The 57671-nt window shown below is 36.1% G+C and carries 55 protein-coding genes (2 of these 55 cut by a window edge); 28 read left to right on the forward strand and 27 right to left on the reverse strand.

The features are described 5' to 3' along the window. From AC57AW_RS01485 to AC57AW_RS01530, 10 genes are all read right to left on the reverse strand, one after another. Nucleotides 1-1029: the 5' portion of a 3-hydroxyacyl-CoA dehydrogenase NAD-binding domain-containing protein gene (locus AC57AW_RS01485; RefSeq protein WP_496350575.1), read on the reverse strand. Its footprint begins 102 nt before the window's first position; only the first 1029 of its 1131 coding nucleotides appear in the window; the start codon lies at nt 1027-1029; its stop codon lies beyond the left edge, outside the window. Nucleotides 1030-1124: 95 nt separating this feature from the next. Further along, a complete protein-coding gene (locus AC57AW_RS01490) occupies nt 1125-1925 on the reverse strand; it encodes an enoyl-CoA hydratase/isomerase family protein (RefSeq protein ID WP_109739263.1) in 801 nt (266 codons plus the stop codon). A gap of 152 nt (nt 1926-2077) precedes the next feature. Further along, on the reverse strand, nt 2078-2542 hold the full coding sequence (gene paaD / locus AC57AW_RS01495) for a 1,2-phenylacetyl-CoA epoxidase subunit PaaD (protein WP_496350576.1): 465 nt from the start codon (nt 2540-2542) through the stop codon (nt 2078-2080). Between the two features lie 3 nt (nt 2543-2545). Continuing rightward, entirely contained in the window at nt 2546-3355 is an 810-nt protein-coding gene (locus tag AC57AW_RS01500) for an alpha/beta hydrolase (RefSeq protein ID WP_496350577.1), read from the reverse strand. Between the two features lie 6 nt (nt 3356-3361). Beyond that, complete coding sequence (gene paaC / locus AC57AW_RS01505) at nt 3362-4111, reverse strand: 1,2-phenylacetyl-CoA epoxidase subunit PaaC (protein ID WP_496350578.1); 750 nt, start codon at nt 4109-4111, stop codon at nt 3362-3364. Nucleotides 4112-4199: 88 nt separating this feature from the next. Beyond that, nucleotides 4200-4481, reverse strand: a complete 282-nt coding sequence (gene paaB, locus AC57AW_RS01510; RefSeq protein WP_034679196.1) for a 1,2-phenylacetyl-CoA epoxidase subunit PaaB — start codon at nt 4479-4481, stop codon at nt 4200-4202. Between the two features lie 162 nt (nt 4482-4643). Beyond that, nucleotides 4644-5582, reverse strand: coding sequence for a 1,2-phenylacetyl-CoA epoxidase subunit PaaA (gene paaA / locus AC57AW_RS01515; protein ID WP_496350621.1), 939 nt, complete (start codon nt 5580-5582; stop codon nt 4644-4646). 354 nt (nt 5583-5936) lie between these two features. Beyond that, nucleotides 5937-7022 carry a 2Fe-2S iron-sulfur cluster-binding protein gene (locus tag AC57AW_RS01520; protein WP_496350579.1) on the reverse strand — a complete coding sequence of 362 codons (1086 nt, stop codon included), beginning with the start codon at nt 7020-7022 and terminating at the stop codon, nt 5937-5939. Continuing rightward, nucleotides 7022-8338, reverse strand: a complete 1317-nt coding sequence (locus AC57AW_RS01525) for a phenylacetate--CoA ligase family protein (protein ID WP_496350580.1) — start codon at nt 8336-8338, stop codon at nt 7022-7024. Before AC57AW_RS01525 ends, AC57AW_RS01520 begins: the two co-directional genes overlap by 1 nt. Before the next feature lie 212 nt (nt 8339-8550). Continuing rightward, entirely contained in the window at nt 8551-9129 is a 579-nt protein-coding gene (locus AC57AW_RS01530) for a TetR/AcrR family transcriptional regulator (protein WP_496350581.1), read from the reverse strand. Nucleotides 9130-9500: 371 nt separating this feature from the next. Between AC57AW_RS01530 and clpB the strand changes: the two genes are divergently transcribed. The 10 genes from clpB (at nt 9501) to AC57AW_RS01580 (ending at nt 20480) form a co-directional block, all read left to right on the forward strand. Next, on the forward strand, nt 9501-12095 hold the full coding sequence (gene clpB, locus AC57AW_RS01535; RefSeq protein WP_318849233.1) for an ATP-dependent chaperone ClpB: 2595 nt from the start codon (nt 9501-9503) through the stop codon (nt 12093-12095). Between the two features lie 100 nt (nt 12096-12195). Continuing rightward, nucleotides 12196-13101 (forward strand): hypothetical protein, encoded by a 906-nt coding sequence (locus AC57AW_RS01540; protein WP_496350582.1) that lies wholly within the window; start codon nt 12196-12198, stop codon nt 13099-13101. Nucleotides 13102-13241: 140 nt separating this feature from the next. Continuing rightward, nucleotides 13242-13394 (forward strand): hypothetical protein, encoded by a 153-nt coding sequence (locus tag AC57AW_RS01545; RefSeq protein WP_318849236.1) that lies wholly within the window; start codon nt 13242-13244, stop codon nt 13392-13394. A 204-nt stretch (nt 13395-13598) separates the two neighbouring features. Next, nucleotides 13599-14129 carry a hypothetical protein gene (locus AC57AW_RS01550; RefSeq protein WP_496350583.1) on the forward strand — a complete coding sequence of 177 codons (531 nt, stop codon included), beginning with the start codon at nt 13599-13601 and terminating at the stop codon, nt 14127-14129. Nucleotides 14130-14149: 20 nt separating this feature from the next. Beyond that, nucleotides 14150-14797 carry a hypothetical protein gene (locus tag AC57AW_RS01555; protein ID WP_318849238.1) on the forward strand — a complete coding sequence of 216 codons (648 nt, stop codon included), beginning with the start codon at nt 14150-14152 and terminating at the stop codon, nt 14795-14797. Between the two features lie 32 nt (nt 14798-14829). Further along, nucleotides 14830-15561, forward strand: coding sequence for a sensor histidine kinase (locus AC57AW_RS01560; RefSeq protein WP_318849239.1), 732 nt, complete (start codon nt 14830-14832; stop codon nt 15559-15561). After that, nucleotides 15558-16199: a response regulator gene (locus AC57AW_RS01565; RefSeq protein ID WP_318849240.1), complete on the forward strand. Its 642-nt coding sequence runs from the start codon at nt 15558-15560 to the stop codon at nt 16197-16199. The genes AC57AW_RS01560 and AC57AW_RS01565 overlap by 4 nt, the downstream gene beginning before the upstream one ends. A gap of 248 nt (nt 16200-16447) precedes the next feature. Continuing rightward, nucleotides 16448-17452, forward strand: coding sequence for a zinc metalloprotease (locus AC57AW_RS01570; RefSeq protein WP_496350584.1), 1005 nt, complete (start codon nt 16448-16450; stop codon nt 17450-17452). 496 nt (nt 17453-17948) lie between these two features. Next, a complete protein-coding gene (locus AC57AW_RS01575) occupies nt 17949-18962 on the forward strand; it encodes a zinc metalloprotease (RefSeq protein WP_496350585.1) in 1014 nt (337 codons plus the stop codon). A gap of 108 nt (nt 18963-19070) precedes the next feature. Next, on the forward strand, nt 19071-20480 hold the full coding sequence (locus tag AC57AW_RS01580; RefSeq protein WP_496350586.1) for a phosphatase PAP2 family protein: 1410 nt from the start codon (nt 19071-19073) through the stop codon (nt 20478-20480). Nucleotides 20481-20516: 36 nt separating this feature from the next. On the opposite strand, the gene AC57AW_RS01585 is transcribed toward AC57AW_RS01580, so the two are convergent. The 3 genes from AC57AW_RS01585 to AC57AW_RS01595 all read right to left on the reverse strand — a co-directional run bounded on the left by AC57AW_RS01585 (nt 20517) and on the right by AC57AW_RS01595 (nt 25865). Next, nucleotides 20517-22382, reverse strand: a complete 1866-nt coding sequence (locus tag AC57AW_RS01585; RefSeq protein ID WP_496350587.1) for a M1 family metallopeptidase — start codon at nt 22380-22382, stop codon at nt 20517-20519. Nucleotides 22383-22488: 106 nt separating this feature from the next. Beyond that, nucleotides 22489-24858, reverse strand: a complete 2370-nt coding sequence (locus AC57AW_RS01590; RefSeq protein ID WP_496350588.1) for an outer membrane beta-barrel protein — start codon at nt 24856-24858, stop codon at nt 22489-22491. Between the two features lie 173 nt (nt 24859-25031). Beyond that, nucleotides 25032-25865, reverse strand: a complete 834-nt coding sequence (locus AC57AW_RS01595; RefSeq protein ID WP_496350589.1) for a GLPGLI family protein — start codon at nt 25863-25865, stop codon at nt 25032-25034. Nucleotides 25866-25981: 116 nt separating this feature from the next. Between AC57AW_RS01595 and AC57AW_RS01600 the strand changes: the two genes are divergently transcribed. Next, entirely contained in the window at nt 25982-27304 is a 1323-nt protein-coding gene (locus AC57AW_RS01600) for a sensor histidine kinase (protein ID WP_496350590.1), read from the forward strand. After that, nucleotides 27294-27980, forward strand: a complete 687-nt coding sequence (locus AC57AW_RS01605; protein ID WP_496350591.1) for a response regulator transcription factor — start codon at nt 27294-27296, stop codon at nt 27978-27980. The genes AC57AW_RS01600 and AC57AW_RS01605 overlap by 11 nt, the downstream gene beginning before the upstream one ends. A gap of 4 nt (nt 27981-27984) precedes the next feature. Here the strand turns inward: AC57AW_RS01605 and AC57AW_RS01610 are convergent, their stop codons facing one another. The 9 genes from AC57AW_RS01610 to AC57AW_RS01650 form a co-directional block, all read right to left on the reverse strand. Further along, the gene (locus AC57AW_RS01610; RefSeq protein WP_496350592.1) at nt 27985-28812 is read right to left on the reverse strand and encodes an endonuclease/exonuclease/phosphatase family protein; all 828 of its coding nucleotides are present in this window, start codon (nt 28810-28812) and stop codon (nt 27985-27987) included. Nucleotides 28813-28878: 66 nt separating this feature from the next. Further along, entirely contained in the window at nt 28879-29082 is a 204-nt protein-coding gene (locus AC57AW_RS01615) for a hypothetical protein (protein WP_496350593.1), read from the reverse strand. Beyond that, a complete protein-coding gene (locus AC57AW_RS01620) occupies nt 29079-30341 on the reverse strand; it encodes a S8 family peptidase (RefSeq protein ID WP_496350594.1) in 1263 nt (420 codons plus the stop codon). The genes AC57AW_RS01615 and AC57AW_RS01620 overlap by 4 nt, the downstream gene beginning before the upstream one ends. A 12-nt stretch (nt 30342-30353) precedes the next feature. Continuing rightward, the gene (locus tag AC57AW_RS01625; RefSeq protein ID WP_496350595.1) at nt 30354-30932 is read right to left on the reverse strand and encodes a hypothetical protein; all 579 of its coding nucleotides are present in this window, start codon (nt 30930-30932) and stop codon (nt 30354-30356) included. After that, nucleotides 30932-31630: a hypothetical protein gene (locus tag AC57AW_RS01630; protein WP_318849253.1), complete on the reverse strand. Its 699-nt coding sequence runs from the start codon at nt 31628-31630 to the stop codon at nt 30932-30934. Before AC57AW_RS01630 ends, AC57AW_RS01625 begins: the two co-directional genes overlap by 1 nt. A gap of 15 nt (nt 31631-31645) precedes the next feature. Further along, nucleotides 31646-32533: a DUF2589 domain-containing protein gene (locus AC57AW_RS01635; RefSeq protein WP_318849254.1), complete on the reverse strand. Its 888-nt coding sequence runs from the start codon at nt 32531-32533 to the stop codon at nt 31646-31648. 179 nt (nt 32534-32712) lie between these two features. Then, entirely contained in the window at nt 32713-34653 is a 1941-nt protein-coding gene (locus AC57AW_RS01640; RefSeq protein ID WP_496350596.1) for a M1 family metallopeptidase, read from the reverse strand. 83 nt (nt 34654-34736) lie between these two features. Further along, entirely contained in the window at nt 34737-35618 is an 882-nt protein-coding gene (locus tag AC57AW_RS01645) for an SDR family oxidoreductase (RefSeq protein WP_496350597.1), read from the reverse strand. 173 nt (nt 35619-35791) lie between these two features. Further along, nucleotides 35792-36202 (reverse strand): DUF1573 domain-containing protein, encoded by a 411-nt coding sequence (locus tag AC57AW_RS01650; RefSeq protein WP_496350598.1) that lies wholly within the window; start codon nt 36200-36202, stop codon nt 35792-35794. 158 nt (nt 36203-36360) lie between these two features. On the opposite strand from AC57AW_RS01650, the gene AC57AW_RS01655 reads away from it, so the two are divergent. From AC57AW_RS01655 to AC57AW_RS01665, 3 genes are all read left to right on the forward strand, one after another. After that, nucleotides 36361-37614, forward strand: coding sequence for a sensor histidine kinase (locus AC57AW_RS01655; RefSeq protein ID WP_496350599.1), 1254 nt, complete (start codon nt 36361-36363; stop codon nt 37612-37614). A 12-nt stretch (nt 37615-37626) separates the two neighbouring features. Further along, complete coding sequence (locus AC57AW_RS01660) at nt 37627-38310, forward strand: response regulator transcription factor (RefSeq protein ID WP_318849259.1); 684 nt, start codon at nt 37627-37629, stop codon at nt 38308-38310. Nucleotides 38311-38387: 77 nt separating this feature from the next. Continuing rightward, on the forward strand, nt 38388-40685 hold the full coding sequence (locus tag AC57AW_RS01665) for a GH92 family glycosyl hydrolase (protein ID WP_496350600.1): 2298 nt from the start codon (nt 38388-38390) through the stop codon (nt 40683-40685). 156 nt (nt 40686-40841) lie between these two features. Here the strand turns inward: AC57AW_RS01665 and AC57AW_RS01670 are convergent, their stop codons facing one another. After that, nucleotides 40842-42179 carry a dihydroorotase gene (locus tag AC57AW_RS01670; RefSeq protein ID WP_496350601.1) on the reverse strand — a complete coding sequence of 446 codons (1338 nt, stop codon included), beginning with the start codon at nt 42177-42179 and terminating at the stop codon, nt 40842-40844. A 100-nt stretch (nt 42180-42279) separates the two neighbouring features. Here AC57AW_RS01670 and AC57AW_RS01675 point away from each other — a divergent pair, with 100 nt between their 5' ends. The 8 genes from AC57AW_RS01675 (at nt 42280) to ribA (ending at nt 49321) form a co-directional block, all read left to right on the forward strand. Continuing rightward, nucleotides 42280-43707, forward strand: coding sequence for an oligosaccharide flippase family protein (locus AC57AW_RS01675; RefSeq protein ID WP_496350602.1), 1428 nt, complete (start codon nt 42280-42282; stop codon nt 43705-43707). A gap of 135 nt (nt 43708-43842) precedes the next feature. After that, nucleotides 43843-44859, forward strand: a complete 1017-nt coding sequence (locus tag AC57AW_RS01680; RefSeq protein ID WP_496350603.1) for a sugar phosphate nucleotidyltransferase — start codon at nt 43843-43845, stop codon at nt 44857-44859. Between the two features lie 104 nt (nt 44860-44963). Further along, the gene (lolB1, locus tag AC57AW_RS01685) at nt 44964-45815 is read left to right on the forward strand and encodes a lipoprotein insertase outer membrane protein LolB1 (RefSeq protein ID WP_496350604.1); all 852 of its coding nucleotides are present in this window, start codon (nt 44964-44966) and stop codon (nt 45813-45815) included. Then, nucleotides 45812-47374, forward strand: coding sequence for a murein hydrolase activator EnvC family protein (locus tag AC57AW_RS01690; protein WP_496350605.1), 1563 nt, complete (start codon nt 45812-45814; stop codon nt 47372-47374). The genes lolB1 and AC57AW_RS01690 overlap by 4 nt, the downstream gene beginning before the upstream one ends. 31 nt (nt 47375-47405) lie before the next feature. After that, a complete protein-coding gene (locus tag AC57AW_RS01695; RefSeq protein ID WP_318849348.1) occupies nt 47406-47621 on the forward strand; it encodes a twin-arginine translocase TatA/TatE family subunit in 216 nt (71 codons plus the stop codon). A gap of 15 nt (nt 47622-47636) precedes the next feature. Beyond that, entirely contained in the window at nt 47637-48251 is a 615-nt protein-coding gene (locus AC57AW_RS01700; RefSeq protein ID WP_318849347.1) for a DUF4254 domain-containing protein, read from the forward strand. Next, a complete protein-coding gene (locus tag AC57AW_RS01705; protein WP_496350606.1) occupies nt 48248-48706 on the forward strand; it encodes a hypothetical protein in 459 nt (152 codons plus the stop codon). Before AC57AW_RS01700 ends, AC57AW_RS01705 begins: the two co-directional genes overlap by 4 nt. An 18-nt stretch (nt 48707-48724) precedes the next feature. After that, nucleotides 48725-49321: a GTP cyclohydrolase II gene (gene ribA / locus AC57AW_RS01710; RefSeq protein WP_318849345.1), complete on the forward strand. Its 597-nt coding sequence runs from the start codon at nt 48725-48727 to the stop codon at nt 49319-49321. Nucleotides 49322-49595: 274 nt separating this feature from the next. Here ribA and AC57AW_RS01715 read toward each other — a convergent pair whose 3' ends face one another. Then, on the reverse strand, nt 49596-50144 hold the full coding sequence (locus tag AC57AW_RS01715) for a hypothetical protein (protein ID WP_496350607.1): 549 nt from the start codon (nt 50142-50144) through the stop codon (nt 49596-49598). Between the two features lie 116 nt (nt 50145-50260). Between AC57AW_RS01715 and AC57AW_RS01720 the strand changes: the two genes are divergently transcribed. The 5 genes from AC57AW_RS01720 (at nt 50261) to AC57AW_RS01740 (ending at nt 55256) form a co-directional block, all read left to right on the forward strand. Next, nucleotides 50261-51964, forward strand: a complete 1704-nt coding sequence (locus tag AC57AW_RS01720) for a glycoside hydrolase family 3 protein (protein WP_496350608.1) — start codon at nt 50261-50263, stop codon at nt 51962-51964. A gap of 26 nt (nt 51965-51990) precedes the next feature. Next, nucleotides 51991-53139, forward strand: coding sequence for an N-acetyl-alpha-D-glucosaminyl L-malate synthase BshA (gene bshA / locus AC57AW_RS01725; protein ID WP_047420302.1), 1149 nt, complete (start codon nt 51991-51993; stop codon nt 53137-53139). Nucleotides 53140-53166: 27 nt separating this feature from the next. Next, on the forward strand, nt 53167-54423 hold the full coding sequence (locus AC57AW_RS01730) for a DUF2851 family protein (protein ID WP_496350609.1): 1257 nt from the start codon (nt 53167-53169) through the stop codon (nt 54421-54423). Nucleotides 54424-54518: 95 nt separating this feature from the next. Then, complete coding sequence (locus AC57AW_RS01735) at nt 54519-54740, forward strand: PspC family transcriptional regulator (RefSeq protein ID WP_034695702.1); 222 nt, start codon at nt 54519-54521, stop codon at nt 54738-54740. Nucleotides 54741-54743: 3 nt separating this feature from the next. Then, a complete protein-coding gene (locus tag AC57AW_RS01740) occupies nt 54744-55256 on the forward strand; it encodes a GNAT family N-acetyltransferase (protein ID WP_496350610.1) in 513 nt (170 codons plus the stop codon). A gap of 109 nt (nt 55257-55365) precedes the next feature. Here AC57AW_RS01740 and AC57AW_RS01745 read toward each other — a convergent pair whose 3' ends face one another. The 3 genes from AC57AW_RS01745 to AC57AW_RS01755 all read right to left on the reverse strand — a co-directional run. Further along, nucleotides 55366-56100 carry an SIMPL domain-containing protein gene (locus AC57AW_RS01745; RefSeq protein ID WP_496350611.1) on the reverse strand — a complete coding sequence of 245 codons (735 nt, stop codon included), beginning with the start codon at nt 56098-56100 and terminating at the stop codon, nt 55366-55368. Between the two features lie 140 nt (nt 56101-56240). Further along, a complete protein-coding gene (locus tag AC57AW_RS01750; RefSeq protein ID WP_496350612.1) occupies nt 56241-57044 on the reverse strand; it encodes a carboxypeptidase-like regulatory domain-containing protein in 804 nt (267 codons plus the stop codon). Nucleotides 57045-57059: 15 nt separating this feature from the next. Then, a protein-coding gene (locus AC57AW_RS01755; RefSeq protein WP_496350613.1) for a hypothetical protein crosses the window boundary here: on the reverse strand, nt 57060-57671 show its 3' portion. 207 nt of this gene lie beyond the right edge of the window; only the last 612 of its 819 coding nucleotides appear in the window; its start codon lies beyond the right edge, outside the window; its stop codon occupies nt 57060-57062.

Genomic DNA, 57671 nt, shown 5'->3' on the forward strand with positions numbered 1-57671 from the left:
ACCCCAGCTTAATAATCCTTTTGGATAATTTACTCCTTTCTGCATAGCCAGTTCAATATCTTCGTCATTCGCAACGCCCAATCTTTTTGCTTCAACCGCTTCATTGATCAACATGGAAATGATTCTTAAAAAGATCTGCTGATACAAAGCATCGTCTTTTTGAGCAACAGGTTTTTCTGCTCCTTCACTGTAATCGTAGAAACCTTTTCCTGTTTTTCTTCCGTGAAGTTTTGCTTCAGACATTCTTTGCTGCAATAGAGACGGTTTGTATTTCGGGTCATAGAAATAATCTTTGTAAACCGTTGTTGTTACTGCAAAATTCACATCAACTCCAATGAGATCCATCAATTCGAAAGGTCCCATTTTGAAGTTTCCAAAGGTTTTCATTGCATCATCCACCTGTTCCGGTGTAGCAATGTTTTCTTCAACAATCCTCAGCCCTTCCCCATAATAAGGTCTGGCAATTCTGTTGACGATAAATCCAGGGATATCTTTAGCAATAACAGGCATTTTCCCCCATTCTTTCATGAGGTTGTATATTTTTTCTGCTAAAGTTTTTTCTGTTAGTAAGGATGGAATAACTTCCACTAAAGGCATCAATGGAGCCGGATTGAAAAAGTGAATTCCGATGAAACGCTCCGGTTTCTTTAGTTCTGCACCCAGAGAGGTGATAGAAATAGATGAGGTATTGGAACTGATGATACAGTTTTCTGAAACATACGTTTCAAGTTCTGTAAACACTTTGGTTTTAATGTCTTTGTTTTCAATAATCGCTTCGATCACCAGATCAGAATCTTTTAAATCCTGTAATGCTTCACCTTTCACGATATTGTTTCTAATCTCTACTGCTTTTTCCTGAGAGATTTTACCCTTCTCACTCAGCTTTTGAAGAGTCTTTTCTAAACCTGAAAGCGCTTTATCAATTTGCGGAGCATTAGCGTCGAATAAAACGACTTTGCATCCTGCTGTTGCAGCTACCTGAGCAATTCCTACGCCCATGGTTCCCGCCCCAATAATTCCAATATTCATTTTTATTTGTACAATGTATTAATGTAAAAATGTATTCATGTAAATCGTTTTAAAAAATCATTAATACATTTTACATGAATACATTAATACGAAATTTATTTTCCTTTATAATTAGGTTTTCTTTTCTGTAAAAAGGCATTTACTCCTTCAAAGAAGTCCTCTGTTCCTGCAGCTTCTTGTTGAAGATCTCCTTCCAGCTCAAGCTGTTCTTTCAATGTATTGGTATAAGAACTTGCAAAAGCTTTTTTCGTAAGCTTAAGTGCTGCTGTCGGCATGTTTGCCATTCTTTCAAGAATTTCCATAGATTTTGGAACGAACTCTTCCTCAGTGAAAACCTCAGCAACAAGACCATGAGTTTTAGATTCTTCTGCAGATAATTTTTTACCTGTAAATGCTAAATAATTGGCCAATTGTCTACCTAGAAGTTTCGGTAAGAAGTAAGTTCCTCCTGTATCAGGAATCAAGCCGATATTTGAAAATGCCTGAGCAAAATACGCTTTCTCATTCGCTAAAACGAAGTCAGAGATTAATGCCAACATTGCTCCAGCTCCTACTGCAGGACCGTTTACTAAAGCAATAACCGGTTTTTTACAACGGGTAACTTCCAACACTAAAGGGTTATAATAATCTACCACAATTTTTCTGATGATGTCATGATCATGGTGTTCTTTGCCTGCCACAAATGCTTCATCCAGATTCTGACCTGAGCAAAACGCTCTTCCTCTTCCAGAAATGGCAACACATCTTACTGTTTCGTCCTCGCTGCATTCTTTAACAAAATCTCTAAGATCTGATAAAGCTGGCTTTGTAAGGGCATTCATTGTTTCCGGTTGATTCAGATATGCGATTTTAAGTTTCCCGTCAAAATGCGTTTCGATATCGAGTTGTGTATACATAGTTTTTATTAATTTATTATTTAACAACGCACTAATTTAACAATATAAATTCATGTAACAACCTAAGATTTTAACAATCTAACAACAGCATCGTTATGCTCTGCATATCCGTCAGTTTTATTGATAAATTGTACATTAATCTATCGTTACACTTAATGACATTTAAAATAATCAAATGGCTCCAGGCAGTCTAAACATTGATAAGAAGCCTTACACAAGGTAGACCCAAATCTGCTGATCTGCTTGGTATGCTCGGAACCGCAACGCGGACATTTTTTCGGTTTCCCGATGTGATGTTCATCTGCTCCTTTTTCAGGAGGAGTGATTCCATAAACACGAAGTTTTTCTCTTGCTTCATCAGTAATCCAGTCTGTTGTCCAGATTGGAAACATTTTGGTTACCACTTTTGCATCCCATCCGTTTTCCTTCATCATTTTGATAATGTCCTCTTCAATGGTAAACATTGCAGGACAGGCAGAATAAGTAGGCGTAATCGTCACTTCACAAGTATGTTTACCCGTAATCTGTGCATCTCTTACGATTCCCAATTCCACGATATCAATGACCGGGATTTCCGGATCGGGGATTGTTTTTAATAAATCTAAAAGCTGATTCATATTTTAATTTTTATCAGAATCAAGAATTACTTTCATTGCATTCTGATAATCCAAATTATCTGTTATTCCGTTGTGATACTGATCTTTTAATACAATCAGGCTATCATCTTTTTTAAAGTTATTTTTAAGTTTTAAAGATGCTTTATAATGAATAACCTCATCTTTATCACCATGAAAAATAACAACTGGTGACTTAACGGTTTTTAAATATTCACCAGTTTCAAAATTATATTTCAGTAAAAACTTAGGCAGAAATGAAAATTTTTGACTCATTTCATCTTCCATACTATAATACGGAGCCTGTAAAATCAATAATCTTGCGTTCTGCATTGATGCTAATTTCGCCGCTAAGCCCGTTCCTACAGAATATCCTAAAATAATAATTTTGTTCTCCGAATATCTTTTCAAAAGTTCTTTGTAAGCACTCTCAACATCCGAAAAAAGCTGATCTTTATTCTTAATTTTATCTTCACTTTTTCCGTACCCTCTGTAATCCAATATGAAAGTATCATAGTTCATATTGGTATACTGTTCAGCTACTCCGCCCCATTCTTTTAATGACCCTGCGTTCCCATGAAGGTAAAAAATTACTCCTTTAGGGGTTTGAGCTTTAAATAAAACAGAGTTTAAATGTTTTTTATCTTGTGTCATTACCGTTATTTCTTCAAAATCACCAGTAAAATTAAATTTATAATTTTCCGGTAATTTTTCAGGATAAAAAATAATTTTCTCCTGATAGAAATAGATTCCTACACATAACATCACATATGCGATAAAAAAAAAAGCAAATATTCCAAGCAGCATTTTCCTCATGTCATGTTACCAAGTACAACCCGGATACGCTCTCTGCATATACTGAAGTTCACAAAGAATAAATCCGAAATATTCTGTATGATATCCTGTTCTTGATTTTGGCTGCATGAAAGGATTTTCTGGATATTCCAACCCGAAATCTGCAAAATCTTTCTTTGTAATGGCAATGAACTCTTCGTAAAGAGCATCTGCATTCGGAACGATGTTCAAAGCAATAAGATCATCTTCACCTTCTGTTTTAGCAAAAAGGCCTTTTGTATATTCCCAGATATCTTCAATTGCTTTTACCACGCGGGATTTACTTTCTTCTGTACCTTGGGCAAAAATTTTCATCCATGATGCAGTGTGAGTATAATGATATCTTACTTCTTTTAATGATTTTTGAGCAATAGCCGAAAGTTCTTCGTCTGCAGAATTTGACAATGCTTCATACATCAGTTTCTGATACACGGCAAAAACGTAGACTTTCAGAATGGTCTGAGCATAGTCTTCATTTGGAAGTTCTGTCCAGTGTGCGTTTACATATTCGTGCTCGTATCTTAGAAAGGCTAAATCGTCTTCACTTTTACCGTTGTCGATTACTCTTGACGCGTAAACATAAAAGTTGTTAGCTTGTCCCAGTTCATCCAACGCAATGTTTGTCAATGCAATATCTTCCTCTAAATAAGGACCTTCACCGCACCATGCAGACAAACGCTGCCCCATAATGAAACTGTCGTCTGCTAGTTTTAATAAATAATTATATAATGGGTTCATTGTTTAGTAGATTTCAGATTTCAGACACTAGATTTCAGATTGACAAAAGTCTGGCATCTGATATCTCACATCTTAAAATCTTTATTGATTACATATTTTTCACATCGTTTGGAATATCGTAGAAAGTCGGGTGACGGTATAGTTTGTCATCAGCTGGATCAAAGAAAGCTTCTTTGTCAATTCCTTCTGAGGTTACAATATATTTACTTGGAACCACCCAAACAGAAGTTCCTTCTTTTCTTCTTGTATAAACGTCTCTTGCGTTCTGCAAAGCCATTTCTGCTGTTGGTGCCTGTACAATTCCAACGTGTTTGTGAGATAATCCCGGTTTAGTTTGAATAAACACTTCCCACATATCTAAATTTGCCATAGTCAAATTTTAATTTTAAATTTTGAATTTTAATTCCTGAACCATTAAGTCCAATTAAGCTGTTAAGAATGTTAAGTTTAGCTTCGCTTTAATTTTAAAATCAAAATGATTTTCTTAATTAGCTTAATTCCTAAATAAAATCTTAATGGTTTAAATCAAATATTATAGTACTTCTTTTTGTTGTTTCTCTGCAAAAGCTATCGCGGCTTCTTTCACCCAAGAATTTTCTCTTTGAGCTTTTCTCTTCGTTTCGATACGCTTTTTATTACAAGGTCCGTTTCCTTTCAAGATTTCCATGAATTCACCCCAAGGAAGTTCTCCGAAATCATAATGTTGTCTTTCTTCATTCCACTTCAGATCTTTATCCGGAACAGTTAATCCTAAGAATTCTGCCTGAGAAACAGTAACGTCGATAAATCTCTGACGAAGGCTGTCATTACTTTCTCTTTTTACTCTATAATTCATAGAGATTTTAGAGTTTGGCGAGCTGTCATCATTAGGTCCGAACATCATTAAAGCCGGCCACCAGAATCGATTTAATGAAGCCTGAGCCATTTCTTTCTGTTGTTTGGTACCACGGCAAAGCGCCATTAAAATCTCATACCCTTGTCTTTGGTGGAAAGATTCTTCTTTACAGATTTTCACCATTGCTCTGGAATAAGGACCATAAGAATTCCCCATCAACATTACCTGGTTCATAATGGCTGCACCATCTACCAACCAGCCGATTGCTCCTATATCTGCCCAGCTTAAAGTAGGATAGTTGAAAATACTTGAGTATTTTGCTTTTCCTTCCAGCATATCATCATAAGTTGCATCTCTGTCAGCTCTGATGGTTCCGTTTCCTAATGTTTCTGTTGCTGAATAAAGGTATAACCCGTGGCCTGCTTCATCCTGAACTTTAGCTAAAAGAGCCATTTTTCTTCTCAATGAAGGCGCTCTGGAAATCCAGTTGGCTTCTGGCAGCATTCCTACAATCTCGGAATGGGCATGCTGTGAAATTTGACGAACCAATAGTTTTCTGTAATCATCGGGCATTACATCTTTTGGTTCTACTTTATTTTCGTCATGTACGTATTGTACAAATTTTTCAATATCTATTTCCATTGTTTCAATTTTTGATTGTTATTAATCTAAAATTTATGTACCAAGTTCTAATATAATCATTTGATAATTTCTTTATTTAATGAGACAAAGTTTCTATTAATCGTCAACACTAAAATATAAATTGAATTAATGATCAAAATCCATATTAGGATGTTGTAATTAATCCAGACTGCCTTTTTAATTAAATCAACATTTTCAAGTCCGTTAATGTAATTTAAATTACCATTTAGTTCAAATAAAAACCAAATATCAAGGATTAAAATTAACACTGTAAAAAGTGAGAAAATATATTTTGAAAAGGCTTTCATTAAATTCTTATAATATCAATTGGTAAAAAAATTACATTAATTAAACATCATAATTAAGCATCACCACATTTGTTGTCGGGTGACATTGACAGGTAAGAACGAAGCCTCTGGCTACTTCGTCTTCGGTAAGTGCATAGTTTTTCTCCATGAAAACTTCTCCTTCCAAAACTTCAGCTTTACACGTGCAGCAAACTCCTCCTTTACATGCAAAAGGCACAGGAAGATTGTCTTTCAATGCTTTATCTAAGATACTCTCTTTTTTAGAATTAAGGTGGAATGAATATTCATCATCATCGATAATTACCGTTACCATACTTTCGATATTAGCAATTGCTTTGAATTCATCGCTCATTTCCTCCGTATTTTCTTCATCGGGAGCGGTAAAATATTCAAATAAAACCTGGATAGCAGGTACTTTTTTATCTTTCTTCAGGTAGTCTGCAATTCCCTTGATCATTTCTGCAGGTCCACAAATGAAATAAGTTGCTTCTCTTACGTCGATATCTGTGTATCTTTCAAATAACTGCTCTAGTTTTTCAGCAGAAATTCTTCCTTCAAAAACAGGATCTTCATGTTTTTCACGGCTTACCAGATAAATCACCTTCAGTCGGCCATTGAAATGTTCTACCAGTTTATCAATTTCAGCTTTTCTTAAAATATGATTCATGCTTCTGTTGCTATAGAACAGGTAAGCATTACTGTTAGGTTCCTGGTAAAGGCTTTCTTTAATATTGGATAAAACAGGGGTTATTCCGCTTCCTGCAGCCAAACCAACGTACGTTTTTACGTTTGTAGGATGATAAGAAGTATTAAAACCACCCATCGGAGGCATTACTTCCAGAACTTCATCCATGTGAAGATGCTCATTGAAATAGCCTGATACTTTTCCACCCTCAAGCAATTTCACCAATACTTCCAGCGTATTGCTTTTTTCACTTGGAGCATTGCAGATAGAGTAAGAACGTCTTTCTTCATTTCCGTTGATCATCATTCGGAAATTCAGATACTGCCCTTGTTTGAATCTGAACTTATCTTTCAGTTCTTCAGGGATTTCCACCGCTACACTGACTGCTTCGGAAGTATCTTTCTGAACTTTAACTGTTTTAAGTTTATAAAATGAATTCATTATTTTTTAAGTATTCTATTAATTTTTCCACCTTCGCACTTCGGCAGGCTGTCCTGAGCATGAACTTTCACTTTCGTGGTGATTCCTACCCGTTTTTTTATTTCGTTTTCTATGTTTCTTCCAAAGTTCCCGACAAAATTAAAATAATCATCGGTATTGGCGTCTATTTTTTGCTTCTTTACCAGCTCATCATCTATTTCAACATCAATATCCAAAGCGATACACATATGTTCTTTTTCAATAGGCGTCAGATAGTAATTTGGCACCACTCCTTCTACATAGGAGAAAGCATCTTCAATCTGGCTCGGATAGACATTTACCCCTCTTACAATCAGCATATCATCTGCTCTTCCAACAATGGGTTTCATTTTCACCATCGTTCTTTTTGCATTTTCATCATAGTAAAGGCTTGTAATATCATTGGTCCAGTAACGCAGAAGCGGCATTGCTTTTTTCGTTAATGTTGTAATCACCAATACACCGTCTTCTCCGAAAGGAACCGGCTGTTTGGTAACCGGATCTAAAATTTCAGGGTAAAAATGATCTTCCCAGATATATGACCCTCCTTTTTCTTCAAAATCTTCCATTGAAACTCCAGGACCGATAATTTCACTCAACCCATAGATATTGGTTGCATGAACACCTAATCTTTCTTCAATGTGGCCTCTTATAATTTCCGTCCATGGCTCTGAACCCAGTACAGCATATTTAAGACTGATTTCATCTGCAGAAATTCCTCTCTTGGCAAATTCATCCGCAATAGTCAACGCATAGGATGGAGAACAGCAAATCACTTCCGGTTTAAAATCTACAATCAGATCTACCTGTCTCGCCGTCATTCCTCCTGAAATAGGAAGAACACTCATTCCCAGTTTTTCTGCTCCGTAATGAAGTCCTAATCCTCCTGTAAAAATCCCATAACCATAAGCATTATGCAGCTGCATTCCCGGTTTCGCTCCTGCAGCATTTAAGGATCTTGCTACCACTTCACTGAAAAGCTCTACATCTTCTTTTGTATATCCTACCACCGTTGGTTTTCCTGTAGTTCCGCTTGAGCAATGAATACGCTGAAGTTCATATTTAGGAACGGTAAATAAACCAAATGGATAATTATCTCTTAAATCCTGTTTGTAAGTAATAGGAAGTTTCCTGATATCTTCAATCGACCTTATATCCTGTGGAGATATTTGTAATTCATCAAATTTCTTTTTATAAAATTCCGATTTCTCCCCCAAATAGTTGATCAAACTCATCAACCGGTCGGATTGAAGCTGTCTCAACTGACCCAGCTCCAGATATTCAACTGCAAAATCCATAAAACTAACTAACATTTGTTAGGTGTAAATTTAAAAAGATTTTATAAGCTGGCAAAATTTTTATGACTTTCGTCATATTTTGAACGATTCTAAATAAGGAAAGTAAGTTAAAACTGCCCAATCTATCATTCTGAACGAAACAAAGTGTAGTGAAGAATCTTTTATTAAATACTCGAAAGAGATTTTTTCTTCATCAGAAAGACAAAAAGTGTTTAACTCTTCTGATTCCCCAATAGACCAAAAAGAATCTTTTCCCTTATTTCATCAGTTATTTTATCCGTGGAATCACTGCTTCTTTTGAACCAGAAATAGGAATTATTTAAAGTATGAAGAATAAATCTTGTCGTAAATGATGGTGATTTCAGCTCCCAATTCTCTGCGCTGTAGATCTCGGAAATGAGTTGTTCAACTTCCTGCTGATAATTTTTTCTTAGCTCTACAAATTCGGGAAGCTTTTCTTCCAGATGCCGCCATTCATTAGAATAAATGTGAGTAACATCGCGGTTTTTAAGAACAACGGACAGATGCTTATCCAGTAACAGATTCAGTTTTTCTCTTGGAGCGATATCCGTATTTTTTACTTCCTGAAGTTCATCGAAAAACTCCTGAGCAATGCCAAAACATATCCATTCCAGAATTTCTTCCTTTGAACGAATGTGTGCATACAGCGATGCCGCCTTGATATTGAGTTTCGTAGCCAGGTCTCTTACAGAACTCCCCATATACCCTTTCTCTTTGAAAAGCTCTACTGCTACGTCTAATATTTTTCTCTGTTTTTCTTTTAGTTCCATCTGGTAAAATGCAAAAGTAATTATTCTAAAATAAAAAGCTGAATTTTAACACTTCCATCAAGCAAATTCACCCATTTTCAGATTCACACAATGGAAGTTCTTTCTCATGATGTGACGATTTGTTCATGGATTTCAAATAAAATATTACGAAATCGGAAATTCTGTCCAGTCAATATTGCGTTAAAAATACAATATCCGGAAAATTTGTCTTATTTTTTTATAAATTTAATAATTGAACAGTTTTTGCGGTATAGCTTTCGATTAAATGATTAAATAATTGATAGCATTAAGAAACTGAGCCTTAAAATTTGGTTTCTTGATGTTTTTTAAAACTAAACTTTGAACAAATCATAACCAAAAATAAATAAGATATGAACTTGAACCAATATACAGTAAAATCACAGGAAGCCATCCAGGCAGCACAGCAGATTGCTATGGAATTGGGCAACCAAAGTATCGAACCTCAACATCTTCTTGAAGGAATCTTTCAGGTAGATGAAAATATATCGCCTTTCCTGCTTAAAAAATCTGAAGCAGATGCCAATTTGGTAAGAGAGCGCAACCGTGAAAATTTAGAGAAACTTCCAAAAGTACAGGGAGGAAACATTTACCTTTCACAATCTGCCAACAAAGTATTGCTTGATGCACCCAATATCGCGAAAAAGATGGGTGATGAATATGTAACAATTGAGCATTTATGGTTATCTCTTTTGGAAACCAGCTCTGAAGCATCCAAAATGCTGAAAGATATGGGTGTAACCAAAAACCTGTTGGAAGGTGCTATAAAAGAATTAAGAAAAGGAAGTAAAGCAACTTCTGCCAGCTCAGAAGAAACGTACCAATCCTTAAATAAATATGCTAAAAACTTCAATGAATTAGCAGCAGAAGGTAAACTGGATCCCGTAATCGGGCGTGATGAAGAAATCAGAAGGGTTTTACAGATCCTTTCCAGAAGAACAAAAAACAACCCAATCCTTATCGGGGAACCGGGTGTAGGTAAAACAGCCATTGCAGAAGGAATTGCCCACAGAATTATCAATGGTGACGTCCCTGAAAACCTGATGGATAAAACGTTGTTCTCATTGGACATGGGTGCTTTGATCGCCGGAGCTAAATACAAAGGTGAATTTGAAGAGCGTCTGAAATCTGTTGTGAATGAAGTCACCAAATCTGACGGACAGATTATACTTTTTATTGACGAAATCCACACGTTAGTGGGTGCTGGTGGCGGCGAAGGAGCAATGGATGCTGCCAACATCTTAAAACCTGCTTTGGCAAGAGGTGAATTAAGAGCGATTGGAGCAACGACTCTGAATGAGTACCAAAAGTATTTTGAAAAAGACAAAGCGTTGGAAAGACGTTTCCAGAAGGTAATGGTAGAAGAACCGGATACTGAATCTGCTATTTCGATCCTTCGTGGTATTAAAGATAAATATGAAGCTCATCACAAGGTAAGAATCAAAGATGAAGCAATTATTGCGGCTGTAGAAATGTCTCAGAGATATATTTCAGACCGTTTTTTACCGGATAAAGCCATTGACCTTATTGACGAAGCTTCTGCTAAGCTGAGAATGGAAATCAATTCCAAGCCGGAAGAACTGGACGTTCTGGACAGAAAACTGATGCAGCTGGAAATTGAACTGGCTGCTATTTCGAGAGAAGGCAACCAGACCAAAATAGATCACCTGAAAGAGGATATTGCGAAAATTTCTGAGCAGAGAAATGAGATCAATGCCAAATGGCTGAAAGAAAAACAAAAAAGTGAAGATCTTACCCAGATCAAAAAAGATATTGAATCTCTGAAACACGAAGCAGAAAGAGCTTCCAGAGCCGGAGATTATGCAAAAGTAGCGGAGATCCAGTATGGAAAACTTCGTGAAAAAGAGGAAGAGCTTACCAAGATGGAATTGGAAATGCAGAACCATCAGAATGAGCTGATCAAAGAAGAAGTTACTGCAGAAAATATCTCTGAAGTGATTGGTAAATGGACAGGAATTCCTGTAACCAAATTATTACAGTCAGAAAGAGACAAGTTATTGAATCTGGAATCTGAACTGCACCACAGAGTCGTAGGACAAGATGAAGCGATTCAAGCAGTTGCTGATGCGATCAGAAGAAACAGAGCGGGATTGAGCGATGATAAAAAACCTATCGGATCTTTTTTATTCCTGGGAACAACCGGGGTTGGTAAAACCGAGCTGGCAAAAGCATTGGCAGAGTTCTTATTTGATGACGAAAACAATATGACCAGAATTGATATGAGTGAATATCAGGAACGTCACAGTGTTTCGAGACTGGTAGGAGCGCCTCCTGGATATGTAGGATATGATGAAGGCGGACAACTGACTGAAGCCGTAAGAAGAAGACCATATTCTGTGGTACTATTGGATGAGATTGAAAAGGCTCACCCGGATGTTTTCAACACTTTACTACAGGTTTTGGATGATGGACGTCTTACTGATAATAAAGGACGCCTTGTCAACTTCAAAAACTCTATTATCATTATGACCTCGAATTTAGGTTCACACCTTATTCAGGAAAATTTTGAGAATCTTACGGAGGAAAACCAGGATGAAATTGTGGATAAAACAAAAGTAGAAGTTTTTGATCTACTGAAACAGACTCTACGTCCGGAATTCCTGAACAGGATAGATGAAATTGTACTGTTCCAGCCTTTAAGAAAAAAAGAGATTGGAAAAATCGTCCAGTTTCAATTGAGAGGATTCAATGAGATGTTATCGAAACGAAACATCATTATGACCTTCACTCAGGATGCTGTAGATTATCTGATGAATAAAGGCTATGATCCTGCTTTCGGGGCAAGACCTTTAAAAAGAGTGATCCAGCAGGAGGTATTGAACAAATTATCTAAAGAGATTCTTTCTGGAAAAGTAAATGACGGAGACAGAATCACGCTTGATTATTTTATAGAAACCGGTTTGGTTTTCAGACCTACTGAACAATAAAATAGTTTTTTTCATATACATTATTTTTGTGGATAAGTGCTGTAGAGAAATCTATGGCACTTATTTTTTTTCATTACATTTAAAAATTAATTTTTTGTTGATGTATGAAAAACTAATCGCCTTTTCATTTTTATTGATCTCGCTTCTGGTCAACGCTCAGAATAAACTAACGTCTCCATTCTCACTCACTGATTATAAGAATATGTGTAAAGAATATCTTGACGCAGTAAAGGATAACCCTGATATTGTTCATGAAGGCAACTTCTATTATTCAAAAAGAAAACTGGATAGTGTAAATATGATAAAGCATGATATCATAAGACAGGAATGGATCAAAAAAGGAATTTCTCCATCAGCAATCACCAAGGAAGCACTTAAGAATGCAGAAAGTAACAGACAATATTATCTGCAATATGCGTACTGTACCATGAACAAAAAAGGATATAATTTTTACTATTCTGATGATCAAAAAATGATTCTTTCCGATAATAAAGATTTAGTAATAGAATATTCATTTACAAAAGATACATACAGCGAATATCTTCATAATAAAAAAATAGCCACAGCCAATCAATACTTCAGCAGCAATGGGCAACTGAAAAGAACAGATTCTTTCATTCTTCCATTACAGGAAGGAGCTGAACAGGAGATAACAGGAATTTCAAAAGAGTATAATGTTATTGGAAAACTGTTGTTTGAAGCTGACTGGGAAAAAGAATTCAAACACAACAAAGCCCAGGTAATTGCTGCCAGTGATCAATTCATACGACAATATATCCCGAATATGATAAAAAGGAATAGTGGCCAGATAAATGATATTCAGGCCAAAGAAATGACAGCGAATTATTTAAAATACGCCCAGAAAACCGCTCAAAAATTTAAAAATGATGATAAGGTTCCGATGTGGATTGTAACCTATTGGGTGGTAAGCTCAGGAATAGAAATGAAAATCAATGACAAAACGCTACAACTGATTAACATCCGTGACTTTAAAATGCAAGAATAATCAACACTTTGATATAAAAAGTATCTGAAATTCTTTCTAATAAAATTTTTCAGTTAACAATTTAATATGATTTTTCATTATTAAGTGAAATATTATTATATTTACTACACAAATTAACTAATAACTAAAACAAAATCAGTATGAAAAAGTTAAAAAGAAGTGAATTAAAGAAAATTGATGGCGGATTCGAACCATACCCTGTTATGTGTGGTGATGACTGGAGCTGTCCTACTGGTCTTTGCTGTACTGCAGGACTTGTCTGCAGGGATTGGAAAAAATATGCCTGCATTTAAAGAAGAAGCGGAGAAATATACTTTCTCCGCTTTTTTATATTACAAATCCACGTTTGCGTGATCTATAAATTGTTATACTTTACATACAATCCGTAAAAACACGGTAAAAATAATAGTATAATTCCCTATTAACGAATACATTTTCTACCATATTTTTTCCGAGATTTGCGTATTAATTGAGTTTCATCCGTAAAACGTTAAGCTATGAATACAGAATCAAACAATCCGCTGCAACCTGGAACAATGTCAAATAGTCTTATCCAGGCCCTGATTGATAATTACCGTCAAAACCATTTAAGTGCAATTAATACTGCTTTAGGTATTCAAGACGCCCATTCTATCTGGTTTGATCTTCCGAAATTAAAAAGCTTTATTGCAAAAATTGAAGAAGAGGCAGCCAAAGTAAACCCTGCAACTTCTGAAGAAGATCTGGGAATCAGATTTTATTATGCTACGTATCCGAAGGAAGAAAACTGGTCTATCATGGACTCTCATCCTGTTCCGGTAGAATATGCCAGAAAACATACATTGGTGATGATACCAACCGTAAAAAAAACCAGTGAAGAAGGTGAGCTTGTTGATTTTGACTTTAATCCTTTTCATACTGTTGAAGGAAAATCTTTAGCATTAAATACGAGTAAAGCTAAAGGTAAGGGAGAAGACCCTGATACAGGCCTTGGAGAAAATAGTGGAACACTTATTCCACCAGCACCACCTATGGGCACTTCTTATTAATTACCATTCTTAAACACAGTATGACTGAGATTCAAAAAATTTTTTCGTCATTTATGTATTGGGGAGAAGCCTTTGCCGCTTTAATCTCCATAATTTATTATAACCGTGTAAAAAAACAACACTGGAAATATCTGGCAATTTATCTCATTCTTATTTTTCTGTGTGAATCAGCTGTAAAATGGGGAGAGAAACCGCTTAAAATAGACAGAATAAATTTTTACAATTACTTCGTGATTCCATTACAGTTTATATTTTTTTATTGGCTGTATGCAAAAGAATCTCTAAAGAAAGTAAAACTGTTCTATATTTTGACAGGCATATATATTTTATCTTATATTCTCAGGGCACTTTTCTTTCCGGAAAAAAAAGTAGTATTTTCTTTCAACTACAATATAGGCTGCTTACTTTTGATGGGGCTTGTCATTATGGAGTTTTACAAACAGGTTAACTCATCTGAGATTCTCAATTTCAGTAAAAACAGAATGTTTTATATTAATTTGGGAATAACGCTTTTTTACATTGCTAATCAGCCATTTATGACATTCAACTCTCTTCTGTGGAAATATATAGATATCTGGGATATTTATTTTATATACTTCCAGGTTTCAGGAGCAGTGATGTATATTTTATTTGCAAGTTCATTCATATGGGGAAAACAGAGCTCTTAATAACGATTATTTCATTCAACATCTTTTTTTTGATGTTTGTAATAGCTGTATTTATTTACATCAGGAATTACAGACAGCGAAAGAAAGAATATCTGCTTGAAATTGAGATGAAAAACGAACTTCATCAGAGAGAGCTTCTGGCTACCCAATTGGAAATTCAGCAGGCTACCATGCAGCAGATCGGGCGCGAGCTTCATGATAATATCGGCCAGAAACTAACCCTTGTGAGTTTGTATGTACAACAGATGCTTTATGAGAATAAAGCTCCGGAAGCCAGTGAAAGGATTGATCAGGTTTCTCAGATTATCAATCAGTCTCTGCAGGATCTCAGGAGTTTATCTAAAACGCTGACAGACGACAACATCAATCAAAAGGAAATTGTAACTTTGATACAGGAAGAAGTAGACAATACCAATTCTTTTAAAAAGTGCCATGTAAGCTTTGAACATAATTTTAAGCAGCTGGATTTAGGTTTTGTTCATAAAAATATGCTGCTCAGAATTACTCAGGAATTCATTCAGAACAGCATCAAACATTCTGGTTGTAAAAACATTTTCATCGGCCTGAATACTTCCGAAGATATCCTTTGGGAACTTGATATCCGAGATGACGGAACAGGGTTTGACACCACCCAGATCAAATCTAACGGAATAGGCCTCACGAACATGAAAAACAGAGCTGAAATCATAGGAGCCAGTTTTCGCATGGAAAGTCAGGAAAACATGGGAACCCATCTCAATATTATTTTTAAAAAACAGTCATGAAAAAATCAATTGTAATTGTTGACGATCACATACTTATCGCAAAAGCCCTGGAAGGCATTATTGGTAATTTCAACGAGTTTGAAGTCATCTATGTGTGCGAAAACGGAAAAGACCTCATTCAAAAAATTGAAGAGGGAAATACCATTCCGGATATCATTCTTTTAGATATCAGTATGCCGATTATGGACGGTTTCGAAACCGCTGCCTGGCTTACCAAAAACCATCCTGCTATTAAAATTATGGCACTTAGTATGCAGGGTGATGACAACAGTGTGATCAAAATGATCAAAAGCGGGGCAAAAGGCTATCTTTTAAAGAACACCCACCCAAGAGATCTGGAAACAGCACTTACCCGATTGAATAGTGACGGATTCTTTTATCCGGACTGGGCTTCCAAAATTATTTTCTCTAACCTTAATAAAGAAACAGAAGTTGAAATTGCTATAAGAATTTCTGACAGAGAAAAAGAATTTCTAAAGTACACGGTAACAGAACTCAGTTATAAAGAAATTGCAGACAGAATGTGCTGCAGCCCAAGAACCGTGGAAAGCTATCGCGATCAGCTTTGTGAAAAACTGGATTTGAAAACCCGCGTCGGGCTGGCTGTATTTGCTATTAAAAATGGCTTTGCAAATTAAAATTGATCATGAAAAAATTCTTTTAAAAATAAATTTAAACGAAAAGTATTCATGCAAAATAATCAAAAACAGAAAACACAATAATACATTTCTTAAAATTGATTAAAATTTAAAACAATCGCTAAAACATTAAATTAAAATCAATAAAAACATAAAACAATTACAAACAATACAATAAATTAAGAAAAACATTTGGATATTAACTTCAGATAATATAAATTCACATTCTCAAACAAAAAGATTTTGATATGAAAAAACTATTATTTGGAGCTCTTATGCTCAGCTTAATGGCTGCATGCAACAATGACAGCATCACCAATCAAAATGAAAACCCGGCTGATGAACCAACAGCACCTGCCGGCTTAGCTCAGAGAGGGTGTGCTTCTGAAGAAATCAGACAGGAGGCACTGAAAAAAAGCCCCGAACTTCAACAAAGATTTTCTGCACTGGAAACCAATACAGAAAAATTCGCGAATGATCTGAAAGTTGGAAAAGTTCTTGCCGATGGTACAGTAGAAATCCCTGTCATTGTAAATGTAGTATACAAAACTACAACAGAGAATGTTTCTGATGCAAGAATCGCTGAACAGATTGCAGTACTAAATGCTGACTATTCTGGCACCAACAGCGATGCCAGCAAAATACCCACCGAATTTCAATCTGTAAGTTCTGGTGATACAAAAGTAAAATTCAGACTGGTAAATACCATTAGAAAATCCACTACAAAAACCAGCTGGGCTACTAATGATGATATGAAAAAAGCTTCCAAGGGAGGAATTGATGCTACTAATCCTACCAATTATCTAAACATTTGGATCGTAGGGAAAATGACAAGCCAGGGCCGTACTATTCTTGGATATGCTACCTTCCCGGAATCTTCAGGATTATGGAATGACGGTGTTGTAATTGGTGCTCCTTATTTTGGAAAAACCGGCGCATCTTCACCTTTCAATCTGGGAAGAACCGCAACACATGAAGTAGGCCACTATTTAAACTTAAGACACATCTGGGGTGATGCTAATTGCGGAAACGACCTCGTGAGCGATACTCCTACACAGACTACGGCGAATTACGGAAAACCTTCTTACCCTCTATACAATACCTGCAGCGGTGTACAAAGATCTGTAATGTTTATGAACTATATGGATTATGTAGATGATGCAGCTATGTTTATGTTCTCTTCAGGACAAAAAACAAGAATGCAGTCTGTGGTAGCATCTTCTGGTGCAAGATCCGGATTGAGAGTGTATTAATACAAATTTTAAATTATATTGTAAAGTCTATCCCAGATTTGGGATAGACTTTTTTATACCCTTTTTTAGATTAAAATTCAGAAATACCAATCTATTATTAGCTCAGTAATTTATTCAACAAAAAGCCTGGAAGAACCAATATTATTTTTATTTAAAAACATATAATTCAGTAAAAAAACTTAAAATGAGAATGATGCATGAAACACATCATTTTAAGTATGATTTTAAGACATTTCCATTAACTAGTTTTTCATGAAAAATATCCTACAAATTATATAGAGTATAAAATTATTTACACTTAAAAATACACTTAAGCGTGAAATATAAAACAAATACGGTGAATTGATTTAAATTTAATAAATATCAATATAAACTGAGATAAACATAATCAAAACGCTTATCAGATAAACATTCGTTAAATATTTTGCAAATTTACTTGCATATCAATTTTAAATAATATAATTTCACATCCTCAACCAAATTATATTATAACGATATGAAAAAATTCTTATTCGGAGCTCTGGTTCTGGGCTTTATGTCGGCATGTAACACCGACAACTTAAGTAATCAAAATGAAACGCCTCTGGATCAGGAAGCTTCTGCTCCAAGCGCTCTTAAAAGAAGCTGTCCTTCGGAAGGAATAAGACAGGCAATGCTTCTAAAAAATCCAGCACTTAAACAAAAAATGGCCGATATAGAATTCGGAACTGAAAAATTTACTGAAAATCTTAAATTGGGGAAAGTTCTTCCAGATGGAACCGTTGAGATTCCGGTAGTATTTAATGTAATTTACAATACTTCCGCTCAAAATGTTTCCGATGCAAGAATCGCAGAACAAATTGCAGTACTGAATGCTGATTATGGTGCTACCAATTCTGACATTAATAAAATTCCTTCTGCATTTCAGCCATCAGCAGCAGGAGATGTAAAAATCCGTTTTAAACTAGTTGCTACGAACCGCAAACAAAGTACAAAAACAGGCTGGAGATCTGATCTTGAGCAAATGAAAAAAGCGAGCACAGGGGGTATTGATGCTACTGATGTGACTAAAAATATGAATATATGGGTTGTCAATTCAATCCTTGACGAAAATAACCAGCCTGGAACTTTAGGCTATGCTTATTACCCGGAAAATGCAGGAGAATGGTATGATGGTCTTGTTATAGGATATCAATACATAGGAAAAACAGGTGCCTCTGCTCCGTTCAACCTAGGAAGAACAGTAACGCATGAAGTAGGACACTATCTAAACTTACCACACCTTTGGGGATCATCTGATACAGGATGCCAAACAGATTATTCTAATGACACACCAGTGTCTCCTGGCCCTAACTACGGGAATCCTACCTATCCTTTAAACAGAGTTTGTGGAGGGGTAAGCCGTTCTCAAATGTTCATGAACTATATGGATTATGTAGATGATAAATCTATGGTGATGTTCTCTGCTAATCAAAAAACAAGAATGCAGGCTGTAGTAGCAGCATCCGGTCCAAGATCTGGCTTAAGATAATCAACAACATCAGTTGAAATATTATAAAAACATTAAAATAGTCTATCTCAATATTTGGGATAGATTTTTTTTATATTTTTACGCGATTTTAATTTCACCACCACTACGATGAAAAAACTAGCATTAGCATCAGGAATACTATTGCATCTATACTGTATTAAAGCACAGGACACTATCCAAATTAAAACACAGGATACGATCCAATCCAGAAATCTTAAGGACGATCTGGCATTAATTAATTCCGATTATAGCATTCAAGAAAAGACTCCTTTTTTCAAAAAAGAATGGGTGAAAAAATCAGTTGCTCCTGCCCTACTTTTCACGGCTGCCGCTGCTACATGGGGAGAAAAGGAGAATATCCGGGAGGTAAGAAACCGATACCTTCCCAACTTCAAAGTCAAATTTGATGATTATCTTCAGTATGCTCCGGCTGCAACTGTTTACGGATTAAAACTGGCAGGTGTAAAAGGCCGAAATAATATTGGAAGAGCAACCTTGTCTTATGGTACAAGTTTAGTCATCATGGCTATTTTAGTCAATTCCATTAAATATACGGCAAAAGTTGAACGCCCGGACGGATCCAAAAACAATTCATTCCCATCAGGACATGCCGCAATGGCATTTACCAATGCCAGTTTTCTGCACAAAGAATATGGTATGGTAAACCCAGCCTACAGTATTGCAGGATATGGTTCTGCCGCTATTACGGGACTTGGCCGAAATTTAAATAACAGACACTGGGTTCCTGACATTCTTGCCGGAGCCGGTATTGGAATTATATCAACAGAGCTCGGGTATTTTTTTATTGATAAAATTTATAAGAATAAAGGGGATAATTTAAGTATCTTATCCAGAATACAAGGAAATGATTATCCGTCTTTCCTTTCACTGAAAATGGGTACCGCATTAGGTACAACCAATTTCCTGAAGGAATCTGAACTGGATGACAAAAAACAAATAGGTTTTGAAGGCGGATTGGAAGGGGCTTATTTCTTTTCAAAAAAATGGGGTGTGGGTGCAGATGTAACCTTCAGCAGCTTCCCTATTAAATCTCAAAGAATAACCTTTGATGACGAGCAGGATTTTGGTAACCATGAAATCAAAACACAGTCTATGGGCTTCCTGGCTGCAGGCATTGGACCTTACTTTTCTCATGATTTTTCAGATAAATGGCAGCTTACTTTAAAGCTAACCGGAGGATATGCAGCAACTGCCAGTGGAAAAGTATTCGTAAAAGGAGATGATATAGACGCTCCTAATCATGAACTTCAGATTGCCCGATACAAACCTAAACCCGCTTTCCGCTGGAATACAGGAGCAGCAATGACCTACAAGTTCAATCCGGGGCTGGGTCTTACATTTTATACTGATTACAATCAGATCAACTCTACAATCCGGTATTACTTCAGTGATGAGATCAAGGAAAGTGCTGAACTGGATCAGGAACTTAATAACCTGATTGCTAAAGAAAAAATAAATTATATTACATTAGGCTTAAGATTAACTGCCTATTTCTAAAAATACAAAAGCCTTCAGAATCTGAAGGCTTTTACTTTATAAGTTTTTCTGGTTATTTTCCGGAGTATAATCCATAAACAGATCTCCATCCAGCTGTACAGATTTCACTTTCTTTTTAATAGGAATCACAAGATCAGTAAGTTTCTGATCTTTTTCCCAAATAGAAGGAGAGAAATGCAGTTTCTCTGTAGTTCCGTCTTCATATGCTAATAGGGCATCAAAGGGAATTGCAAACCCTCCTAAATTCGCTACATTTACTGTAAGCATATCATTAATCTGGGATGCACCTGTTACTTTTAAATCAATATAATTATTGCTATAAAACCAATTTTGGAAGAACCAGTTCAGATTTTTTCCTGACCCGGCATTCATAGAGTTGAAATAATCCCATGGAACCGGATGCTTTCCATTCCAGTTATCCATATAATGATGTAATGCTTTTTTGAAGAGTTCATCTCCTAAATAATCTTTCAGAGCCAGATAAGACAAAGAGGCTTTCACATAAGAATTGTTTCCATATCCTGAACCGCTCACCTGCGTACTCATCGTAATCACTGGCTGATCCTGCTCTGCAGAAGGATCATTGATCCATTTTTTAACACGGAAGTTTTTATAAAATTCTTTAGCTGCCGCTTCTCCGTTTTCATCAATTCCTATAAGATATTCCAGGGTGGTAGCCCAGCCCTCATCCATAAATGCATATCTCGTCTCGTTGATTCCCATATAAAAAGGGAAATAGGTGTGGGCAATTTCGTGATCTGCCGTCAGTCTTGCATCCTGAAGATCATCTGGAATACTGGTATCATTGATCATCATTGGATATTCCATGTCTGCATACCCTTGAATAGCAGTCATTACATTATAAGGATATTCTACTCCCGGCCAGTTTTTAGAAAACCAATCAAGGTTATAACGCATCCAGTCTACATAATGTTCAAAATCTTTTGCCCCGTTTTTATATCCTGCCTGAACGCTTGCTCTTTTTGATTTCAACTGAACACTTGCGGCATCCCACACATAATGGTTACTCATTGCAAAACAGAAATCTGTGATGTGGCTGGCTTTAAACTTCCAGACATTCCATTTATTGGGTTTGGTTACTTTCCCGGATTTCATTTCCTGCTCTGTCGCAATCTGCATTACTTTATCACTTTTCAATGAAGCTTTATATCTTTTTAAATATTCCGGCTGAAGTACTGCTTCCGGGTTCAGGAAATCTCCGGTTGCCCAGACCACAAAATTCTTGGGTGCGGTGATAGCAAAGCTATAGTCATTGAAATCGTTATAAAACTCTTGTCTGTCTGAATGTGGAAGCATATCCCATCCGTTGTAATCATCATACACGGAAATTCTTGGAAAAGAATAAGCGACATAGAACGTTTCCGGATCTATCTGCCCTTCTCTTCCACTCTGTACTGAAAGTGGATATTCCCATTCAATTTTTACTTCAGCTTTTGATTTAGGTTTTAAAGCTGTTTTTAATTTTACTTTTTCAACCGTGCTCCAATTGTCACTGTTGATATCATATTTTTCACCGTTTACAATGAAGGATTTTATCTTAAGTCCTGAGGATAGAAAATCTTTAGACACAAATCCTGATCTTGGCGACTGCGGTTTATGAAGGTTATTCACAAATCGTATAGCCAGTTCATTCAGACTATCCGGACTGTTGTTTGTATAGACAATTGTTTCTTTTCCGGAAACCATTTTTGTGTTGGCATCCACTTTCACATCCACATTATACGCTCCTTTATTCTGCCAATAGTTTTTACCTGGCGCTCCGGAGATATCACGGGTCCCTTTTTCATACGCTTTTTTGATATTCCTCGGCATATAGAGTTCCTGTGCAGACAATTGGAGCAAAGAAACGACCATCAGCATTCCGGAAAAAATTTTCTTCATAATGACCTTTTTAAAGATAGGTATCAAAAATAACGAAAATGTGACATCAAGGAATCATTTCTTTTGTAATAATATTTTATTGTATGTGGTTTTATAGTAAATTATTCTATAATCGATCTTGTTCTGCTGCCTTCTTTATTGTTTTGGCATTTTTTACAGACTGATTTCCAAAATTGAATTTCAATGAAAACGAGACACCCTGAGTATCTGAATAATCAAGAAAATAATTATCCTGATTCGCGTATTTTGTGCTGACTTTCTGACCTGTAGTTCTGAAAATATCAGTGAATATAAGACTGGCTTCCAGTTTTTTATTAAAGAACTTTCTGTTCATTACAAAATAGGCTGACCAAGTCGCAGAAATCCTGAAAGTCCCTTGTATTCCCGGAGAATAGTAACGGTGTCCCAGTTCCATTTTCCAATCGTTGTTTTTATCAAGGGTAAAACTTGTTGAGATATTGGAAACCCAATTCCAGACCTTATTTTTATACAGCATTCCGTCTATTCCTTTGAAATAATTTTCGTTGTGTTCAAGATTTTCAGACATGATGATGTTCCACCATGGTTTCACCTGAAAGTTTTTGTACAGGCTCAATCCGAAAGCTTCTCCTTTTTCAATATTGGTAAAATAATAAATGAGGCTGTTGGTGCTAGGTTCCTGATATGAAATTTCCATTGACGGATATATTTCTTTTCTATAATAAAGATCCAGATTCCATTCTTTCCAGGAGTAGGTAAGATTGAGATTATGAGTGATGGTTGCTTTCAACTTCGGGTCTCCCTGATAGTATGAGAAGAGGTTATAATAAGATTTCGCAGGATTCAACCATGAATAGGAAGGTCTGCTGATCCTTTTCCCATAGGAGAAACCGAATTCCTGTTTATTTTCTGTGGTATACTGTGCGTAAAAAGTGGGAAAAAATTTCCAGTAATTGCTTTTATTCAATTCATAAGGTTCAGAAACTACACCCTCCAGATCTGTCATCTCTGCACGAAGTCCTCCTTTAAAATTCCATTTACCAATATTATAGGCAAGTGAGGAATACAAGGCAAAATTATGTTCTTTATAATCAAAGATACTGCTCTTTTCCGGACGGTATTGCAGTACTCCATTTTCGTTATCAGAAAAATCAAGTTTGCTGCTGGTCTTTACAAAACTATATTTTGCTCCGGATTCCAGCTCCAGTTTATCATTTTTCCATTGATAATCGAATTGAGTGGAATACAACTGAACATCGGCTTTGTTCTTAGTAAGGAAATTATCTTCTTTTGGAGGTTGCCCTGCAAAATTTAGATTGGTAATGACATTCTGATATTTATCGGCGTTGTTTCCGGTAAAATAGCTGATCCATGAAAGACTGCTTTTCTTATTCAGTTTCCGGTCTATCTGAAAACTTACAGAATTATTAATGGAGCGTGAGCGGTGATCATTGATCGTGGTATAGTTAGATTCTACAATATCCTGGTTATTATAGATCAGTGTAGGAACATTGTAGGTTCCGAAGGATTTTGGAGAAAAATACCCTGAGTAGTTGAGGCTTGCATTGGTCAAACTGTCCAATTCATATTCCACATTAAAATTCAGGGTATTCTGGTTATAGTTTTTATCCTTCCTGTTCATCGTACTGACCCATCGGGTTTGGCTTTCCGGGTAGTTCACATAATCTGTCCCTTCCCGGTAGTACGTCCCCAGCCCTCTATAATAGCTTCCCATAACGGAAAGTTTATCTTTTTTATAATATTGGGAAAGACCAAAAACGCCTTTCGCATATTGTGTCTGTACATATTTGGATGAAAGAATCCCGCGGTAGCCTTCAATTTTATTCTTTTTCAGAACAATATTTAGGACTGCACTTCCTGAAGCTTCATATTTTGCAGGCGGATTGGTAATCACTTCCACTGATTTCACATCATCTCCCTGCGTATTTTCCAGAAGATTTTTCAGTTCATCACCCGTCAGCATTATCTTTTTATCATTAATGGTCACCAAAATTGCAGTACTTCCCTTTACCCCGAGTACATCATTATTTACGGTGACACTTGGTGTATTTTTTAAAATCTCCCAGGCATTAAGTGATGAAATATTGCTGTTTTCAACATTAAATTCCAGACGGTCTACTTTTCGTTTCACCAAAGGCTTTCGTTTCGTCATTACCACGCCTTCTATTTCCTGCGATTCTTTTTTAAGAATAATATTCAGAGGTTCAGCTTCTTTCAGATCAAATTTTTTCTCAAATAAAGAGTATCCCTGGTTTTTAATTACCAATTTTACATCCTGTTCTGCTATATCCTCCAGGACAAATTTTCCGTTTTCATCCGTCTTTAATTCTTTGATCAATGCATTTTGAGAATTATACAGTTCCACTTTTACTGAAGAAAGTTTTTCATTTTCAGTGTTCGTAACTGTTCCCCCAAGTTTTTGTTTCTGGGCAAGAATCAAGACTGGAAAACACAGAAGAAAAAGAATTTTATACATGGCAATTTTTTTATCCTAACAAAAACACGGTTCTGTTTTACGGGTACAAAATTCTGTATTGAAAGGGAGAAATTCGGTTAACGATGGGTTAATGATAGGTTAATGTCTTTTCTTTAAAATAATAAAACCTGAATTCGTAAATTCAGGTTTTAAAATCAATAGAGTATATTTTTCTATGGATAAGGAATAGCTTTATCCAGTTCTATTGGATTATAATATTTTTTGATGTTTCGCTGCGTTTGTTTAGTCAAACCCGCAAATTCTTCTTTACTTTTGATTTGCTGCCCATTAATGCGGACATTCCAGTCCGGTTGAAATTCGGTTCTCATTCTGGCATAAGGATCATTATAAAACTCCAGATTCAGTTTCACCCACTTCTTAACATCAATGGGAATAGAATCCAGTGAATAATGTTTTTCGAGAAAGCCTTTTGTATCGTATGTTTTTGGCAGGTTACTATTTCGGGAGAAAGAATATATAAAGTCTTTCTTATCATCTTCCACATACAGAACCAATCCCGGCAATCCTCTGAATTTATACGGCCCTTCAGGAATGTTGATATCCGGAGTAAACCAGGCGGTCCAGTTTCTTCCCCCAAATACAGCAGTCGCTTTTTGTAAATTATAGTTATTGATTTTTTTAGTATCAGCCTGTATTTTCCACTGAAGATTATCTTCTGTTTCAAAAACATAATAATAAGGCATCATCATGATCTGCACAAAATTTTTATTTTTATTGGAGTTTCTTTTTCTGATAATGGATTGTCCGGACTGGCTGGTATGTTGGGAAGACATTCCCCCGTGAAGAATATTCAGAGAATCGCTTGCTAAAAATTCAAATTCATAAAACTTTACTTCCTCCGGATTGATATCCAGTACCATTTCTTCTTTATCATAACTTGTCCCGTTAGGTTCAGGCCTGTATTGAAGTTCATATATAAAACGATGGGTTTGAGCTTTGATGATCATCCCAAGCAATACAACAAGAAGAATGAATATCTTTTTCATTAAATAATCTTTTAATTTTATAAAATTAACAAAAAACATACTAATCATCAGGTTAATAAAAGGTTAATGATAAAAATACTATTTCAGTAAAATCGTAAAGCTTTATCTTTGTTTCAATGATAGCCAAGAGTAAAATTCTTATCTCTGTTTTTGCAGCCCTGTTCCTACTTTTACTGGGAATACAGGTTTACTTTATGTATAAAACCTATCAGGTGAAAGAAAGGGATATCTACAGATCCGTGAATGACGGGCTTACGAACTACATTGACAATCTGGAAGACATCCACGAAGCCAAAGAGCGCAATGATGACACCCTTCAGCGAATCATTATCAGATATCATAATAAAGAGATCAATAAAAAAGATTTCCTGAATTATTTCATAGAAAACAGGAAATCAGCCAGAGAAAGACTGATTCATTATATCGACAGCCGCTATGAGAAAGACGGCTATGAAATTTCTGCAAGAATCCGTTATCTCTCTATTGTTCACCTTCCGGACAGCTCTAAAGTGATCACCGAACCTATTGTGATTTTTGAAACAAAAGATAAACTAAAAAATCCCCGTATTGCCAGTAATGGAAGCTGGGAAACCTCAACAACCAAAAGAGACGATGCAGACAATAGCCAGGTTGAAAAAAGGAATACATTCCTGGTTAAAACCCAGACCGATTTTGAGATCAAAAATATAAAAAGTGTGGTCTTCAAAGGGCTTACTTTATTAATCATATGTTGTATTCTTCTTCTTTCGGGAGTACTTCTTCTATATATTTTCACGATCAGAAATCTGATCCAACAGCAGAAACAGGTAGAAGTTCTCCACACCATTGTGGATAACATTTCACATGAGTTTAAAACACCGATTGCTACTTTAAAAATAGCTTCAAAAGCATTAAAAAAAGAATGGAATCCTGAAACGCTGCCTCTTATTGACCGTCAGATTTCCCGGCTTGAAAGTCTGATGGTTCAGCTTCATAAGGATGAAATATCGGATGAAATGGTTGAAATACAACCTGAAGACTGGGATTTTTTCATTCAAGATCTTGCGGTGACTTACCCGAACATTGATTTTAACCTTGAAAATGCCATTTCACAAAAGCTTCCTTTTGATAAAAATCTGATGGAAACAGTGATCAAAAATCTTTGTGAAAACAGTGTGAAATACGGCGCATCTTCTGTTAAAATAAACACCAGCAACAGTTCTCAACATCTGGAAATTGAAGTTTCAGACAACGGGCAAGGTATGGAAGCGAAAGAATTAAATACCATTTTCGAAAAATTCTACAGAATACAGAATAACAATATCCATAACAGTAAAGGGCTTGGACTTGGGCTTTATTTCGTCAAAAAGATCATTACAAGATATGGAGGCAAAATAGATGTTTCCAGCCGGCCTCAAGCAGGAAGTACCTTTAAAATATCAATTCCTTATGAAAACTAAAATCCTTCTGGCAGAAGACGATCCGGATTTCGGAATGATTCTGAAGCAGTATCTTGAATTGGAAGATTTTGAAGTCAGCTGGTTTCAGAATCCTGAAGATGTTGTGCCGCTACTTCATGATGATTTTCCTTTTCAAATAGGAATTCTGGATGTTATGATGCCCAATCTTGACGGTTTTTCCCTGGCTAAAATGATCATCAAGGAAAAACACAATTTCCCCTTGTTATTTTTAACGGCTAAAAATCAAAAAATAGACCGTTTGACCGGGTTGAAAATAGGCGCTGACGATTATATTGCCAAGCCCTGCGATCCTGAAGAACTCGTTTTACGAATTAAAAACATCCTGAAAAGGACACTTCCGGTTCCTACAGAATCCCATATAAAAATTGGAGAATTTTCACTGGACACTGCCAAACTTCTATTGTCACATCCTAACGGGAATAATCGCCTTACAATACGGGAACAAGAGCTTTTACTGTATCTTCTGAAACACAATCATACCATTATTACAAGAGATAATATTCTGGATAATCTTTGGGAAACCAATGATTATTTTACTGGGAGAAGCCTTGATGTATTCATCAGCAGACTGCGTAAGTATTTCAATAATGATCCTCAAATAAAAATCCAATCCCTGAGAGGAATTGGATTTGAAATTGATTTTCCAACCAACTGATTTTTTATAGGGAAAGATTCACAATCACCGGGAAATGGTCTGATGGATACAACAGATTTTCTCTTCTGTCATTGATGTGTCTGTGGGATTTTATCTTAAAGCCTTTTGTAAAAATATAATCAATTCTGTCTTTTGGGACTTCATTGACATTGAAGCCTGTGAAAGTTCCTACCGGTCCGTAATGCTTTGTTTCGGAATGGTAAAAGGTATCTTTCATGTTCTGGGAAAGAATTTTAATGGGTTCAGAGTCATCTGTCAGATTAAAATCTCCGCTCAGGGCCACCGGAAGGTTCTTTGGATTCAGTTCTTTGATCTTTTTCAGGATCAGTTCGGAAGATTTTACTCTGGCTACATTTCCTACATGATCGAAATGAAGGTTCATCGCCAGAAATTCCTTTTTTGATTTTTTATCTTTAAATACAGCATAGGTACAGATTCTGTTTAATGCAGCGTCCCATCCTTTGGAAGGTTTCTCAGGAGTTTCCGACAACCAGAACGTCCCTGATTTTACGATTTCAAGTTTATTAGTATCATAAAAAATAGCAGAAAACTCGCCTTTTTCTTTACCATCATCTCTTCCTACTCCTATGTAGTCATAGTTCTTTAAACCTGTTTTAATATCCTTCATCTGTTCCGGAAGCGCTTCCTGTACTCCGAAATAATCGGGGTGATAATAGGTCAGCAAATCTGCAACATCCTGTTTTCTATTTGGCCATGCATTGTCTTTATCGGATTCAACATTCAGTCTGATATTGAAACTCATTACGGTAAGGTCCTGTGAAAATCCTAATGCTAAAAACATCAGGAAAACTATTGAAAATCTTAAATTCATATGTTATTTTATCAGTAAGAGACAAAAATAAAACTTCTCTGGGACAGAAAAGCTTTATTGATATGATTATATTGTTAAATTATCTTTTTCTTCTTCTATAGATATAAAATAGTCCTGAAATTCGGTCTCCAAAATCGTCAGCTGGCTTTCAAGTTTCACAACTCCTATGGTTTTGTAGTGAACCACAAGCTTGATTTCTTTACTTTTCAGAAGAGCTTCAAGCTTTTTTACATTTATATCTTTCTTTAAAACGGCGAGATAAGTGTTCATAAGCAGACCTGTATTAATCCGTTTCCTATATCTCTGTATTTTATGCCTTCAATAGGCCTTGCTTTGTTTTCAATAAGCTCCCAGATTTCTTTTGCTGATTTATCAGGAAACTGTTCCATATACAAAGCGGTAAGTCCGGAGACATGTGGTGCAGCCATACTGGTACCGCTCATCGTATAATAAAAATTCTTTTTGTTCTTTGCATTTTTAGGATAGGCACTTATAATATCTACTCCGGGAGCACAGACATTAATATTCCCTCCTGTAGATGGGTTGATTCCCGCATTGGAAAACCGGGCAATCTTCATCTGACTGTCAATAGCCCCTACCGCCATAATAGATTTTGAATTGGCCGGCATAGAAACGGGCTGTGGAATCTGCGGTCTGTTGCTATCATTTCCTGCAGCTGCTATAATAAGGCAGTTATTTTCCAGTGCTCTTTCTCCAATGGTTTCAAAAAGTACGGAAGGCTGGTCATCAAGTTTCACCGGAGATGCCAGTGAAAGAGACAGTATTCTGAATTTCTTCGTAATCGCCCAGTCTATGGCATCAATCACGCTGCTGGTAGTTCCTCTTCCGTTATCTGCAAGCACTTTTGCAATTTTCAAATTGCAGTCTCTGGCAATTCCGTAACGTCTTCCGGTATCACTTCTGGTATTTCCTGTGGCAACTCCGGCGCAGTGTGTACCATGACCGTTGGGATCTCTGTTCCAGTCTTCACCATTGATGAAAGATTTTCCTTCAATTTCTTCAGAAGAAAAATCGGGATGGGAAGTTTCAAGTCCTGTATCCAGAATGCAGATATCGATACCTTTGCCTGTATAATGAGCATTTTCCAGCCCAATGGCTTTTAAACCCCATTCCATTTCAACAAATGATTGCTGAGGTAAAGGTTTCTTGGTCATATAGTTTTCAAGTTCTGAAATTTTTTCTGCGAGTCCTGCCGATTGTTTTTTAAGCTCGTTAATCAATTGCAGCTCATTTGCAGGAAAAAATTCCCGTTCTTTTTCATAATAAACAATAGAATTGGAATCATTTTTCACAGCACTTCTCAATTGATCTTCATCCATATTGTCTACCACAAGAATACCCAGGTTTTTGTAAAGTACACCATTATCCTGATCGATAATTTCATAAGAGCGGTTTTCTTTGGAGAGAAGCTCTGAGGAAGTAATGCTCACCTCCAGTTCTTTCTCTATTTTTTTGAGTGCGGTCTTCTGCTGATCTTTCAGCAAAACGATATATCTTCCGGTTTCCATAATGATCTTTTTTTAAATTAATTTGAGAAATACTTTTTCCAGAATGATGAAAATATCTTCAGGAATGATCGTCAGTCTTAGCTTTTTATTAATTCCCGATATGGCCGTATTCTGTTCGACCAGTGAATTCCAGAAGCTTTCAATTTTGGGAACGGTATTCATTTCTTTCAGTTTTTCATCATCTAAAATTCCATTCTGGTATAAGGAAACAATGATTCCTGAAATAAGTTCTTCTGCATCATCCAGTTTTTTATTTTCCTTCGCATAGATTTCCATCAGAATATCATACATACTTTCCATTCCGTTGAATGAAAATCCTCCGAGAATCTCTCGCCTTCCGTTAATTATTTTCTCCATTTTTATAGGATTAAAACCTCTTTTAACGGTTGAAATCATATTCATAATCTTCAAAACCTCAGATTCGTGGCTGGTATTTCCTTTTGTACGAAAATATTCCAGAGCCTCGTTGAGAAATACATCAAACCGGGCATCAAAGTCAAATGATTTTGACAGGTATAAACCCTGAACTTCATTGAAATGCTCCAGAAGTTCTTTGATTTTCTGTACGGTGTAGTGAATAAGTTCCTGCATTACTCAAAAGTTATCTGTTCTATTTCATTACCGTCTTTATCTTTATAGGATACAATCCTGATTCCCTCTTCCTCCATTTCTACATGAAGATTGATAAACAGCTTATCTTTATCTTCCGCTGCGCTTGTATTGGGATCTATGTAGATGTTATTCAGCTTTGCATTCACCAGTGTATATTTATTCAGTAAAACCTTTGAGAAAATTTCTTTCAGCTCATCAGTTTCTTCTTCAGTAGTCCCTTCCTGAGGTCTGAAGATTCCGGAATTAAGAATTTTTATTTTGTTTCGGAGATCCAGTTTCAGCACTTCATTGGCGGGAAGTTTACCGAATTTCTGATCACTTTTTTCCAGCTTACTAAACAAGGTCTTGAATTCTTCAGTCTGGATCTGTCTTTTAGTAATTTCAGAAATATTAAGCTTTTTCTCTTTATTCACCAGACGGATTCTCTCGTTCATTTCTGTAACAAACTGATCCTGATTTAGTTTAAAATTATATTTAGGAGCTGAATCTATATCCGTAATTTTGATCGGAATATCCATCTTTACACTGGGCAGCGCATATCTCGGAACCTTAAAGTATTTAAGGTATTCATGACGGGCATATTCTTTTGCAATAAGAACCGCATTTTCGTCTGCTTTTTTACGAGCCTGAATTATCTCGTTGTTGAGATAATCCAGGTAGTCTGATAATTTTATCATCTTTCGTAAAATAGATTATTGTGAAAGAAGTCCAAGTACCTTTTCAAGTCCGGCAGGCATTTCGTCATTGGTTGCCCGTACTTTTACTCCAAGAGAGTATTCTTTTTCCACTTTGATTCCTGTGCTGGAGGTTCTTTTATAAGACACATCCACTTTGAACTTTACAGGTCCCCATCCTCCGGATACTCCGGCATTGATTCCAAATTCGTCACTTACGTCTTTGGTGTATGTTGAATTTAGCTTAACATTGAAATCTACTTCACAGGTTTCAATTCTGAAACTTGGAACATTCAGCAATGCTATGAAAGGAACGGTAAGTTCTACCGGATCAGGAATTGTTTTAGGATTGGTATTATCTACTGGCTTATCTGGATCAAAATCCGGGTTGGGAATATTTTTGGTGTATTTGAATTCTGCCATTCTCAGTTTTTTCGCGCTATTCGGGTTGTTGGGATCCGTAAGCTCAAAACCGACTTCATTGATGAAATTAACGGTGGCAATAGAGGCATTAGACTGCGCTTTTACACAAGCATCCAAAGGTCCGCCAATAATAGTAGCAAAGTCAATACTTCCCAATTCTGCAGCGAAATCTGCACTGGCAGCATCTGAAGTTTTGAAGATTTCTTCATCGGCAGCCATTTTACCGGCAATCAATTTCATAATTTCTAAAGATGCACCGGAAAAAGATTTTTCCCACTTCTCATCATAATTCTTTTTGAAGTCTTCTACGATACCTAATAGTTCTTTGTTCGTTAATGCACTCAATTCTGAAGTCTCAATTCCTGATACTTTTTCATAGACTGCAGGGGTAAGAACTTTTTCTACTCCCGATAAAAGGTCGATTAACTCATTTTTTGTTTTTTTGGCGTGGCTTGCTTCAAGCACTGATTTTAATGTTTCCATGTTGTTTTGTTTTTGATTAATATGGTGAGACAAAAGTAGATCACTGATGCCCAAAAGATTGTAGGGAAACCCCTTTACTTGCCCCGGAAAAACACCCTAAAAATAAAAAGCCTGAACTTACGATTGTAAGCTCAGGCATTTGTAACATGTATATTTTACAGATATATGCAGCAGAATTTCTATTCTGGCTTTTTGCTGTTGTTTTCCGGATTGATATCAGGAACTACAGAATTCGGATCAAGTTTCACCTCATCAATTTCCTTATTAGAATCTACCTTGAATGTCCATTCTGAATTTCTTTTCCAAACCTCAACAGGAATTTTCACGGTTTGTGCCGTTCCATCTTTGAATTTCAACTGTACAGTGGTAGGCATTGGCAGCTGGCCAAGGTTTTCAACAGTAATCTGAACTCCGTTTTTAAAATCATCGTTGATATATTTTACATTTTTAACGGCCTGATCAACTTTCCATTTATTCAGGAACCATCCTCTCCAGAACCAGTTCAGCTCTTCCCCGGAAACGTTTTCCATCGTGTGGAAGAAATCCCATGGTGTAGGATGTTTAAAGGCCCATCGATCTATATAAGTCCTGAATGCTTTGTCAAATTTTTCAGGTCCGAGGATCGTTTCTCTTAAAACCGCTAATCCTGTTCCCGGTTTATAGTACGCCAAAGCACCGATACTTCTTTCTTTCATATTATCCGGTCCTACCATCACAGGTTCCAGATTGTCAGTCATCAGATACATCCCCGTTCTTGCAAGATTGGGTTTGCTATAATATTCTCCTTTATTGAAGGCTTCAGTGGAAAGACCATTAATGAACGTATTAAACCCTTCATCCATCCAGGCAAATAATCTTTCATTAGATCCCACAATCATAGGAAACCAGTTGTGTCCGAACTCGTGATCTGTAACTCCCCAAAGGTCTTCTCCCTTGGAATCCATATGGCAGAACACAATTCCCGGATATTCCATTCCACCTTCATTTCCTGCCACATTGGTAGCTGCAGGATAAGTATATTCATACCATTTTTTTGAATAATGTTCTATGGCTGCTTTTGTATATTCTGTAGATCTTCCCCATGCTTTTTCCCCAACACTTTCTGCAGGATACGCTGAAATAGCTAAAGATTTCTTTCCACTAGGCAAATCAATTTTTGCTGCATCTAAAATAAATCCGGCAGATGATGCCCAAGCAAAATCTCTTGTCTGCTTAATTTTAAATTTCCAGGTTTTCGTACCGGAGGTTTTATTTTTACCAATTTCAGACTCAGGGTGGATCATTACTGTTTTATCACTGTTTCTTGCCTGGTTCCATCTGTTGATTTCCTCTTTACTGTAGACTTCCTTTTCATTCAGAAGCTCTCCGGATGCTACCACATAATGATTAGCCGGAACGGTAATATTAGCTGTAATATCCCCATATTCTAAATAAAACTCCGAAGCTCCTAGGTATGGAAGCGTATTCCATCCCAAAACATCATCATACACGCACATTCTCGGATACCATTGTGCCATGGTAAAGATTTTACCATTTTTAGTGTCCTGTATTCCCATCCGGTCTGAACCATACTCAGGAGAAACAAAAGAATATTCAATTTCTATTTTTGCAACTCCTCCATTGGCTTTCAGTTCCTTTGGCAGATCAATCTGCATTCTTGTATCTGTAATGGTATATTTTACTTCTCTTTTCCCATCAAGCTTGATTGATTTAATTTTGTATCCGCCATTAAACTCTTCACCATGAGCTCCGTTTCTGCTTCCTGAAAGCGGAACTACCCCATTTCCTCTGGAATCTTTCGCAAAAAGGTTCTGATCAAGCTGCAGCCAAAGAAAACCTAGCTTATCCGGACTATTGTTGGTATAAGTAATTTCCGCAGTACCGATAATTTCTTTTTTATCTTCATTCAGGCTGACATTCAAATGATAATCTGCTGAATTCTGCCAATACGCATGTCCCGGCTGTCCACTTGCAGAACGGGTTGCTGTACCTGTCTGCGGATAGAAAAACGGTTTGAATGCTTCTACATAATCATATTTCGGTTTTTCCTGTGCGTATACAGATCCTGAAAACAGCAACACTGTAACGGTGGAAACAAGGGTTGGAAGTTTAAAATTCATTTGAAAAATTATTACTTAGTACATAGGTAAAAAAACTCCCGGAATTGTTACACATCCGGGAGCCTTTTTTTATTTAAGTTTAATTAATTTGATTTTTTTGATTTAATCATTGCTTCTAAAGCATCCCACATTTCGCTTGGGATTGCTTCAAGCATATTAAATTCTCCGGCACCCTGAAGCCATTCTCCTCCATCAATGGTTACTACTTCCCCATTCATATATGCTGAATAATCAGAAACCAGGTAAGCGGCAAGATTGGCAAGCTCCTGATGCTCTCCTACTCTTCTCAACGGAACTTTTTTCTTCATATCAAATTTTTCCTGAAGGTCTCCCGGAAGAAGTCTGTCCCAAGCTCCTTTTGTAGGGAAAGGTCCCGGAGCAATGGCATTGAAACGGATTCCATATTTTGCCCATTCTACAGCCAGAGATCTTGTCATTGCCAAAACGCCTGCCTTTGCACAAGCTGACGGCACTACATAGGCAGAACCTGTCCATGCATAGGTTGTAACGATATTCAGAACCGTTCCCGGAGTTTTAGAATCTATCCAGTGTTTTCCTACAGAAAGTGTACAGTTTTTTGTTCCTTTTAAAACGATATCCAAAATAGAATCAAAAGCAGAGTGAGTCAGTTTTTCTGTTGGAGAGATAAAATTTCCAGCGGCGTTATTCAATAAAATATCAATCTTTCCAAATTCTTTCAGGGTAGCTTCTTTCATTGCTTCCACCTCATCCCAGTTTCTTACATCACAAGCTACACAAAGTACTTTTCCTCCAGTCTCATCTTCCAGTTCTTTAGCCGTAGCTTGCAGCTTTTCCAAATTTCTGGAAGTAATCACCACATTAGCGCCCAGTTCAAGAAAATATTTGGTCATCGCTTTTCCAAGCCCGCTTCCGCCTCCTGTTACAATTGCTACTTTATCTTTTAGTGCACCTTCGCGCAGCATTGGTTGTGTATATAGACTCATAAATTATTTTTTCTTAAAAATAATAAATATTGAAATGCAATCCTTTAAAATAGCCCGATAAATAATGCTACAAATAATTATTCTTTAAATTCTTTTAAAAACAAATCAAGTATTTTAAAAAAAATAGCCTGATAATAATTACCAGGCTATTTTTTATTTGTTAAAACGATGTATTAAGAAGCAACTACTCCTTTGAATGAAAGCGTTTTAGGAGTTTTACTATCACTTGTTGTAACGTTTACAGTCTTCATAAACGGACCTGTTGCTGCTGCGTTATAGCTAGCTTCTACAAATCCTTTTTTCCCTGGCTGGATAGGTGTTTTTGTATAATCAGCTGTAGTACATCCACATGAAGGAGCTACATTTTGAATAATGATTGGTTGTGAACTGGTATTCGTAAATTCAAATCTGATCAATTTTGGTTTTCCCTGAGGGATATTTCCTACATCTATAGATTCTGATTTCCATTTAATAGCATCTGCAACCATTTTTACAATGGAAGGAGCATCTGCAGTAATTACATTTGCATAAAACGGAGAGAATGCCAAAACGGCTAAAAGAGCTGTGATTTTTAATTTTTTCATGAGTATAAATTTTAATAGTTAGAAACTAATTATCTTTTTCGATATAACAAATGTAAAACAGACAATGATTACAACTTGTTAACCGCTGTCAAACATTTGTTAACGAGTTGTTAATAATAAAAGATAAATAGATATTTTTGGATAATATTGTTCAGGAAATGAAAATAAAAAAACTCAATATTATAATAACACTGGGATTCGTAGCTATTATCGGAATTTTAATAGCTCAGCTGATGTGGACCCGACAGGCTTATAATCTTGAAGATAAAAAGTTCAACCAAAAGGTAAATATTGCCTTAATGGAGGTTGCAGAGAAATTATCCGGAGGTAAAAATTCTTATACAGAAAGTCCTGTTCAGAATATTGCCAATGACTATTATGTGGTTAATATTAACAATGAATTTCATCCCGTAGTTCTTGAATATTATCTGAAAACAGAATTTACCCGGCTTCAGATCAACACAGATTACGTATATGCATTATATAACTGCCACAGTGATAAAATGGTGTACGGAAAGTATATGACTTCGCATCAGGAAAGCCCCAGTAACAAGATGATTAATTTTCCGAAGCACAAAAACCTGATCTATTACTTTTCTATCCGTTTTCCGGATAAAACCACTTACCTGATCAGTTCTTTAAGGTTCTGGTATGTTCTTACGTTTGCTCTTATTATCATTCTTCTGGTGTATGTTTATTCTATTTATACCATTATTCAACAAAAGAAATTTTCAGAACTGCAGCGTGATTTCATTAACAATATGACTCATGAGTTTAAAACGCCATTGTCTTCGATACTTTTAGCCTCAGAAGCACTCAATAAGCAGGATCTGGTGCAGGATAATTCCAAACTGCAAACGTATACTTCCATTATCATCAATCAAAGTCATAAGCTCAATAATCACATTGAGAAAATACTGAATATTGCTAAAAATGATGCCGCAGGGTTGTCATTAAAGCCTCAAAAAATCCTTTTACTTCCTTTTATTCAAGAAATTGCAGACAGTATACAGCATAAAAATAAAGACCTTAACATCGAAATTAATATTGAAAACAGTACTTCAGTAATGGCTGATGAATTTCACTTTACAAATATCATTTACAACCTTTTAGATAATTCCATTAAGTATTGTGAAACAATGCCCGTTATTACAATTTCATCTTATAAAGATTCAAAAGGCTTATATTTAAAGTTTAAAGACAACGGAATGGGTATTCCTGCTAAAAATATTCCTCATATTTTTGAAAAATTTTACAGAGTACACACTAAACGAAGTGAAGAAGTGAATGGTTTTGGCCTGGGATTATTTTATGTAAAAAAAGTAGTTCAGCAGCATCACTGGAAAATTTCTGTGGAGAATAATGAAGAGAAAGGAATTACCACAACCCTTTTTTGTCCGTTTTCAAATTAATTATTTGTAAGTATGGAGAAATCTAAAATTTTATATGCCGAAGATGACAAAACAATAGCTTTCCTGGTTGAGGACAGTCTGGAAAGTTATTATGATATCAGCTGTTATTCTGATGGAGAATCGGCATTGGAAGCATTTAACAGTCAGGATTTCGATATATGTCTGCTGGATATTATGATGCCCGGCATAAACGGTTTTGAAGTAGCTGAACATATCCGCAGTAAAAATTCTGAGATCCCCATTATTTTTATTTCTGCCAAAGCCTTAAAAGAAGACAGAATCAAAGGGCTTAAAATAGGAGCTGATGATTATCTGGTAAAGCCATTCAGTATTGAAGAACTGATGCTGAAAATTGAAGTCTTCCTGAAACGCACCAAGAAAACAGATACTGCCCCTCTAAAATATAAAGTGGGGAAATATAATTTTGATCCTAAAAACTATACGCTGCAAGGGATAGAAAACAGTATAACTCTTACGCAAAGAGAATCTGACCTGCTTTTCTATTTCATTCGTCACAAAAACCTTGTAGTTAAAAGACAGGATATTCTGAAGGCCATCTGGGGTGATGATGATTATTTTATGGGCCGAAGTCTTGATGTATTTATTTCCAGATTACGAAAAGTACTTGCTGAGGAGCATCACATTTTAATAGAAAACCTCCATGGAATAGGATTTCGTTTTTCTGAAAAAGAATAAATAGTATTCAAACTTATCTAAAACACAACAGCAAATGATGATTTTAATTAATTTTAAACTTTGAAAAATTGTCATTAATGAAAAATTACAGACCCATTGTCTTTCTTTCTCTAGTATTTGTAAGCGCCAGCTTTAATGCCCAAAAATTTGAAAAATTAATACAATACGTCAATCCACTGATTGGAACTGAAAAGATGGGCCATACTTATCCTGGAGCTACAGTTCCTTTTGGTGCTGTACAGCTAAGTCCTGAAACAGATACTATTTCTTATGAACTTAACGGAAAATACAATGGTGAGGTTTATAAATACTGCGCCGGCTACCGCTATGAAGATAAAACCATTGTTGGTTTCAGCTCTACTCATTTCAGTGGAACAGGACATTCTGATCTCGGAGATTTCCTGATAATGCCTACTGTAGGAAAACTTCAATTGAATCCCGGAACAGCAACTAATCCTGAAAACGGTTACAGAAGTAGGTTCTCACATCAAAATGAAACTGCGGAGGCAGGATACTACAAAGTGAAGCTGGATGATCACAATATTCTGGCAGAATTAACAGCAACGCCAAGAGTAGGAATTCACCGCTATACTTTTCCAAAATCTGACCAGTCTCACATTATTCTGGATCTGATGGCTGGCATTTACAACTATGATGGAAAAAATGTATGGACATACGTTCGGGTAGAAAACGGAAATACCATCACAGGCTATCGTCAGACTAATGGCTGGGCGAGAACAAGAACGGTCTATTTTGCTATGAAATTTTCAAAACCATTTAAATCTTATGGACAGAAAAACTATGATGAAAAACAAGTCTACAAAGGGTTTTGGAGAAAATTTGACCAGAACCAGAACTTTCCGGAAATCGCAGGGAAGAACCTGAAAATGTTTTTTGATTTTGATACTAATGAAAATGAAGCGATTGAAGTTAAGCTGGCCATTTCACCAGTAAGTCAGACCAACGCTTTGGAAAACCTTGAAAAAGAAGTCGGAAATCTGTCTTTTGATCAGGCTAAAACTCAAGCACAGAACAACTGGAATAAAGAATTAAATAAAATTGTCATCAAAGGTTCTGATACGGAAAAAACGAACTTCTATACAGCAATGTATCATACCTTTATCAATCCTACGACTTACATGGATGTTAATGGAGAATATAAAGGATTAGACCAAAATATTCATAAGGCAGAAGGCTTCACCAATTATACTACGTTCTCTTTATGGGACACTTACCGTACTCTTCATCCATTCTTTAATATTATCCAGCCCAAACGGAATGGTGATATGGTAAAATCAATGATGGCTCATTATAATCAGTTTTCTATGAAAATGCTGCCTATCTGGTCCCATTATGCCAACGACAACTGGTGTATGAGCGGCTATCACAGCGTAAGTGTTGTTGCGGATGCCATTATTAAAGGAAATTATAAGGGTGATCCAGAAGAAGCCTTAAAAGCATGTATAGAAACGGCTAATAAAAGAAACTACGAAGGTATCGGACAGTATATTGATCTTGGTTACATTCCGGCTGAGAAAAGCGGAACTTCTGTTTCCAATACATTAGAATATGCCTATGACGATTGGGCTATTGCTCAACTGGCAAAACATTTGAACAAAACAGAAATCTACAATCAGTTTATCAAGCGATCTGAAAACTGGAAAAATAATTTTGACAAAACCATCGGATTTATGCGTCCGCGTTTGGCAGATGGAAGCTTTAAAAAGGATTTTGATGTGCTTAGCACCCATGGGCAAGGCTTTATTGAAGGAAATTCTTGGAACTACAGTTTCTTTGTTCCACAAAATCCGGATGAACTGATCAGCCTAATGGGGGGAAAGAAAAAATTTGCATCAAAACTGGATGAACTGTTCACCATGCATCTGCCTGATGAATTCTTCGCCGATACAGAAGACATTACACGGGAAGGAATTATTGGTGGATATGTTCATGGAAATGAACCGGCTCACCATGTTGTTTATTTTTATAACTGGGCAGGGCAGCCATGGAAAGCACAGGCACAAATCCGCCGGATTCTGGAAATGCAGTATAAAGCAACACCAGATGGATTGGGAGGAAATGATGATGCTGGACAAATGAGTGCCTGGTATATCTTAAGCACATTAGGGTTTTATCCTGTAGCTCCCGGATCGGAAGATTATTCTATCGGAAGTCCTGCGATTGATAACGCTGTACTGAATCTGGAAAACGGAAAAACTTTTGAAATTGAAGCTATCAACCAAAGTCCGAAAAACGTGTATGTTCAAAAGGTTCTTTTGAATGGAAAAGAAATAAAAAACTTCACACTGAAGCATTCTGAGATTATGAATGGTGGAAAACTTACTTTTTATATGGGGAATAAGGCCAAAAAGTAAATAATATATTCTCGCAGATTGTTCGGATTTAGTTGATGCTTGAATCTAAAAAAATCTGCGAGAGCTAAATAAGTTTTAGCTAAAGCCAATGGAGGTATATAAAATAAAAGAGCGGGCTAAAGCCCGCTCTTGTTGATTTATCGTAATAATATCTTATTAATCTCTCGCTTCAAAAAGCAATCTCTCCCCAAATTTTCCCTCTGCAATATTACCATTATCATACACCAAATGTCCATTAACAAAAGTATGAGTAACCTTAGAGTGGAAGTTCATTCCTTCCAATGGACTCCAACCGCATTTGTACAGTAAGTTATCTTTGGAAACCGTCCAGTTTTCATTTAAATCAACTAAAACCAAATCTGCTTTATATCCTTCTCTTACAAAACCTCTTTTTTCAACTTTGAAAAGGATAGCAGGATTGTGAGACATCTTTTCAACGATTTTCTCTAGGGAAATTTTACCGTTTTTATAGTTCTCCAGCATCACAACCAATGAGTGCTGCACCAAAGGTGCTCCTGAAGGACACTTAGTATACACATTATTTTTTTCTTCTGCAGTATGAGGAGCATGATCTGTAGCAATAACATCAATTCTGTCATCTAACAATGCTTCCCAAAGGGCATCTTTATCCTTTTGAGTTTTTACAGCCGGATTCCATTTGATAAGTCCGCCTTTTGTTTCATAATCCTCATTCGTAAAAGTAAGGTGATGAACACATACCTCAGCAGTGATCTTTTTATCCTTTAAAGGAATGTCATTTCTGAAAAGTTCCATTTCCTTTGCTGTCGAAAGGTGAAAAACGTGAAGTCTTGCACCTGTTTTTTTGGCAAGTTCAATAGCTTTGGAAGAAGATATATAACATGCTTCTTCACTTCTGATCAAATGATGGAATTTTACAGGAATATCATCCCCATATTCATCCATGTATTTTTGAGTATTGGCTCTGATGGTAGCTTCGTCTTCACAGTGAACAGCAATCAGCATTTGGGTATTGCTGAAAATATTTTCCAGAGTTTCCGGGTTATCCACCAGCATATTTCCTGTAGATGAACCTAAGAATAATTTGATACCGGGAACATTTCTAGGATTTGTTTTCAAAACTTCAGCAAGATTATCATTGGTTCCTCCCATCATAAAACCGTAGTTGGCATAAGCTTTCTGGGAAGCAATCTCATATTTGTCGGCTAACAGTTCCTGAGTAACAGCATTGGGTACTGTATTGGGTTGATCGATAAAACTGGTTACCCCACCGGCAATAGCGGCCCTTGATTCACTTTCAATATCTCCTTTATGCGTAAGTCCCGGATCACGGAAATGCACCTGATCGTCAATTACTCCCGGAAGAAGATACTTTCCTGAACCATCAATGATCTGATCTGCATCTTCAGAAATATCAGCCGCTATCCTGGAGATTGAGTCATTTTCTATTAGGATATCGCTTTCAAAGACTTTTCCTTCGTTGACGATATTTACGTTTTTTATAAGAACTTTCATTTCAATTTATTTCCCCGTAAAATTAAGATTTTATGTTTTAATTCAACCCAAAATCACCAAACGAATGCTTAAAGTTTTACATTTGTAAAAAATTTCGACTTTGTATAAGAAACTATTAGGGCAGACAATCATCTATGGAGCGGGAGCTATAGCACCAAGAATTATTCTATTTATTCTGAATCCACTTTTGATCTACAAAATTCCCAATGAAGGTTTTGCGATTTTCACTCAGCTTTATGCATGGATTTCGTTTGTTAATATTATACTTTCTTTCGGTTTTGAAACGGCTTATTTCCGGTTTTCTGCTGAGGATGGTAATGAGAAAAAGACTTTCAATACCTCATTCTGGTTTTTATTTTCAACCTCTACTGTTTTCTTAGTCTTATGCTATTTATTCAATCAGCAAATCGCAGACTATGCAGGATACCACGATAACCCGGAATATATCAGATGGTTTGCTTTGATTGCCTTTTTCGACAATTTATTAGTGATTCCTTTTGCATGGCTTCGTTTTCATAATAAGCCCATCAAATACTCTGCAGTAAGAGTTGTTCAGGCTATATTTCAGGCCGTTTTTACAGCAGCACTGTTCTTCTGGATTCCGGAAACCCTATCCAAAAGTTTCGGTTTGGATCAAAATGTAGATTATCCGTTCTTCAGTAATTTAGCGGGAAGCGCTTTAGGGGTTTTATTACTCCTTCCTATTATATTAAAAGTACGATTTCAGTTTGTAACCTCTTTGTTCGGACGTATGATCAAGTATTCCTTTCCGCTCATGCTGGCAGGTCTGGCCTTTATGGTCAATGAAAACTTTGATAAATCCATCCAGAGAAATCATATTTCGGACGAAGAAGCCGGGGCCTATGGAGGCTGCTATAAACTGGCTGTACTGATGACCTTATTTGTTACGGCTTACCGAATGGGTATTGAGCCTTTCTTCTTTAAACAAATGGATAAAGGTGATGCCAAAAAGACCTACGCCAAAGTTGCAGAATACTTTTCCTTTTTTGCCTGTGCGGTAGCTTTGGGAATCATCGCTAATATTTCCTGGCTGAAAGATGTTTTCATTCCCAACAAGTCTTATTGGATCGCTATAGACATCATCCCGATTATTGTGATTGCCAATCTTTGCTTCGGAATATATTATAACTTTTCTACCTGGTATAAAGTAACAGACAGAACCAGTGTAGGAACTGTTATTTCGTGGCTTGGAGCAGGCATAAACATCACGCTCAACCTTTTAGCATTAAACTATTATCACAGCATGATTGGTTCTGCATGGGCTACATTCGGAGCTTATGTTATCATGATGATTGTATCCTATCTGCTGGGCCAGAAATACTATCCTATCCCTTACAGAATGAAGAAAATGTCTTTCTTCCTTATATTACTTGGAATCTTTAGCTTCATCATTGTAAAATATCTCAATTATAATATTTTAACAAGTAATATCCTATTTTTGATCTTCACCGGAATTTTGATTTATTCTGAAAAAAAATTGATTTTATCGAGAATCAGAAAGAATTAAACTTTGGTCTTTATTTTGATAGTAAACAAATCAATTCAAATATTAAAAAGATATAAATCATATCCCAACAAAGGTTTTAATTATTATCTTTAACCATATTATTAAAATAACTATAAAAAATTCTTTATATAATTTATGAAAATTATTGTTCCTATGGCTGGACGTGGTTCCAGATTACGTCCCCATACACTGACAGTTCCAAAACCGCTTATCCCTATTGCAGGAAAGCCTATCGTACAGAGATTGGTGGAAGATATTGCTAAAGTTGCAGGAGAAAACATTGAAGAGGTAGCTTTTATCATCGGAGATTTTGGTCCTGAGATCGAAAGATCCCTTATTCAGATTGCTGAAAAGCTGGGAGCAAAAGGAAGCATATATTATCAGAACGATCCTCTTGGAACGGCTCATGCGATCAAATGTGCTGAGCAGTCTATGCAGGGAGATATCGTTATTGCTTTTGCAGATACCCTTTTCCGTGCAGATTTCCAATTAGACAAAAATTCTGATGGAGTGATCTGGGTAAAAAGCGTGGAAGATCCATCTGCTTTCGGAGTTGTAAAATTAGACAACTACGGTTTCATCACAGATTTTGTTGAAAAACCGACTACCTATGTTTCAGATCTTGCTATCATTGGTATCTATTATTTCAACAGTGCTGAAAAACTGATGGAAGAGATCAACTATATCATGGACAATGATATTAAAAACGGAGGAGAATATCAATTGACAACAGCTCTTGAAAACCTTAGATCTAAAGGAGCTAAATTTACTCTTGGAAAAGTAAATGACTGGATGGACTGCGGTAACAAAAATGCCACTGTGGAAACCAACAGCAAAATTCTTGAATACGAAAGAGAGGAAATGAAGAATTATCCAGCTTCTTCTTTGATTGAAAATTCTTTGATTATCCAGCCTTGCTTTATTGGTGAAAATGTAAAAATATCCAATTCAAAAGTAGGACCTGGAGTTTCATTAGGAAATAATACAACAGTTGTTAATTCTAATATTGAAAACTCCCTGATTCAGGAAAACACCAGAATCAATCATGGAAACCTTTCCAATTCTATGATCGGTAATTCTGCACAGTATTTCGGAGTAGCCAGAGAAATTTCTTTGGGAGATTATTCCGTTTTAGATTTTCTATCTAAATAAGAATAGAAATTATTTAACTTAAACAACATATCATCAGGCCACACAAAAGATTTTGTGTGGTTTGGCGTTAATATTGCACCGTATTTTTAACTAAAGATAAATACATGAAAAATTGGATTCCCCTTCTTTTATTACTTCTTGCCTTATCATCCTGTAAGACCCGTACCAAAGTCCAAAATGACACAGATCAGACACGGGACAGCATTACTACTACAGCAGATAAAGACAATGGAGATCCAAAAGATGTAAACCAACCGGTAAGAGACAAACTTACCTTTTACGAACATGTATTGATTGCACCCAAATATGAGCAGATCAAGATCGATAGTAAAGTACGTGTAGAAACAGGAAGTTATGTTCCTACGCTGGATGCTACCATCTATATTGAAAATGATAAGAAGGTGTGGATGAATCTCAGAGCACTATTCATCAATGCAGCCAGAGGGATTGCTACTCCTGAAGGGATAAAAGGCCAGGATAAGATTAATAAAACCTATATAGATTCCGACTTTGATTATCTTAATAATTTACTGAACGTTAATTTCATTGATTATAAATCTCTGGAGAAAATCCTGTTGGGAAGAACTTTTGTAAAAATAAATGACAGACAATTTGATCTGACACAGAATGCACAGGGCTTCAAAATGGTTTCTAATATCAATCAGAAAATTACCACAGATGAAAAAAACAGGGAATATAAAATAGAACTTCAATACGACACTAATTACGATTTATTGTCCGTCAACCTAAAAGACATTTTATCTTCAGACGAGCTGGATGTTTCTTACAGTGACTGGAATGAATATGAAGGAATCCGTCTTCCGAAAAATGTTAAAATAATTATAAAAGGTTCAAAATCTAGCCAGATCTTAATGGAAAATACGAAATTTGACTTTTCGAGGATGGAAACACCTTATTCTGTACCATCCAGTTATAAGAAAATTGAGATTAAATGATTAGAAAATTTAGCTTTTTAATAGGTGTTTTGATGTTCGGACTGCACCAGGGACAGCAGACCAAAGAACAGCTGCAGAAGCAGAATGCCGAACTTAAAAAACAAATTGCACAAATAAATTCCGATTTAGCCAAAACCAGAAGTGAATCTAAGCTTTCCGTAGCTTACCTTTCTAATGTCAACCAAAAGTTGGTGTTAAGAGAGAAGGTATACAATAATACGCAGAAAGAAAAAAGATTCATTGAGGATGATATTTATCTACGTCAGCTGGAAATCAACCGTCAGAATAAAGAACTGGCTGTTTTAAGAAAAAACTATGCTGAAGTTCTGGTAAATGCTTATAAAAATAAAGGAGTACAGAACAAAGTAACTTTTATTCTTTCTGCCAAGAATTTAGGAGAAGGGATACGTAGAGTACAGTACCTGAAACAATATTCAGATTATCAGGATAAAAAAGCAGCTGAAATTACAGATGCTGCCAACCTGATCAAGAAAACAATCACCCAAAGACAAAACTCTGTAAAAGAGAAAGCAAACCTTCTGGTAAACCAACAGAAGGATTTGGCGACGATCACTGCTGAAAGATCCCAAAAAGAACAATTGGTAACTGATTTTAAGAAAAACGAATCCAAATTAACAGCTGAGCTTAAACAAAAACAAGTTCAGTCTAAAGCATTGGAAGGACAGATCAGAGCTATTATTGCTGAAGAAATCAGAATTGCCAAAGCAGAGGAAGAAGCGAGAAGAAAAGCAGAAGCAGAAAAAATACGTTTAGCAAAACTAGCCGCTGAAAGAGAAAAAGCAAGAATTGAAGCGGAAGCTAAGGCAAGAGCAGAAGCCCTTGAAAGGGAAAGAAGGCTGGCTGAAGCAGAAGCTAAGAGAGCAGCAGATCTGGCAGCAAAAAGAGCTGAAGAAGAAAGAAAACGCAGTGAAGAAGCCGCTAAGGCAGAAGCCAATGCAAGAGATGAGTCCAGAAGAGTAGCCGCTAAAAAAGCGTCAGATGAAGCCAATGCAAGAGCTAAAGAAGCAGCAGATAAATTGACCGCAGCAAGAGCCGCAGAAGCAGCCCTTGCGAAGAGAAAAGAAGAAGATAAAAAAGCTGCTGAAACTAAAGCTATGACAAGCTACGGAGTTTCCACCGCTACCGGAAACAGCTTTGCAGATAACAGAGGAAGACTTGGTTATCCTGCAGACAGAGCCGGACAAATTACCCACCGTTTCGGAAGACAGCAACACCCGGTTTTCAAAAATATATCTGAAGACAATACCGGGATTAAAATTTCCGTGCCTTCAGGTACGCGTGCTAAATCTGTATTCCCGGGAACTGTATCTTCGGTTGTAGCAAGCAGTGATGGTACCAAGACCGTAATTATCAAACACGGAGGGTATTTTACTATTTATTCCAACCTATCCAATGCAAATGTTTCCAAAGGACAGCAGGTTTCATCAGGAACAGCATTAGGTACTATAGCCCAGGATTTTGATGGTGCTTATACCCTTGATTTCCAAGTATGGAACGGAAGTACGCCAGTTGATCCATTAGGTTGGATTTCATATTAAAAAAAGTGTAACTTTGCAAAAATTTTAAGAGATGAATACACTAACAATACTTGCCTTATCTTGGCAACATATCCTTATCGTAGCAGTACTTTTAGTATTACTTTTTGGAGGAAAGAAAATTCCGGAATTAATGAGAGGAGTAGGTTCAGGAATCAAAGAATTTAAAGATGCGGTAAAAGAAGAAGACAAGCCAGGTTCTGAAAAAAAACCAACTTCGAACGATAATAATAATTCTCCAAGTAACTAAAATTCCTTAAAATTAATGAAATTTACTGAGACTGCATGGAAAGTCTTCAATCAAGCTATTGAAGACTATCACGTGTCTGATGATGTTAACACTCTAATTAATAACCCTTTCGAAAAAGATAGTTTGGAACGGATTTTGTATGCAAAGAACTGGATTGATACCGTTCAATGGCATCTGGAAGATATAATTAGAGATGAAAATATTGATCCGGCTGAAGCTCTTCAACTCAAGAGAACAATAGACGCTTCCAATCAGAAAAGAACTGATCTGGTAGAATATATTGACGGCTGGTTCCTTACTAAGTTTGAAAATATAACTCCTAAATCTGAAGCAAAAATAAATACAGAAACTCCCGCTTGGGCAGTAGACAGATTATCAATTCTTGCATTAAAGGTTTATCATATGTCGTTAGAAGCTAATAGAGAATCTGCTTCTGAAGAACACAGAAACAACTGCCAGGCTAAACTGGATGTTCTGCTTACTCAGAAAGAGGATCTATCAACTTCTATCAATCAGTTGCTTGCTGATATTGAAAACGGTAACGTTAAGATGAAAGTATACAAACAAATGAAAATGTATAACGATGAAAGTCTTAACCCAATCCTTTATCAAAAAGGGCAACAGAAATGAAACGACTAATTTTTCTTGGAGTACTTATCATATTAACATCTTCCTGCGCAACGGAAAAGCTAAACCTTTCCCCGTTGTCAAATAATTTTTATAGTGATACCAAAGGTTCTGATTCCGACAGAGGCTCAAAGAAGAATTTTAATATCAATATTAAAGAAAATGTAAATGCTTCTGAAATTTCAAACATGATCTCCACTTTTCCCAAGTTTAAAAACAATGGGTTGAATGATGAGGTTACCAGTTTGAAATACAGCCTTCAGAATTATTTATATGCTATTGATGCCAACAATTCTGCGGGTAAGAGCAGAGCCCTTAAAAGCTTCGAAAAATCTTACAAAAAAATTCAAAAGCTAAGACAGAATCTTGACAGAGATGACGATGAAGTTCTCAACAGATATCTGGTTCGTTTAAAAACCAATATCTCTGTTATTGAAGATGCTTTGCCAGGAAGTTAAAAACTAATTGAACTATCAATGATTAAAATTCAGGCGGAAGCCAATGTTCCTACAGAGCACGGTACTTTCCGAATGATAGCTTTCTCCGAAAACGAAAACGACTGGATGCCTCATATGGCCATCATCGCTGAAAATACAGATTTTTCAAAGCCTGTCAATGTTCGTTTCCATTCAGAATGTATTACCGGAGAAGTTTTCCATTCAAAAAAATGTGAATGCGGCCAACAATTAGATGCTGCAATGAAATATACCCATGAAAACGGTGGAATTATCATCTACCTTCGTCAGGAAGGAAGAAACATCGGGATCATCAACAAGCTGAAGGCATATTCCCTACAGGAAAAAGGTTTGGACACCGTACAGGCCAATCTTGAACTGGGACTTCCTGCAGACGACAGAAACTTTGGCGTAGCCATTGAAATTCTTAATCTGTTGGATGTAAAAGATATCAACCTTCTGACAAATAATCCTGAAAAGGTAAAATATGTGGTAGACAGCAATATTCACCTTAATTCCAGAGTACCGCTACAGATTCCTGCAAACGAAATAAGCAAAGGATATCTGCAAACAAAAAAAGATTTCTTTGGACATCTTCTGGATGACAACGATAACTAAATACAACAAAAGCTTCAGAAATTCTGAAGCTTTTTTATTTTTATCATTCTGGCACGATCATTTAGATTCAGACCATATATTCAATACTTAAAGCACTCAAATAGGCCTTTAATTTAACAGCTCCTATCTTCCTTATACTTTTATAAACAATAATTGAATTATACGGTTAAAATCATTCATTGATTTATAATCATAAGCGGTCATTAAAAATCAAAAGCCCCGAGATTTCTCCCGGAGCTTTTTTAATTATAAAAAACTGAAAAGATATTCTAAATTATTTAGTCTTGATTTTAGACTCGTCAATATTGTAATATTTAATTACGCTTTTGTAATCATTGTAATCTACAGCAGTACCTTTAGCTGCTTTTGCACCACCAGTACCCGTTCCGTTAGCAGGAAGAATAAGGACTCTGAAATTTTTATTCTGATAGTAAGATGGATTAGCTGTTAAACTAAATGCAGCAGTAGAATTAATATTAATGGTAGCAGCAAATTTACTGAATTCAAAAATATAATCTACGGCATCATTATTTGTATTCCCTACATAACGAGTATATGGAAGAAGTTTCCAAGTAGGAGAACCTCCATCAGTTCCAATCTGCATATAAATAAGAACCATATCGGACTGTACTAATGGGCTGTTAAAATCATCGCTCCATCTATAAAGATTATCATCGACTCTAGTGAAACTAGGACTTATATCAAACGACTGGTTTATAGTATCATAATCTGTTCCCTGTACTACAGTGTCATCACTATTATCACAGCTATAAGCAGTAAATCCTACAGCGCCCAGGAATAAAAAGAGAAGTATTTTTTTCATTTCTTATTAAAGTTTAGTTATTATTTATATTGCGTATTCAAATCATATACCAAAAATGTCAAAAACTTTGTTTTCCTCATTTTTTTAATTGTATTTTTGTTCTTATTCAAAAAGTCATGAAGAAATTATTATATACTTCACTCTTTATTGTCGCATTGATAAGTCCTAAGGTGAACGCCCAATATCAGCCTAAAAACACTTCTAAAGAAGATTTGAAAAAGGCTCAGAAATGGGTTGAAAAAACCTATAAAAATCTTTCTCAGGATGAAAAACTAGGGCAGCTATTTATTGTGGCACTTTATACCAATAAAGGAGAAGACTATATCAGCCAGGTAAGAAATATTGTTACAAATGATAAAATAGGCGGTCTAATCTTAATGCAGGATGATGCTGCAAGGGAAATCAACCTTGTAAATGAATTTCAGCAAAAATCCAAAATTCCTTTGATGATTGGTATGGATGCAGAATGGGGTCTATACCAGAGAATTGCCACGGCTCACAAATTTCCTTGGGCAATGACATTAGGTGCTGTTCAGGATAAAAACCTTGTCTATCAGATGGCCGCAAAAATTGCTGATGACTGTCACAGAATGGGGATCAACTGGGATTTTGCTCCTGTAGTGGATGTCAATACCAATCCTAATAACCCTATCATTGGTAACAGAAGCTTTGGTTCTGAAGTGGATAATGTAATCAGCTCTGCCCTATCCTACTCTAATGGACTTCAGGATAACAACATCTTAGCAGCAATTAAACATTTCCCGGGGCACGGAGATACCAGCACAGACTCACACCTTGATCTTCCTGTTGTTTCCCACTCAATGGAAAGACTTAATACAATAGAACTGGCACCTTTCAAAGCGTTGATGGATAAAGGAATTGGCGGAGTAATGGTTGCCCATTTATATGTTCCAAGCTTAGAATCAGGAAAAGGAATTCCGGCTTCTGTTTCTAAAAACATCATTACCGGATTACTGAAAGATAAGCTGGGTTATAAAGGTTTAATTATTACCGATGCATTAAATATGGGTGCTGTAGCCAATAAATACAAGCCGGGAGAACTGGACGCTATGGCCTTTAAAGCTGGAAATGACATTATGCTTTTCTCACAAGGTGTTTCCGAAGGTAAAAAACTGATTCAGAAAGCTATTGATAAAGGAGAAATTCCTCAGTCCAGAGTAGAAGAAAGTGTGAAAAAAATCTTATTGACCAAATATTTCCTTGGTCTTACGCAATACACACCAAAAAATCCGGAAAACATCAATACTGATTTAAATAATAATTCTCATATCCAGTTAGTACAGAATCTTTATTCCAATGCATTGACTTTATTAAAGGATGAAAAGAAATTACTGCCCCTTACAGGAAAACAGATATACTATGTTCCTTTGGAAGAAGCGCCTTATCAGACTTTCGCCAGCAGATTAGGCAACAATGTAATCATCAAAAAAGCGGGTGAAATAAATACTATTCCAGCAGGATCAACGGTAATTGTAGGTTTCCATAAAGATAATTCCACAGCTTATAAGCCATATAAAGTTTCTGCAGAATCTAAGCAGGTACTTTCTGATCTTACCAAAAATCAAAATGTAATTCTGAACGTATTCGGAAGTGCTTATGCATTAAAGGATATCGATATTTCAAAAGTTTCAACAGTTCTTGTTTCTTACGAAAACAATGATGATTCAATGAACGCAGCGGCTGATGCTTTAAACGGAAAAACAAAAATATGGGGAAAACTTCCTGTACTGGTTAATGACCAGCTGAAACCGGGAATGGGTATAGATCTTAATGCAGGTACCTCAGCGAATACCAAATAATACAACATCAAAACAACAATAATCTAATGAAAATAGGCATACTTTGCTATCCAACATATGGAGGAAGCGGAATTGTAGCAACAGAATTAGGAATGTCTCTTGCCAATAAAGGATATGAAGTACATTTTATCAGTTCTGCACTTCCTGCAAGATTAGACATTACCAACCCGAATATTTTCTTCCACAGGGTAAATGTTCAGACTTATCCTCTTTTCCAGTATCAGCCTTATGATATTGCGTTAAGCTCGATGATCTACAGGGTTGTCAATCTTTATAAACTGGATCTTCTTCATGCACATTATGCCATTCCGTATGCATATGCAGCTTTTACAGCTAAACAGATGCTTCAGGAAGACAATAATGATATTCCACTGGTGACTACATTACACGGTACAGATATTACCCTTGTAGGCCAGCATCCAAGCTATAAACATGCTGTAGAGTTTTCTATCAACCAATCAGATGCTATTACTTCAGTTTCTGAAAGTCTGAAAAAAGATACCCTTCAGTTTTTTAACATCAAAAAAGAAATTCAGGTGATTACCAATTTTATTGACAATTCTGAATTTGATGACTGCTCTGAGTGCCAGAGAACACAGTTTGCCAATCCTGATGAAAAGATCCTGATCCACGTATCCAACCTTCGTCCTGTAAAACGTGTGGATGAAGTCCTTCAGATCTTTAAGAATGTGGAGAAAAAGGTAAAATCAAAACTTATCATCATTGGTGAAGGTCCTGATATGGAAAAGGTCAATCAGTTTTTAGAAGAAAACCCGGATCTTATCTCCAAAATCCGTCTTTTAGGAAAGGTGAATGATCTGTATAAAATCTTACAGCTTTCGGACGTATTTCTTCTTCCTTCAGAACAGGAAAGTTTCGGTCTGGCAGCTTTGGAAGCCATGGCCGCTTATACTCCGGTAATCAGTTCCAACGCAGGAGGAATTCCTGAGGTAAACATCCAGGGAGAGACAGGATATCTTGCTGAAATTGGAAATGTGGAGGCCATGAGCAACTACACCATCAAGCTATTGAGCAATGATGAACTTTTAACCAAAATGAAGCAAAACGCGAAAGATCAGGCTATAAAATTCGATTTGAAAAACATTCTTCCTATCTATGAGAAAATGTATAGAACGACTATAGAAAACTTTAATAAGGAGCTGACGAAAGTATAATATTTCTATTATATTTACGTCACACTTATGACGGAAAAACTACTTCAATATCTTTGGAACTATAAGGTTTTCAAAAATTTTGACTTCAAGGATATTGAAGGAAATTCCGTTGAGATCATCCATTTTGGAAAATGGAATAAAAATGCCGGCCCCGATTTTCTGGATGCTAAAATCAAAATCAACGGCTTACTTCTCGCAGGAAACATAGAACTGCATGTTCGTTCCTCAGACTGGATTTTTCACAATCATTCCCAGGATCCCAATTATCAAAATATCATTCTGCATGTTGTACTTCAGCATGACATAGAAATTCAAGAACTTACCGGAAAACATGTTCCAACGTTGGAACTTAAAAATCATATTGATGAAAATATCATCTTGAAATATGAAAAACTCATTAATGGAAATGAATTTATTCCCTGTGAAAATATTTTTAATCCCCAAAAAGTACCTGTTAACTTTCACGAAGAGAATATTCTGAAAAAACTGGACGAAAAATCTGAAGAGCTTGAACAGAGCTTAATCCGGTATAAAAATAATTTTGAAGCTGTTTTATTTCACAGTTTTGCTTATTCATTCGGACTAAAAGTAAATGCTCACATTTTCCGGCAGATTGCTGAAAGTGTGGATTATAATATTATCAATAAAATCCGCCAGAATCCTCTTCAGCTTGAAGCTTTATTCTTCGGAATCTCAGGATGGCTTGAGGATCCGCAGGACGGACAGATGAAAATATGGAAAAGAGAATTTGATTTCATTAAAGCTAAGTTTTCGATTTCAGATCTGAAATTTCATCCAAAATTTTTAAGGTTAAGGCCTCCCAATTTCCCCACAATCCGATTATCACAATTGGCAGACCTTTACAAACATCAGAATTTATTCTCAAAAATTATGGAAGCCAGAAACGGAGATCAGTTGTATACCATCTTTAGTTCCATAAAAGCCTCTGAATACTGGGATTTTCATTTTAACTTCGGAAATATTTCAAAAGTACAGCCAAAAACATTGACTAAAGATTTTATTGATCTTCTTATTTTAAATACAGTCCTGCCTTTACAATATACTTATCACAGATATCATCGTGAAGAAATTGCAGATGAAATTATTGAACTGTACAAAACTGTTTCTCCCGAAAAAAATACCATCATTACAGGCTGGAAAAAACTTGGAATGAAAATTACCAATGCCTTAGAAAGTCAAAGTCTGATCTATCATCATAAAACCTATTGCGAAACAAAGAACTGCTTAGTATGTGGGATTGGATTTAAACTTTTAAAAGAATAATTGTCACTGAATACATAACCTCCTGCAAAAACCTTATCAAAAAAATTGCTTACCTTGCAGTATTGGATTTAAACTTTTAAATAACAATTTTGGAAATGCTGAGTAATATCCGTCATAAAATGGAAAGAGAGTGGTTTGGTGTACTGACAAGAACGGGTGCCAAGCTGGGAATTCCTGTATCTAAACTGAGAATTTTCTTCATCTACTCTACTTTTGCCACTGCCGGTTTTTTCTTTCTGATCTATTTAGGATTAGCATTCACACTTTGGATTAAAGATATTTTCATCACCAGAAGACCTAGCGTCTTTGATTTATAAATTATGGAATTTTCACCAATCACCTCTGCTGAAGATCATAGAGTTCAGGAAATCTATACTTCTTATACAACCACTTTTCCTGTAGACGAGCAACGAGATAAAGATCAGTTTACGGGCTTGTTTTCAAATCCGTATGTAAAGTTTATGTCTGTCATTCATGAATCGGAAGCTATTGGCTACCTCATCTTGTGGGAGCTTAGTACTTTTGTTTTTGTAGAACATTTTGAAGTTTTTGAAGCATTCAGAAGTAAGAGACTGGGTTCTCAAATTATCAATCATATATCAGAAAATTATCCCGGTGTTATTTTAGAAATTGAACCTGCAGATTTGAGTGAAGATGCTGCAAGACGTTATTCTTTTTATCAAAGAAACAATTTCAGTCTGATTGATGATACCCACATTCAGCCAAGTTATGGTGAGGGAAAAAAATCTTTGAACCTATGGCTGCTTGCTAATTATACTCCCGAAAATGTGGAGAAAGCCAAAAAAGAAATTTACGATATTATTTATCATTAAAATATAAAACGCCGGAGAAAGATTCCGGCGTTTATTGTTTATTTTTTAACCACAAAAGTTTTAAATACTTAATGTTCTGTAGTCTTGTAAAGTTTAGACAATAGTTCTATTAATTTACTTCGTACTCCAGTTTTATAGTAATACTGGCTTCTTTTTCTTTGGAAGAGGTATTGAATGTTCCGCCATAGGAATAATCTTCGTTAGAATTGGGTGCTGTAATCTGGATTACTCCCATTGTTGCTTTCTTCAGATTTCCTAAGCTGCTTCCTGAATTTTCAGCAATTTTTTCAGCACGTTCTTTCGCATCTTTTGTTGCGCTCGCAATCATTTCCTGTTTCACGGTAGCTAATTTAGTATAAAAATAAGCTGGTGAAGAAGAAGTAAATTCAATTCCACGATTGATAATTTCCGTAATATTTCTGGATAGGTTTTCTATTTTTCCTACTTCTTTGCTTTCAATGGAAACTTTTTGGGTAAGGTTATACCCGGAGAACTCTCCCTGCACATAATTTCCGTTGGCATCATTATAACTTCTGAACTGTTTTTGAATATCTACAGAAGAAAATACGATCTCTTTCTGCTGTATTCCTTTTGAAAGCAGATAGTCATTAATGACTTTTCTGTCCATCGCCAGCTCATCATAAGCTGATTTAAGATCAAGATTATTTTTGGAAAAACTTCCGGACCAGGTGATCAGATCAGATGTAAACTGTTTTATCCCTAGACCTGTTACGGAAATTGTATTTTCAGATTTATTTCTGTTTTTAATCGCGTTTCCTAAAAATCCGAGCCCGATTACAAAACCAAGCGCGGCTATAGCTACTGCAAAAATATTTTTATTCATAAAAATTGTGAATTTAGGTTGTTGTTACACTAATGATTGTATCAATTACCATTCCAATATTTTAAGATTTTCTTAACATTTTAAAGATGAAGATAGAAAATAAAACGTATTCAACCTGGATGAATATTTCTCTCTTTAAACTACTTTTCGTTCTCTTTCAACCGTTCTATAAAAAGAGGCATCGTTTCTTCCAACCTCAACATTACGCCTGAAAGATTTCTTGCTTTCACATAGGTTCGTACCTGAGGTTTTGCTAAAAATGAGAACTGAATAAATTCTGAAATTCTGTCGGCTGGAATTCCGGCTTTTACAAAATAATCATCATCTATCCTTTCCCGAATCCAGGCAACATGCTCCTGAAGATCATCATATTTATATTGTCTTTTCTGCCTTCTGGCTTTACCGCTTATCAGATCATACACACCCTGAACATTCAGGTTCCCTAAGAGTATTGGTAAAAGAACACTTTTCACTTCAGCTGGCTTTTCTCTCATTTTTCCCACCGGCTGCGGAAGTCCTACTGCATCCCTTACCTGTTCACCCTTATCTACTTTTGCTACAATCCGTGAATCTGTTTCCAGATCTCCGGTGAGTTTTTTTACAATCTTTACTTCTCCCACATCCCTCGGAATCTGATGCAGAATAATAAATAATGGAGAGTTGATACCATTGGTAAGAACTCTTCTGGATATTCTGTTGAAATCTTCTTTTACAAACCTCAGTTCATCATTAGGATTAGCATCAATAGAAAATATTCCATTGGTATCAGAGTACACTTTTTTGTCGGTAGACATGTTGATGACAATCACTTTACTTAAATCTTCGCCAGTTTCATCCACAATCCGTCCCGTCACGGTCTGCTGGGAAAAAATGAGCGTACTGCACAGAATCATAAGGAAAAGAAAAATTTTTCTCTGCCCAGATGTTTCAATATTTTCAGCCATATACCCCAACTTTTATTATTCTTTAGTTCCCTCTAATTTATTCATTTTGCTGTATTCCCCGAATGCTACTTTAAGCTCATATTCTACAACACTTATTTGAAAATCCTTCCTGTATCTTTTTGCCAGTAAACGTGTCTTTTCTGCATAGAGAAGAAAAGTATCTATCTGCTCCTCATCCATTCCGTATTTTTTCAGGAAATTTAAATTAATTTCATTTCTTACCCTTCTAAGAAAATCCTGAGTTTCATTGTAATTCGCTTTGGTAATTTTAGGCTTTGTTGTTTTTTTCACCAAACCTGCTACAGCACTCAATACGCCAAGCACATTTACCTGCCCTGCATTAAAATCATGACCCGTAAAAGTTTTTGATAGGATATTATTCGGCAAAGGCTGAATAAGCGGACTTTTCATATAATCCTCCATATCTGATTTTAATGACTGGATCTTTCTGGATTCATTCAAATGCTGATTGTCTTTTGCAAGATTCCCTGTAGGTTTGTACTTTATCCTTACCTCAGGGATCTGAATCTCCATTTTCTTCAGAATAATATTCATTGGAGAATTAAGATCTTCTCCGGTGATTTTTTTATCAGCGCGGTAATATCCTTCTTTTACAAATCTGATCTC

It is taken from the genome of Chryseobacterium sp. BGA-UO-ETr-SB22, assembly GCF_059567885.1.

Bases quoted from the DNA above. Each gene is read 5' to 3' on its own strand.
- AC57AW_RS01490 (WP_109739263.1), bottom strand. From the start codon at position 1,925: ATGTATACACAACTCGATATCGAAACGCATTTTGACGGGAAACTTAAA.
- paaD (WP_496350576.1), bottom strand. From the start codon at position 2,542: ATGAATCAGCTTTTAGATTTATTAAAAACAATCCCCGATCCGGAAATC.
- AC57AW_RS01500 (WP_496350577.1), bottom strand. From the start codon at position 3,355: ATGAGGAAAATGCTGCTTGGAATATTTGCTTTTTTTTTTATCGCATAT.
- paaC (WP_496350578.1), bottom strand. From the start codon at position 4,111: ATGAACCCATTATATAATTATTTATTAAAACTAGCAGACGACAGTTTC.
- paaB (WP_034679196.1), bottom strand. From the start codon at position 4,481: ATGGCAAATTTAGATATGTGGGAAGTGTTTATTCAAACTAAACCGGGA.
- AC57AW_RS01520 (WP_496350579.1), bottom strand. From the start codon at position 7,022: ATGAATTCATTTTATAAACTTAAAACAGTTAAAGTTCAGAAAGATACT.
- AC57AW_RS01525 (WP_496350580.1), bottom strand. From the start codon at position 8,338: ATGGATTTTGCAGTTGAATATCTGGAGCTGGGTCAGTTGAGACAGCTT.
- AC57AW_RS01530 (WP_496350581.1), bottom strand. From the start codon at position 9,129: ATGGAACTAAAAGAAAAACAGAGAAAAATATTAGACGTAGCAGTAGAG.
- clpB (WP_318849233.1), top strand. From the start codon at position 9,501: ATGAACTTGAACCAATATACAGTAAAATCACAGGAAGCCATCCAGGCA.
- AC57AW_RS01540 (WP_496350582.1), top strand. From the start codon at position 12,196: ATGTATGAAAAACTAATCGCCTTTTCATTTTTATTGATCTCGCTTCTG.
- AC57AW_RS01545 (WP_318849236.1), top strand. From the start codon at position 13,242: ATGAAAAAGTTAAAAAGAAGTGAATTAAAGAAAATTGATGGCGGATTC.
- AC57AW_RS01550 (WP_496350583.1), top strand. From the start codon at position 13,599: ATGAATACAGAATCAAACAATCCGCTGCAACCTGGAACAATGTCAAAT.
- AC57AW_RS01555 (WP_318849238.1), top strand. From the start codon at position 14,150: ATGACTGAGATTCAAAAAATTTTTTCGTCATTTATGTATTGGGGAGAA.
- AC57AW_RS01560 (WP_318849239.1), top strand. From the start codon at position 14,830: ATGTTTGTAATAGCTGTATTTATTTACATCAGGAATTACAGACAGCGA.
- AC57AW_RS01565 (WP_318849240.1), top strand. From the start codon at position 15,558: ATGAAAAAATCAATTGTAATTGTTGACGATCACATACTTATCGCAAAA.
- AC57AW_RS01570 (WP_496350584.1), top strand. From the start codon at position 16,448: ATGAAAAAACTATTATTTGGAGCTCTTATGCTCAGCTTAATGGCTGCA.
- AC57AW_RS01575 (WP_496350585.1), top strand. From the start codon at position 17,949: ATGAAAAAATTCTTATTCGGAGCTCTGGTTCTGGGCTTTATGTCGGCA.
- AC57AW_RS01580 (WP_496350586.1), top strand. From the start codon at position 19,071: ATGAAAAAACTAGCATTAGCATCAGGAATACTATTGCATCTATACTGT.
- AC57AW_RS01585 (WP_496350587.1), bottom strand. From the start codon at position 22,382: ATGAAGAAAATTTTTTCCGGAATGCTGATGGTCGTTTCTTTGCTCCAA.
- AC57AW_RS01590 (WP_496350588.1), bottom strand. From the start codon at position 24,858: ATGTATAAAATTCTTTTTCTTCTGTGTTTTCCAGTCTTGATTCTTGCC.
- AC57AW_RS01595 (WP_496350589.1), bottom strand. From the start codon at position 25,865: ATGAAAAAGATATTCATTCTTCTTGTTGTATTGCTTGGGATGATCATC.
- AC57AW_RS01600 (WP_496350590.1), top strand. From the start codon at position 25,982: ATGATAGCCAAGAGTAAAATTCTTATCTCTGTTTTTGCAGCCCTGTTC.
- AC57AW_RS01605 (WP_496350591.1), top strand. From the start codon at position 27,294: ATGAAAACTAAAATCCTTCTGGCAGAAGACGATCCGGATTTCGGAATG.
- AC57AW_RS01610 (WP_496350592.1), bottom strand. From the start codon at position 28,812: ATGAATTTAAGATTTTCAATAGTTTTCCTGATGTTTTTAGCATTAGGA.
- AC57AW_RS01615 (WP_496350593.1), bottom strand. From the start codon at position 29,082: ATGAACACTTATCTCGCCGTTTTAAAGAAAGATATAAATGTAAAAAAG.
- AC57AW_RS01620 (WP_496350594.1), bottom strand. From the start codon at position 30,341: ATGGAAACCGGAAGATATATCGTTTTGCTGAAAGATCAGCAGAAGACC.
- AC57AW_RS01625 (WP_496350595.1), bottom strand. From the start codon at position 30,932: ATGCAGGAACTTATTCACTACACCGTACAGAAAATCAAAGAACTTCTG.
- AC57AW_RS01630 (WP_318849253.1), bottom strand. From the start codon at position 31,630: ATGATAAAATTATCAGACTACCTGGATTATCTCAACAACGAGATAATT.
- AC57AW_RS01635 (WP_318849254.1), bottom strand. From the start codon at position 32,533: ATGGAAACATTAAAATCAGTGCTTGAAGCAAGCCACGCCAAAAAAACA.
- AC57AW_RS01640 (WP_496350596.1), bottom strand. From the start codon at position 34,653: ATGAATTTTAAACTTCCAACCCTTGTTTCCACCGTTACAGTGTTGCTG.
- AC57AW_RS01645 (WP_496350597.1), bottom strand. From the start codon at position 35,618: ATGAGTCTATATACACAACCAATGCTGCGCGAAGGTGCACTAAAAGAT.
- AC57AW_RS01650 (WP_496350598.1), bottom strand. From the start codon at position 36,202: ATGAAAAAATTAAAAATCACAGCTCTTTTAGCCGTTTTGGCATTCTCT.
- AC57AW_RS01655 (WP_496350599.1), top strand. From the start codon at position 36,361: ATGAAAATAAAAAAACTCAATATTATAATAACACTGGGATTCGTAGCT.
- AC57AW_RS01660 (WP_318849259.1), top strand. From the start codon at position 37,627: ATGGAGAAATCTAAAATTTTATATGCCGAAGATGACAAAACAATAGCT.
- AC57AW_RS01665 (WP_496350600.1), top strand. From the start codon at position 38,388: ATGAAAAATTACAGACCCATTGTCTTTCTTTCTCTAGTATTTGTAAGC.
- AC57AW_RS01670 (WP_496350601.1), bottom strand. From the start codon at position 42,179: ATGAAAGTTCTTATAAAAAACGTAAATATCGTCAACGAAGGAAAAGTC.
- AC57AW_RS01680 (WP_496350603.1), top strand. From the start codon at position 43,843: ATGAAAATTATTGTTCCTATGGCTGGACGTGGTTCCAGATTACGTCCC.
- lolB1 (WP_496350604.1), top strand. From the start codon at position 44,964: ATGAAAAATTGGATTCCCCTTCTTTTATTACTTCTTGCCTTATCATCC.
- AC57AW_RS01690 (WP_496350605.1), top strand. From the start codon at position 45,812: ATGATTAGAAAATTTAGCTTTTTAATAGGTGTTTTGATGTTCGGACTG.
- AC57AW_RS01695 (WP_318849348.1), top strand. From the start codon at position 47,406: ATGAATACACTAACAATACTTGCCTTATCTTGGCAACATATCCTTATC.
- AC57AW_RS01700 (WP_318849347.1), top strand. From the start codon at position 47,637: ATGAAATTTACTGAGACTGCATGGAAAGTCTTCAATCAAGCTATTGAA.
- AC57AW_RS01705 (WP_496350606.1), top strand. From the start codon at position 48,248: ATGAAACGACTAATTTTTCTTGGAGTACTTATCATATTAACATCTTCC.
- ribA (WP_318849345.1), top strand. From the start codon at position 48,725: ATGATTAAAATTCAGGCGGAAGCCAATGTTCCTACAGAGCACGGTACT.
- AC57AW_RS01715 (WP_496350607.1), bottom strand. From the start codon at position 50,144: ATGAAAAAAATACTTCTCTTTTTATTCCTGGGCGCTGTAGGATTTACT.
- AC57AW_RS01720 (WP_496350608.1), top strand. From the start codon at position 50,261: ATGAAGAAATTATTATATACTTCACTCTTTATTGTCGCATTGATAAGT.
- bshA (WP_047420302.1), top strand. From the start codon at position 51,991: ATGAAAATAGGCATACTTTGCTATCCAACATATGGAGGAAGCGGAATT.
- AC57AW_RS01730 (WP_496350609.1), top strand. From the start codon at position 53,167: ATGACGGAAAAACTACTTCAATATCTTTGGAACTATAAGGTTTTCAAA.
- AC57AW_RS01735 (WP_034695702.1), top strand. From the start codon at position 54,519: ATGCTGAGTAATATCCGTCATAAAATGGAAAGAGAGTGGTTTGGTGTA.
- AC57AW_RS01740 (WP_496350610.1), top strand. From the start codon at position 54,744: ATGGAATTTTCACCAATCACCTCTGCTGAAGATCATAGAGTTCAGGAA.
- AC57AW_RS01745 (WP_496350611.1), bottom strand. From the start codon at position 56,100: ATGAATAAAAATATTTTTGCAGTAGCTATAGCCGCGCTTGGTTTTGTA.
- AC57AW_RS01750 (WP_496350612.1), bottom strand. From the start codon at position 57,044: ATGGCTGAAAATATTGAAACATCTGGGCAGAGAAAAATTTTTCTTTTC.